The following is a 41,927-nucleotide window of genomic DNA, read 5'->3' on the forward strand; positions in this document are numbered from 1 at the left end:
ATTGAAGAAGGAATTGATTTGTATATAAAAATAATGAATGAAATTTTGTAAAAATAGATGATATGAAACTTTGGGATAAAGGATATTCAACAGATACAATTATTGAACGTTTTACTGTTGGTAATGATAGAATACTTGATTTAAAACTGGCAAAATACGATGTTCAGGGCAATAGTGCACACGCAAAAATGCTTCATAAAATAAACCTTCTTACGGATAAAGAACTGAAAGATATTCTTCAAGCTTTGGATGAAATTCAGGAAACAATAGATAATGGTAGTTTTACAATTGAAGATTCTTTTGAAGATGTTCACAGTAAAATAGAGTTTGAACTTACAAAGAAAATAGGAGAAGCAGGGAAAAAGATTCACACGGCACGTTCGCGTAACGATCAGGTTTTAGTGGATTTGCATTTATATGTTAAAGATGAGATTGACGAAATAAAGGTTTTAACTAAAGAATTGTTCGACACACTTATTTCCTTGAGTGATAAGCATAAAGAGGTGCTGATTCCAGGCTATACACATTTCCAGTTGGCAATGCCTTCTTCTTTTGGACTTTGGTTTTCGGCTTATGCTGAGAGTTTGATTGATGATATCAATTTTCTAAATGTTGCATATAAAATTAGCGATCAAAATCCACTGGGTTCTGCTGCGGGTTATGGAACTTCTTTTCCTATCGATCGGGAAATGACCACCGAATTACTCGGTTTTGAAACGATGAAGTATAATGTAATTGCGGCTCAAATGAGTCGTGGTAAATTGGAAAAGTCTTTGGCTTTTGCTTTAGCCTCTGTGGCAGGAACGCTCTCCAAAATGTCTTCTGACATTATTTTGTTTATGAATCAGGGTTTTAATTTTTTGGGATTTCCAAAAGAGCTCACGACGGGTTCTAGCATTATGCCGCATAAACAAAACCCCGATGTTTTTGAGTTGGTGCGAGCAAAATCAAATAAAATTCAAAATTTACCCGTAGAAATAACAATGATCACCAATAATTTAACGAGTGGTTATCATCGTGATTATCAATTATTAAAAGGAAGTTTAATGGAAGCTATTGAATTAATGAAGGATAATTTGGAAGTCAGTAATTTTATGCTTCAGCGGGTTGAGATTAAGGAGAATATTATTGATAAAAAGGAGTACGATTATCTTTTTTCTGTTGAAGAAGTAAATAAGCTGGTGATGCAAGGTTTGCCTTTTAGAGAAGCCTATAAGAAAGTTGGAAAAGCTATTTTGGAAAATGATTTCAATCCAGAGAGAAAAGTGGAGCATAGCCATGCGGGTAGTATTGGGAATTTATGTTTGGATGAGATAAAGGCTAAGTTTGAGCGGACTTACTAGCTCTCTTTTGTAGTGCTCTCTTCGACTACGCTCAGAGAGCTGTAAATGGAGTTGAGTGTGGAGAAATGCTGACTTCGGCTTCGCTTGGTTAGCGATATAGGGCGTCGAGCGAAGGTGAAATAGGATGTTGAGCGAAGTCGAAACATTATTTCACCTCAAAATCAAACATTTCTTTATCTCCAATAAATCCTTGTAGGCGGTCGCCGATAGAAACAGGACCAACGCCTGCCGGTGTTCCGGTATAAATTAAATCGCCCATCTTCAGACTTACAAACTGGGAGATATAGGCAATGATTTCATCAATGCTAAAAATCATATCTTTTGTATTTCCAATCTGACGAATTTCATTATTAATTTTCAAATCGAAATCGAAATTTTGAATATCGGTAAAATGCGATTTTGGTAGAAACTTACCTAGTGGAGCAGCATGATCAAAAGCTTTAGCAATTTCCCAAGGCAAACCTTTAGCTTTGGCTGCAGCTTGCAAATCGCGTGCTGTGAAATCGATACCTAAACCAATTTCCTCATAATAATTATGCGCAAATTTTTCTTGAATATATCTGCCTACTTTACCAATTTTTACCACTACTTCCAGTTCATACTGAATATCTTCCGAAAAATCAGGATAGAAAAAAGGCCTGTTTTTAAGCAATAAAGATGTTTCCGGCTTCATAAAAAAGACAGGTTTTTTAGGAACGGGATTATTTAATTCTTTGGCGTGGTCTATGTAATTACGACCAATACAGATTATTTTCATTGGTTTTAAGTTTTTAGTTTGAAGTTTCAAGTTTTGACTTAAGCTTATTTATCAGCTTTAGGCCTTAAACTTTCAACATAGAACATTTTTTAGAACAACTTCATATTGCCCAAATTACTACTTTTTAATTTTAGTCTAGTGATTACTTTTTTGGTTGATAATGGAAAATCGCCTTTCATCATCCAATCGTAATAAGACGATTCTTTTTTGAATACTTCGCTTACTAATTTGCCTTTATGCTTACCAAAGTTTATCACTTCCTCGTCTTTATCGTTATACACTATAAATCCTATTAAATCTACATTTCTGTTTACTCTGGAGAATTCTGCTAAAGCCTTAACATCGTTTACAACGGGTTGGCTAATATTTCCGGCTTTGTCTTTAAAATCAACTCCTTTGTACCTATCGAGTTGAGCCAAAAGAACCTCATAAGTTGCTAAGGTATCAGCTTCGGCGCTATGTGCATTCTCTAAATCTTTACCACAATAATATTTATAAGCAGCTACTAAAGTGCGTTGTTCCATCTTGTGAAAGATGTTTTGAACATCTACAAGTTGTCTTCCTTCAACATCAAAATCGATATCGGCGCGTAAAAATTCTTCAACCAAAAGAGGAATATCAAATCTATTGGAATTATATCCGGCTAAATCGCAGTTTTGTAAGAATTGATAAAGTCCTTTTGCCAGTTGTTTAAAAGTAGGCTCGTCTTTTACATCTTCATCATAAATACCGTGTATAGCCGATGTTTCAGCAGGTATTGGTATCTCAGGATTAATACGTCGGGTTTTAATCTCCTTTTTACCATCGGGATGAATTTTTACAATACTAATTTCCACTATACGATCTGTAGCAACTTTTATTCCTGTTGTTTCCAAATCGAAAAAGGCGATAGGTCGTTTTAATTTTAGCTCCATTATTCTGTTTTTTTGCTCGACAAAGGTAGGTAATTTCCTCTTGTATGTGAATGAAAAAGCCGAATAAGATAGCGTTCTTATCCGGCTTATTTTTAGTTAATTGTAATATTAAATACTTTGATTAGTATCAAAATTTTCGATGTATTCGCGTAGGCGTTTAAGATATAATCCTCCCAAAGCTCCGTCAACTACACGATGGTCGTAAGCCAATGATAGCATCATAATGCTTCGGATACCAATTGTATCGCCTTCAGGAGTTTCAATAACTACCGGACGTTTAACAATGGCTCCCAAACCTAATATCGCCACTTGTGGCTGATTGATAATTGGTGTTCCTGTTAAACTATCGAAACTACCGAAATTAGTAACGGTAAATGTACCTCCGCTAATTTCATCGGGCATTAATTTATTAGCCCTTGCACGAGTAGCTAAGTCGTTTACCGTTTTAGCCATTCCTATAAGATTTCGCTGATCTGCGTTCTTAATCACAGGGACTATCAAATTACCATTTGGCAAAGCTGCTGCCATACCAATATGGATATTTTTCCGATAGATGATATTATTACCATCAACAGAAATATTTAATCCGGGATAATCGCGTAATGCTTTTGCGGCAGCATCGATAAAAATAGGTGTGTAAGTAATTTTTTCACCTTCACGTTTTAAGAAACCATCCTTTACCCTATTTCTCCAATTTACAATCTTGGTAACATCGGCTTCAATAAAAGAAGTGACGTGAGGAGAAACTTGTTTAGACATAACCATATGATCGGCAATTAGCTTACGCATACGTCCCATTTCTTCAATACGGTCGCCGGTTCCAACGGCAACTTTCTCGCCCATCGCTTTTACCGGTTTAGTTGGAGGTGTTTTTGTAATGGCTGTTTTTTCTTTTTCTCTGTTTTCCAGATAATTTAGGACATCCTGTTTGGTTACACGACCTGCTTTTCCACTTCCCGCAATTTTTTCTAATTCTTCAAATGCAATGTTTTCTTCTTTGGCAATGCTTTTCACCAATGGAGAATAAAAACGACTAGAAGTTTTGAAGTCAGAAGGTGTTGGCTCTTCCACAATAATTTCTTTCGTAGCTTCTTCTATTTCCTTATTAATTTGATCGACTTTAAGATCGGTAGTTGCTTTTTCTTCAACAGGAGTTTCAGCATCTTCACCATCCATTTCGATAATAGCAATTAAAGCTCCTACGTCAACCACATCACCCTCTTCAAAAAAGATTTCGGTTAAAATGCCATCAACTGGAGAAGGAATTTCCGAGTCTACTTTATCGGTTGCTATTTCTAAAATAGCATCATCTTCTTCAATAGTATCACCAACAGCTTTTAACCATTTGGTAATAGTTGCTTCTATAATGCTTTCGCCCAATTTGGGCATGACAATTTCAAATTTCGCCATCGTGTTTCTTTTATATTATTGTCAGTTATTTACTGAAATTATGTTATCATTTTTTTTCGTCTGCAAATATACAAAAATTATATAATGTGGAATAATTCTAAATAAAGATTTGGGATAAAAAAAAGCCACTTGAAGATTTCCAACAAACGGCTTGATTTTCTTTATTCTATCTATTCAACTATGGTGTTCCATCCATGAGTATCTTCCAACTCTCCTAATTGTATACCTAAAAGAGTATCGTATAGTTTTTGAGAGACAGGACCCGCTTTACCGTCTTTTGCAAATTCATAAGTTTTATTTCTCTCACGATCAACTATTTTTCTGATTGGAGAAATAATAGCTGCAGTTCCACAAGCGCCAGCTTCATCAAAAGTGTTGAGTTCATCAACAGAAACTCGTCGTAAATCAACATCTAAACCAATATCCTTTGCAATCTGCCGTAAACTCATATTGGTAATCGAAGGAAGGATAGTGTTACTTTCGGGAGTAACATAAGTATTTCCTTTTATTCCAAAGAAATTAGCAGGTCCGGCTTCGTCGATATATTTTTTCTCTTTGGCATCTAAGAAAAGAACAGAAGCAAAGCCTTCCTTGTGAGCACGGTCGGCAGGACGCAAAGAAGCAGCATAATTTCCACCAACTTTAATATGTCCCGTTCCTAAGGGAGCAGCGCGATCGTAATCCCTAACTAACTGAATATCTACCGGCTTAAAACCTTCCTTAAAATAAGGTCCAACGGGAGCAACAAAAACCAAGAACATATACTCTTCGGCAGGTTTAACACCCACTTGTGGTCCGGAACCAAAAAGCAGAGGTCGAAGATATAGGCTGGCTCCTGTTCCATAAGGAGGAACAAAGCGTTCGTTCATCTTGATGGCAGTTGTAATTGATTTGAAAAAGACATCATCAGGAACTTCTGCCATCATAATTCCTTGTGCAGAACGTCTCATACGTTTCGCGTTTTCTTTCCAACGGAATAAACGGATTTTACCGTCTTTTCCACGAAAAGCTTTTAATCCTTCAAAGGCTTCTTGGCCATAATGTAAGGCTGTTGCAGCCATATGAATATTGATAGTTTCGGAAGAAGAGATTTCCATTTCGCCCCATTTTCCATCACGGAAATAAGTACGAACATTATAATCTGTTTTAAAATATCCAAAGGGTAATTCACCCCAAGCTATATTTTCCATATCGTTATTTGTTTGATTTGTTTATGTGTGCTAAAATACGAAATATTAATGAATTTTTCTTTTGATTAAATTGCTTAAAAATCATAATTTTATGTAAAAACGGACTTAATTTTTCAGGGAATTTTAGGTTTATTCCTACTTTCTGCCAGAAAGGTTATATTTTTGATTAAAATATTTGCTTGATGTTAAAAACAGAATGGTTAAAATATGAGTTAAAATTTAAACTTCCTGCCGGAACATCTCGCGGTATTCTGAAAACCAAGGAAACTTATTTTTTAAAAGTTTGGGACGATGCCCTTCCTACTGTTTTTGGTTTAGGCGAATGTAATTTATTTAAAGGCTTGAGTTTTGATGATAAGCCTAAATATGAACAGATACTCAACAAAATATCTGAACAACCTTATTTTTATATAAAAAATTTGCATAATGCTTTACTCGATTGGCCAAGCATTCGTTTTGGTTTGGAAATGGCATTTATCGATTTTCTTCAAGGAGGAAAACGAAATCTTTTCTCTTCTGAATTTTCTCAATCTTCAGTAGGAATTCCTATTAATGGTTTAATTTGGATGGGAGAAAAATCGTTTATGAAAGAGCAGATTAGAAGCAAGATAAAGCAAGGATTTCGATGCTTGAAATTGAAAATTGGGGCTATTGATTTTGATGATGAAGTAGATCTGCTGAAAGCTATTCGTTCTGAGTTTTCCAGTAATGTTTTAGAGCTTCGTGTGGATGCTAATGGTGCATTTAAACCCAAAGAGGCTTTGAAAAAGCTTAATGCTCTATCAAAATTTCATATTCATTCAATAGAACAACCTATTCGCCAAGGTCAGAGAAAAGAAATGGCAAAACTTTGTGCTAAAACACCTTTACCTATTGCTCTTGATGAGGAACTAATCGGAATTTTTGAACCTCTAATAAAAGCTCAATTATTAGATGATATTAAACCTCAATATATTATTTTAAAACCGGCTTTATTGGGTGGCTTTGCTGCTTCTGATGAATGGATAAAGCTTGCCGACAAACGAAATATTTCTTGGTGGATTACTTCAGCTTTGGAAAGTAATATTGGACTGAATGCCATTGCGCAATGGACTTATTCTAAAAAGAATTCTATGTTTCAGGGTTTGGGAACAGGACAGCTTTTTACAAATAATATTGAGAGTCCTTTACAAATAAAACAAGCCGAGCTTTGGCTAAATACAGATAAGAATTGGGAACTTAATAATTTACAATTTGATTCGTGAGTCAGCCTTGGGAAACATATACGACTTTAAGGCTGAATGGGGAAAATTATTCTCGTCAGGAGTTACTTTTATGCTCTAAAGCTAAACTTAAGAATTCAAAGAATCCCGAATGGGAAAAAGTAATTTTTAGGTTTATTGTAGAATGGCTGAATAATAAAAATAATGTTGTTGTAAAAACTTCCGGCTCGACGGGAAATCCAAAGAATATTTTAATTGAAAAGAATAGAATGATTGATAGTGCTAAAGCGACTAATACTTTTTTTGATTTAGATAAAAGTAAAAAGGCTTTACTCTGTCTTTCGGCTGATTATATTGCAGGAAAGATGATGATAGTTCGGGCATTTGTTGGTGGTTTTGATTTACATTATGCTGAAACAAAAAGTGATGTTCTTTTGAAAAATAATGTAAACTTTGATTTTACCGCTGTCGTTCCTTTGCAATTAGAATCGGTTTTGAAATCGGAAAATGCTTTGCCTATAAATCGGATAAAGAAAATTATTGTTGGTGGTGTTGCTTTACGTAAAGATTTGATTCAAAAATTGGAGCAAGTGGAAACTGAAGTTTGGGCGACATATGGAATGACCGAAACGATTACTCATATTGCTTTGCAAAGATTAAATGGAAAGCATAAGACAGATTATTTTCAAGCACTTCCAAATATTGAATTTCAGCTTGATGAAAGGAACTGCTTACGAATAAATGCTCCTTTGGTGAGTTTAAATCCCATCCAGACTAATGACGAGGTAATCTTGTTAAACTCTCAACAATTTCGTTTTTTAGGTAGAGCTGATTTTATAATAAATTCCGGAGGTATTAAACTGTCTCCTGAAATTCTGGAACAAAAAATGGCTTTATATATAGAAACTTGTTTTGCTTTTAGCTCCGTAAAAGATGAGGTTTTAGGCGAGAGATTGGTGTTGGTAATAGAAAGTAAGCCTTATTCAGAAGCGAAATTTAATAAATTAAATGAAATCTTGAAGACCATTTTAAATAGGTTTGAAGAGCCAAAAGAGATTATTTTCTCTGATAATTTCCCAAGAATGACTAATGGTAAATTAAATAGGATTAAGCTGAAAGAAGAAATTTCGTAAATATTTAAGACTGATAGAAATAATATGCCTAATTAAAATTTAAGCGATAGCTTTAAATTTATTCTTCTGGGCGTTAGATAATTAGGTACTAAATAAACGTAATTAGAATTATCTTTTACCCAAAGATAGGAAACAACATTTTTAATATCCAGAAGATTAAGAACTTCTAAAGTAATATCTGCGTTGGTAAATTGCTTGGCAATTTTATTGTTCATCCTTTTGCTATTGGGACCGATTAGCTCATAAGCAAAGCCGATATCGACGCGACGATAAGCCGGTGTGCGTGTTACTACTGTTTGAAAATCTCTATCGGGATAATAAACAGGTAATCCTGTGCCAAACGAGAGATTCATATTCATTTTAAAAGTTGGCAACATAGGTAAATAGTCCTGAAAAAATAAAGAAATAGCAACTCTTTGGTCTGTTGGACGCGGAATCCAAATATTTTCAGCAGGAGTTTCCGAACTATTGAAATAGGAATTATAGAAATTATCGCGTAATATTTCGTTGGTTTGCATAACAGAAATACTTAACCAAGATTCCAGACCTTCCACAAACTCTCCGTTTATTTTCATATCTATTCCTGTAGCATACCCTCTTGAACTATTTTCGCCACTATAAATTAAGCGTACATTATCAACAATAAAAGGTATCAAATTATCAAAATGCTTATAATAAAGTTCAGTAACCATTTTAAATGGTCGGCCCCAAGCATTAAAATTATAATCGCTACCAAGAACAAAATGTATGGATGATTGAGCTTGGATATTGGCATTTAAACTGCCATCAGGTCGGCGCAATTCACGATAAAAAGGCGATTGAAAATATAGTCCGCCGGATAGGCGTAAAAGAATATCTTTTTGCCAATCGGGTTTTACTGCAATAGCAACTCTTGGACTAAAAAGCAATTGTTTATTGTAATCCCAATAATTTACTCGGCTACCAGCTGTAAGAAAAAGTTCATGTTCTCCGGAGTAAAACTTCCAAGAATTTTGAATAAAGCCGCTTATTCTGTTTGAGTTTAATGTGTTATTTGCAAATAAAGTATCATTTAAAACAAAAGGAAAAAAGGTTTGAGCTAAGGGATCGACATATCCTAAAGAGTCTCGTGGATATGGTTTAGAATATCCGGCAGAATCAATCATTACCCACTGGTTTAACTCATCTTCAATGGATTCGTACTGTAGCTTTATTCCCCACTGTAATAGGCCTGTTTGATGTTCGTAAACACCTTGATGTTCAATATTCCAGACTTTAGCATTTAGTTTATTTCGGGCATGGTTTAAATATGTTCCAACACCTTGCGTTTCTAGTACTTCACCAAAGTCTTCCTGCCCAAGATCTGTTTCTAATTGTCCAATCCAATATTGTCCTTGAATATCGTAATTCTCCTCTTCAATAGACTGAAACGCACTACTGATTAGTTTTAGACTTAGGTTTTTATTGGGCGAATATGTAGTAGTAAAAGCTCCAAAATAAGTATTAAATCTATCAAATTCCTGACCGTCAAAATATATTTTCAGTTGGTAAGCTTCTTTAATGTGACCAAATGCTGTTTCACGATTTTCGGGAATCAGTTTATAACTATTTCGACTGTAATTGCCTAAAAAAGAAAAATTCCATTTTTTATTTGGTTGAAAGCCTATTAAAGTCTGAATATCGCTAAATGAAGGTTGATATTCGCCTTTGGTATCCAAGCTGCTTAGTAAGTATTGGTTTGTTTTTTGACGAAAACCAATTAAGTACGTAAGTTTTTTATCCAGTAATGCATCTTCAAGATGTAGAGAAGCTCCGAGTAAGCTTAATTTAATGGAGCCCTTAAATTGTGTCGGACGACGATATTTTATATCGAGAACAGAAGCCATTTTATCTCCGTATTTTGCTTCAAATCCACCTGCCGAAAAAAGTATAGAAGATACCAAATCGGAATTTATAAAGCTAAGTCCCTCCTGCTCCCCTGAACGGGTTAAAAGTGGACGATAAATTTCTATGCCATTTACATAAATAAGATTCTCGTCAAAACTACCTCCGCGCACAGAATATTGAGAGCTTAGCTCATTATTTGATGATACGCCTGGTAGTGTTTTTATTAAAGATTCTACATTGCCGCTAACACCTGATATTACCTGAACTGCTTGAGGATCGATACGAGTAAGAGTAGTTTTCCTAATTTCTTTATCTTCTACTATTACATCGGCTAATTGCTTAGTAGCCTGAAAAAGAGTTATATTCAGATTGCGTTTTTGTCCTGCTTTAAGCTGTATCTTTACTTCTTCAGTCTGAAATCCAATAAAAGAAAATTGAATTGTTAGTAATTTATTAGCCGGAATAGTCAGTTGGTAATTTCCATTTCCATCAGAAACATTACCTCCTTTTTCATTTAGGATTAAAATATTAGTGAGGGGGACAGCCAGCCCATTTTCATCGGTTATATTACCATAAACAAGGGCTGTTTGAGATTGTTGAGCAAAGGAACTACTAATGACAAAAAGAGCAAAGCCGATTGTAAATAGTGACTTTTTTATATTAGAAAGTGTTTGGTAGAGTAGTTCTGTTAGCATTTTTCCTGACTGTGAAGCAAATATACTTATTTTTTAAAACGCCATTTACTGATTAATATTCTTTGTAAAAAGAAAAATTTAGGCAAAAAAAATGCTGTTTGAAATCAAACAGCATCTTTTAAAATATTTTTACAACTTATTTGGCAGTATAAAAGCCAGCTTCTTTTGCATCTTTTAAAGCAATTGAGATACCTTTTTTGCTTATTATACGCATACCTTTAGCAGATACTTTTAAAGTTATAAATCTATCCTCTTCCGGGATAAAAAATTTCTTTGTATGTAGATTAGGATAAAACTTTCTTCTAGTTTTAGCGTGAGAGTGAGAAACATTGTTTCCTGATATCACCTTTTTTCCTGTTATTTCGCAAATTCTTGACATCTTTCTTTAATTTAAATTCTTATTCCTGAAAAACGGACTGCAAAATACGTGATTATTTCTTGAAAAAACAACCCTTTTTTAAAATTATTTATGAAATTATCATGCCCTTATAATACATTTTATAATATATAGATACACAGCCCATTACGCTCTTATTATTAGCGATTTATTTTTTAATTCCCGTTGTTACAGCTCCTGTTTCATAATCTAGTTCTGAACCTCCCGTAGAATGTGGAATCATATATATACTGAGTAAGACAATAAAAGCTATTATTGGCCACAAACGGTTATTTTTGTTTTTGCGTAAAACAAAGAAAGCAATTAGCCAAAAGATAAAAGCAAAAAGAGTTTTATTATCTGTCCAGTCGCCACCAAAAGGCCAGCCTGTCCACAAATCTCCAAATGCATACAACTGAACTATTGGACCTAAAATCATACCACCAATACCAAGAGTAATTAGTGTAATAGTAGTGTATAAGTATGTTCGTTTTCCGTTTACTAATGCTTCAATACCTGTACGAGTAGAATAAAGCATAGCCAAAAACATTAATATTACATGAGGAACAAGAATAAAGCCGGGAACAGCTCCCTTAAATCGAATAACAACAGGCTCTTCGCTTAGATTATAATGCTTACCTTTATATTCAAGAGAAACAGTATATTCTAACTTTCCTGCCGGTGGTTGGTTAGGTAAAAATGCATTTAAACATTCTCCATTATATTTCATTTCCAGCATCTTCCAATCTTCTTTACTTCTATAATGGCGATATTTAACCATACCTTTAACATCCGAAGGTAGCTTAAGATTTATTGGAGCATCAGATTCCCCACCTTGTGTAGTAAGTAGTTTGAATTTGTAAGTTTCACCATTAAGTTCAACTTCTGCTTTTTTTGGGTAAGTTGGACCGGTTGCACGCTGATAAACAGCGGCACTTAATGTGAAAATAACAGCAAAAATCCAGAGTAAAGTATACTTTGTTTTTGAAGACATAATTTTATATTTGCGGCAAAATTAATAATTTCCGATAAAAAGCATCGTAAAAAATTTCTTCATCTATTATGTTTATTTTTGTCAGCACAAAAAACTAAAAAGATATAATGACTACTACAAGTTCAAAAACAAGTCGGTCTTCTCTTATTTTACTGACGTCCCTTTTTTTTATGTGGGGATTTATTACCGTTTTAAACGATATTCTCATTCCTCATCTCAAAGCTGTTTTTGAACTAAGCTATTTGGAAGCAATGCTTATACAATTTGCATTTTTTGGCGCTTACTTTATAGGCGGTTTTGGATATTTTCTTATTTCAATGTTTTCGGGAGACCCGATTAGTAAAATAGGTTATAAAAACGGGATTATCATTGGGTTATTGATGTCAGCTTTAGGAACAATATTATTTTATCCGGCAGCACATTTTCAGATATATGGCTTTTTCTTAACGGCTCTATTTATTTTGGGACTTGGTTTTGCCATGTTACAAATTGCAGCGAACCCCTATGTAGCCATATTAGGTCCGCAGGAGAGTGCATCTTCTCGTTTAAATTTATCACAAGGTTTCAATTCTTTCGGAACAACTATTGGTCCTATTTTAGGTGGTTATTTTATATTCGAATATTTTAAGAATGTGGAAAACGGAGCCGATTCAGTTGTAATTCCTTATTTGGTATTAACTGCTATGCTTTTGCTTTTGGCTATAATGATAAAAGGAGCTAAACTTCCTCGATTTGTAAATACAACAGCTGTGACCAAAGGCGCAGGGGCTCTGAAATTTAGACAGTTGAGGTTTGGCGCTCTCGCAATTTTTCTTTACGTAGGTGCAGAAGTTGCTATCGGAAGTTTTTTAATTAGTTTTTTGGGATTAGAAAAAATTGCGGGATTAAGTACAGCACAAGCCAGTCCCTTTGTAGCATTTTATTGGGGCGGAGCAATGATAGGTCGTTTTTTGGGGGCTATTTCTCTTAGTCAGATGAATAAAAAGAATAAGTTAGTCTCTATGCTGATAGTGTCATTTTTAGCATTTAGCATTGTTTATCTGGCTGTTTACCTTAAAACGAACATTAATTTCGAACAAATAATACCGTATTTTATATTCTTATTTCTTAATTATTTGGCTTTTATTATTGGTCGTTCATTAGCCGGAAGAACTTTAGCAATTTTTGCTATGATTCCAATTGCACTTCTTCTTATAGGTATTTTCGGAAGTAGCGTATGGGCAATGTGGGCCATTCTTGGAATAGGAATTTTTAATTCAATAATGTGGTCGAATATTTTCACATTGGCAATTAAAGGACTTGGCGATTATACCAGTCAGGGTTCTTCTATTTTAGTTATGTTTATTGTTGGTGGTGCTATTATTCCACCTATTCAAGGAGCTGCTGCTGATGTTGTTGGCGTACAATTGTCATTTTTTGTTCCTATGCTTAGCTATGTTTATTTAGCATATTACGGATGGAAAGGACATTTGGCTAATCAATAAAGTTAGAATTGTTCAATTTACAGACTGTTGCGAATTAGATTATTTTATTGTTATTTCATCGGCAAAAATCCAACTTTTATTTCCTGCTCCTACATGCCAGTCCGGACAGTTTCCTCTATTCTTAGCTAAGACTCTTATAAAACGTACTTTTTGATATGGAACTATATTTATTTTGAATTTTTTTATAATACCGCCGTATTGCTTTTCGTCAACATCATTAGGAATTATACCGGCAAGTTTCCAATCAATACCATTTAAGGATGTGTAAAAACGTACTTCTTGTGGCATAAAAATCCAAGAATAAGCATCTTGAATACAGCCCAATTCAAGCTGTTTAACGATTTGGATTTCCCCCAAATCAAGAACAGCATCTAAATCAACACCATAAAATCCTTGCCAGACACCTGTCTTAAAATTAGTATTTCCTCTAATATGATCGATAAGTGCAAAGTCTCCTCCGGCAGCATATAATTTACTGTATTTATTTACCAATGAGATAGTTGCATTCCCTTCTACTTTGTAAAAATCGGCATCAATAATTTTACTAAACCCAAAATTAGGATGAAAAGCAACAATTTTAAAATGGCTTGATTTATTAATTTTAAATGGGCCTGAATATTTAATAGACTCTCTTGTTGGTGTTGATCCATCGAGCGAATAATATATTTCTGCCTTTGGATATAAATTCCCCATTTCAATAGTCATACTTTTTCTAAAAGTCGATGATGCTGCCAAAATATATGGAGCTGGACAAATATTATTTTTCTTAATTTCTTGAAACGGTCTGTTTTCTAAAACCCTTCCCCATTCCAAATTGAGATTATTGCTTATCGAAAAATCTAATTCGCCACCTTGCATTATATCGCTATGCGAGATATAAGATTTTGGATAATTTACTCCATTGAGTTGAGCCTTTTGAATAAAGAAACTCGTCTTGGAAGCTCCTTTAGCAGAAATAATAAATTCTTTTCCATTCTCTAAATTGAGTGTAGCTTTTTCGAAAGTTGGAGTTCCAACAACATAGGTGTTAGATGCCGGAGTGACGGGATAAAAGCCCAACGCACTCATCACATACCAAGCCGACATCTGACCACAATCTTCGTTTCCACTTAATCCATTGGGTTTATTGGAATATAACTCTGTTTTAATTTGATGAATGAGCTTTTGTGTTTTACCGGGTTTTCCAATGAAATTATATAAATAAGCCATATGATGACTAGGTTCATTGCCATGTGCATATTGTCCTATTAATCCTGTAATATCAGATTGATGTCGGCCTGATAATTCTTCGTTGGTAGTAAATAATTCATCTAGTTTTTTATCAAAGGCATTATCACCACCTAACAAATCTATTAAACGATTTATATCTTGAGGAACAAACAAACTGTATTGCCAAGAATTAGCTTCTGTAAAATGAAAGTTAACTTCAGTAGGAGAAAATGGTTGTTGCCAACCACCATTAATACGAGCACGCATAAAACCTATTGAAGGATCGAATACATTTTGATAGTTTTGAGCTCTTTCTCTAAAATAATTCTCATTGAGGCTATCATTCAAATATTTGGCAATTTGTGAAATACACCAATCATCATATGCATATTCTAATGTTTTAGAAACGCTTTCGCTTTCTTCATCGGCTTTAACATATCCTAGCTCCATATAATTTTTCAGTCCGAATAAATCCATTTTTGCACTCTTTAGCATTGCTTCAAAAGCCAACTCTTTATCAAAATCACCAATATTCTTTAGAATGGCATCTGCAATCACGGGAACAGCATGATAGCCAATCATACAATTAGTTTCATTAGCTGCCAATTCCCAAACAGGTAACAAGCCCCCTTGTTCATACATCAAAAGCATACTTTTAATCATATCGTTGGTGCGCTTTTGGTCGATAATACTTAACAGTGGATGTTCTGTTCTAAAAGTATCCCAAAGCGAAAAGACTGTATAAACATTATGATTGGCTTGATGTATTTTTTGGTCGTGGCCACGATATCTCCCATCTATATCGGAATATATATTTGGTGCTAATAAGCTGTGATATAATGCAGTGTAAAAAATATGTTTATCCGTTTTATTCTGTCCTTCAACTTTTATCTTAGCTAATTCCTGCTCCCATTTCTCAGCAGCAGCTTGCTTTATCTCTTCAAAATTCCAATGAGGAATCTCAGCTTCAAGGTTTTTCCGAGCGCCTTCAATATCGACAGCAGAAATTCCTACTTTAACAAAAATTTCTTCATTTTCTTCAGTTTTAAAATCAACCCAAGCTTTTAAATCCAATGCTTTCGCCGTTTTAAGATTAGGGATTAACTTTCCTGATTTTGTAATTCCAAAAGATTGGAAAGGTTTTGAAAATTGAGCAACAAAATAAATATATTGATTGGCAGCCCAACCTTGACTCTGCCTTTTTCCGCTAATTGTAGAGTCGTTTTCAATACTAATTTCTATATCCAAAATTTTCTCTGTTACAACAGCTTCCGTCAGGTCGATAATAATATGAGCCGAATCGCTTTTTGGAAAAATATATTTATGGAAACCTACTCTTTCAGTACAAGTTAATTCTACATCAATTTTATAATCTTCAAGATTCACTTTATAGAATCCGGGAAAAGCAATTTCAGTAGCATGAGAAAAAGCAGACCGATAACCCGGCTCTGTTCTTGAGGAATTTCCGGGATAGGTTTGTAGCTTACCAATCGTTGGCATTAGCCTAATATCGCCATAATCACCAACACCGGTGCCACTTAAATGAGTATGACTAAATCCTAAAATAGTAGAATCGGAAAAATGGTAACCAGAACAACCATCCCAGCTGTTAATGCGAGTATCCGGACTCAGCTGTACCATCCCAAAAGGTAAAGTGGCTCCAGGATAAGTGTGACCATGGCCACCGGTTCCAATAAATGGATTAACATAAGAGGTAATTTTTTTTGATTTTTCTCGTGTGCAAGAAAATATGCTTAGCGCGATAATCAATAATAAAAAAGATTGTAGCGGTTTTAACATGATAATGGTGTTTATACCAACAAAGATGGTAAAAAAAATGGAGTTTAGTTTAGGCCTTTAATCATTTCTATAGAATACAGTTATTGATAAATTTATTTAAAAGAAATTAGATATATAGCTCCACCCTACAAAATGAGCTAGCTTTCAGAATAAAGAAAGTTGCATTTTAGATAAGAGAAAATTGAAAGCCTATTTAACCTGCTTTTTTAAACCTTAACAAGCCCTATATTTTCCTGTAAATAAACTAAATAACTTTCAGGTTCAGGATAATTCATCAAGGCTAATAATTCGGCATATTCACGTATTTGCTTTTTGTGTTTTTCGCTTGCCTTTCCCGTTTTATAATCAATAACGACTGTTTTATTATTTAAGAACACTAGGCGATCAGGACGATACAACTGTCCAAAAGAATCAATAATATCGGCTTCATTAACCACTTTTAAGTTTTGCTTATAAAATTGGCCTAAAACAGGGTGACTAATAATCTGATTGATATAATCGCCAATCTTTATTTTATCCTCCGGCTTAATAAGTCCTGCATATAAAGCTCTATTTAAAGCCTTAGGCACATCGGTAATATTCTGAATATCCGCCATAACTTCGTGTACATAAACACCCCAAATCTGACTCGAATACTCTTCTTCTAAATCGGTAAATTTTGACGAATTAGATAAATTAAGGTAATTACGCCAAGACGCACCATTAAACTTCTCTAAATAATAAAAATCAGAATCTTTAATTAATTCCGATTCGGGGAAATGAAGATTTTCGCCAAAGCGATAAAATCCTTCTTCCAGCATAAATCCATCTTTATCAGACAAATATTCGTCAAACATAGCAGAAGGCTTAAAACTATTATAAATATTTTCTGCTGCTTTTTTACTTTTCACGGCTTTATGCTTATTAGCCAAAATAAATAGGCGATGCTTTGCACGAGTTAAAGCCACATATAAAAGGTTAATATTATCGAGTTTCTGATTTGTTTGCTCTTCTTCATAAGCCAACGATAGTGATGTTTCTTTTAAAGAACTCAAAGAGAAAGGAAACGATTTTAATTTATCTATTTTTTCAACTCCCGGATTTAGCCAACTTCTATCGCCACCGGCCTTTGTTCTGATACTTTTATCTGTAATAGGAAAAATTACTACCGGATATTGTAAGCCTTTAGCTTTAAAAACGGTTTGAATGGTGACGGCATCTAATCCATTTGGCAGTTCAATAAAAATATCTTTTTCATGCTCTGTCCACCACAGCATAAAATCGCTAAGTTGAACATAAGGCGAACGTTTAAAATCGTGTAGAACATCCAAAAAGAATTGCAAATAAGGATCGGGCATATTAAGCTCAAAAATGCGAATAATATACTCTGCTAACTCATAAACATCTGATCTGTTTAGTTTAGCCGTATCTATACTATAATTATTCTGATTGAGTAAGCTGTAAAAAGCTGCCGAGAAGCCTTCTTTGGCAGACATTAATTCAGAAATAAGCCGATGGAAATTATTTAAAGTATTTTCTCCTAACATTTGCTGTTGAAGCAAATAGCGTATAATTTCTATCTTATATATATTTTCTTCTTCCTGTAAAACAGATTGAAAGAAACTCAATAAAAATTTAACTTTTGCAGAAGAAGAAACTCTCAATCCAACGGAAGAGATAACCGGAATTTCATTATCTATCAACAAATCGGCATAGGCCGTTGCAATATTATTTTTACGCACTAAAATAGTAATATCGCGATAGCTATAACCCTCTTCTAATGCTTTTTCTACAGATTTAAGCAAAGTATCTTCCAATATTTCATCGTCTTTTTCATCTAACAAATGAATATCAACAATACCTGCATTTTGTTTACCTTTTGCCACCGTTTGATTTATCTCATCATAAACTTTTTTAGTATCGTCCGACAACCAATTTGAGTTACGTATAAAGTGAAATAAATCGTTATTAAAATCTACAATTTGCTCATCAGACCGATAGTTAGTTAACAAATTCCTTTCCTCGTAATTTTCCTTTAACAAACGCTCTCTTTGCAAACTAAGCTCATCCGATTTATTCAATAAGTTGGGTAGATGTACAAATTGTTTAACATCACTTCCACGCCAACGATAAATCGATTGTTTTCCATCGCCAACCAATAAATTCAGATTATTTTCTGATAGGCTGTTCTCAACAAGTGGCAATAAATTATTCCATTGTAAAGCTGAAGTATCCTGAAATTCGTCTAAGAGAAAATGTCGATACCAATTTCCGATACGCTCATAAATAAATGGAGCAGGTTCGCCCGAGATAGCTTGTGCTATTAACTTATTAAAATCAGAAATATGTAAAACATTAGATTCTGTTTTAAGCTGAAAAATCAATTTTTCTATCTCGTTTAAAACAACTAAAGGATAAATATTTTTAGATATCTGTTTGAATATCAAATAATTATTAACGTGCTCTTCTATATAATCGTTCAAGAGATGAAAATGCTCTTTTAATTCGTTTTTTATGGATTCAATCTTAGCCTTATCTGCCTCATCAGCCTTTCCTGAACACCATTTATCATCGTCTATTGAGCTCCAAACGTGTGTATTTGGCAATATGTTTTTTTCCGGAAAATTTGATTGTGCAAGATTAAAAAACCAATTACAGATATTTCCTTTTCTGTAATAAAAACTCTTACAATCTAACTCTTTACTTTTAATCAATTTCTGTGCTTTGCGGGCTTCTTTATTCACAAAACCCTCAAATATTTTCATTTCGGCAAAAACCTGATCTTTTATTTGCAACAGCTCTTCAATAGAAAGTTTTCGTAAATCGACAAGGAATTCTTCTTTGACATCATCGAGTAAATTTTTAGCCAAGGCTTTTAAATCGTCATCTACTTTTCTCGACTTATCGTTTCCAATTTTATGTAAAGAAAAATCAAGTAAAACTTCGCTCAATTTAGGGTTTTCGTCACCTATCCTACTTATCAATTCATTAACAGCCGTTTTCAAAAGATTATCGGCATCAAGCTCCACTTCAAAACTAATAGCAATGCCCAAATCGTGAGCAAACGATTTAATAACACGATGGGTAAAACTATCTATGGTACTGATAGCAAAATCGGAATAGCTATGTAAAATAAGCTTTAATAAAATGCCTGCTTGCTTTTGTATTTCTTCAATACATCTTTGTTTTCCTTCTTCTGCTTCAATTTTTTGTAATTTTTTCTGATAAGCAATAAGCGGATTAAAAATAAAATCGAGCTGATTTCCTTTTTGATATTCTATTATCTGTATTAGGTAATGTAGAATACGCTTTTTCATTTCGTTTGCAGCATCTTTGGTAAATGTGAGAGCCAAAATATGTTTAAAATTTACAGGCTTTGTCAAACTAAGCTTCAGATATTCAATGGCAAGAGTTGTTGTTTTCCCCGAGCCTGCCGAAGATTTATATACTACAAAGTTTTTCATTTTTTAATAATTATATATTTTAGTCGATAATACTAACTCTTCAAAATACAGATTTACGCATGAAGTCAGTTTCTCAAATAGCAATTCTTTACAATTTTTGAAAACGGATAAATTCAGGATTGTCTTCCACAACAGCTTCATCTTCACTATCTCGCTGACTAGAAATATCTTCTTCTGTTACCTCTTCTTCCTTTTGTTTTTTTCTTCTCAAAAACAGATCTTTGAAAAAGTTAAACTCTTTTCGGTAAAAAATACCCACCCCTTGAGTATAAGGTGCAATATTATCGTATAAATCTACAGAATTAGTACGATTAAACGCTTTTAAACGGAAACGCCCATCTTTGGTTATTTTCACCTCTACATTTATATCTCCAACAATATTACTAGCATTGGAACTGGGTATATTATTTGTGTTCTGATAACCAAAATTGCCATCTATAGTTACACGCTCATCAAATAGTTGGGTAGAAAGAGCAACCTCAACTTCCTCATTGGTGATAGCTCCTCCGGGTCGGTAATTAATACCTACATCCAAATCGTTACTGATTTGAGACAACCAACTACCAAGCTGATTAGCAACCAACTGCAAGGATGAACCTCCTACGTTAGACGCAAAATCTTCATTTCCGGTAGCAGAAGCAAAGCTAAAACTATTAAGAACTAGAAGAGATAACATTTGTTGTGCCATCTCAGCCTCATTAGTAGTATCAATCAAACTAAATACCGATTGTCTTACTTCTTCGGATGAATTTGGAAACTCAAAACCAAATTTAACATTTGGATTTAAAATTTTATCTCTCAATCCTATAACACAATCAACAGGAACTCGTGTTCTAAAATTAGTATCCTGTGTAGCACCCAATGTATTAAGCGAGGTTTTAACATGATAAATAGCTTTCATGTTTAGCTCTCCGGCATAGGGATCTCCCGTCCATGAAATTGTTCCTCCATCAACCAAATCGAAACGTTTTTTGTATACATTTTTTATAGTGAATAGGAAAGTTCCTTTATTTACTCTATAGTCTCCTGCCATTGTGAAATTACCGGCGCGATTTAAATTCATATTCAAATCTCCATATCCTTCACCCACAATATTTCCTAAATCCTCAGGCAAAATAATATCTACACGAGCATTAGGATTAAGTGCCAAATCCATATTCAAACTAAAGCTAGAAAGTTCTTTTATTTGTTTTTTCTCTTTCTTTTTAGAAAGAGTATCCTCAGAATGATTTACAAATGTAATAAACTCATTGTCAGATATATCAGCAGTTAAATTAATTGGTATTACCACTTCACTCCCTTTAGTGGCTTCCAGCTTTATATCTAATTCTACTGCGTTAAAGGGTCCCTTAATATCAACCGTACCATTAACAAAGGCTTTTCCATAATATAATGAGTTCATTCCTTCATGTGTGTTTAAACCCATAAATTCTTGAGGCCAAATAGAAATATCGGCTCCAAAATCTTTTAAATGGTTATGGAATAATCCACCATATATAGCTGCACTATTATTATTTTGATCTCTGAAATCTACGTCTCTTAAATCGATAAATGAATTATCTATTTCGGCTTTTGCCGTTAATTTATAATCTGTATTCAAGTATTTAATCCTAAACTTTACATCCTCAAGATAAAGCTCTCCTTTAACATCAGGGATTTTTAAACTTCCTCCTACAAAAACACTTCCAGAGATATTGCCATCAAAATGATCGACCCATTTATATAAGAACGGACTTAAAACCTGTACCGACAGCTTATCGAGAAACAAAGAAAAATCGAGCGAATTATCATAATTATTAGGAAAATAAAACCCTTCGAATACCAAAGGTTTCTGTATCTGATTATTTTCAAGTGTTTTTGCAATTTCCACATTTACAAAAACAGATTTATCCTGATTACGTTTTGAACTAATGCTGGCATTGCCAATAAACTCCTTATTTACATTTAGATTGTTAATTTTCAAATCTGCTAAGAAATCAATATTTTTAAAAATATTAATAAACTGTATATTACCGTCAAGCAAACCATCCAAATCAACGCCTTTATAATTAAGCAGGATATCGAAATTTGAAATATCAAAATTATTAAAACTAACTTTTAAAGCCTGTTCGTTTTGCTTATCGAGAGCTCCTGTAAATTCAACCGTTTGACTACCAGAGAAGAAACCTGCTTTTTTAAAAAGAAGTTGTTTCTCACCAATAACAAATTGATTTTCAGGATAAATAGTCCAATTAGTATCGTTGATAATTAGATCGGCTTTATTAAATTTAATATTAATATTAGGAGTTTGGCTTAAGCTCACAAAACCGTTGATATTGCCTTTATTTTTAATTGCATCAAAATCATTCTTCCAATTTATCAGAAACTGTATACTATCATCTTTTGCTAAAGAATGAAAATGTAAATTATCTATACTTAATGCCAAAGTATCATTTTCTTGTTCTTCTTTAAAAATCATTTTACTCAACGATAAATCGGCATTAAAAGTTTTAGGATTACTATTCATATTGAGTTGCAAATATTTCATCTTAACTCCCGAATACGTTGCATCTTGCAAATTTATTAATGAGTTTATTTTATTTGCTTTGGCATCAAAGCTACCCGTCCATCTACCATCTTCCGATATCTGTATTTTAGGATAGAATAAAGTTAAAACCTGAGATAAGTCTTTAAACCTAAAATCCCAGTTCATATATGTTCCCGACTTTTTCAAAGGGTTTTCTTTATCTAAAAACAGATTAGGAAGGTAATTACTCAGAAATAAATTTATTGTATTTCTTATTTCGCTAGGTTGAAATTCGCCATATACTTCGCCATCAACAAAATCTGATTGTAAATCTATTGTTCTTTTATTACCGATACCGGAAGTTGTATTGATTTTAAAAGCCTGCATTAAATATTGCTCCTTTTTGTACATAAACAAAGTGCTATCTAATTGTATTACACCTCGAATATTATCAAAAGTATTACCACTAAAATTAAGTTTAATATCTGAAGTTAAAACTGCCGAAGAATCTATTGGTAACAATCCGAGCAATGCCAGATGTGTTTCAGCAAGCTTAAGATTAAAATCGAATACAGGAACCAAAGTATCAAAATTTATATGCCCTTGGAAATCTGCTTTAATTAATTTATCATTTATAGAAATATCGCCTGTAAACTGCCTTTCCTGAAACAATCCATTAATGGCAATATCACTCAGTTTTCTTCCTTTATATTGAAATCTGCTAATTCCACCCTCAACATTAGCATTTAGCGTTTCTAAGTCCAAGCCTTCGCCTTTTACCTGAACATCAAAGTCGAGATTTCCAAAATATTCTTCTTGTTTTAAAAACCTTCCTAAATCAAATTGACGAGCTTTAAAATCGCCTCGATATTTAATAATATTACTATTAGAACTATTACTAAACTGAATATCTGTCGTCAGCTGTCCGATATTTGTACGAAAATTAGCATTAGAAACAAAGTCGTTGTAGAATCCCGTAAAATTTCCTTTAACATTAATAATTCCAAAACTTCTAACTGTTTTTGGAAGTTGTTTTACAGTACGTCCTCCTGCAAGTTTAAAATGTTGAATATCGTTTACCGAGGTAGAGAATTCGCGAACACGCAGACTGATAAATGTTTCGTAAATCTTTGGTAAACCGGTCATCTGAACATTCCCCCTAAACCTTGTTTCATTACCTGTTGTTAGTAATAAATTTCGTATCCTTAAATTTCGTACCGGTCCGCTAAAAGTTCCTTTTAACTCAAACGGGTTATCCATACCTTCCATTATAGGTGAGAAAAAAGCAATATCAGAAGTATTAACTACTCCTGAGAAAAGCTCCCCACTCATCTTGACTTTATCAATAAAATGAGTGTAAGATTCCCAATTGGGATAAGAAAAATTAAGATTGAATTCTAAATTAGAGTTAGGAGTTTCAAGCAATCCATACTTTAAATCCATTCCTCTACTGTAAATATTAATATCACCTTCAAAATGGTTGAGTTGAAATCCCGATTTTTCAAATGCGCTAAGATGTTCAATAAAGCCATTAATACTATCATTAATAATCGATACATTTTTTAAACTGATATCGATATTTTGAACATCCATATCATAATAATCAATCCCAAATTCAAGAGAGCTTACTTTATCTTCTATTTGATAAGCAAATCGGCTATTACGCAAAACAACCTGATCAATCTTAAAAGATAAATCCGACTGTACTTTAGAAATGGTGTCCAACTCCTGATTATCTATTTTTTTAAATTTATTTAATACTTCAACAATATTAAATTCATCTCTTCCTTCATATTTTCTAATAAAAATACTTGCACTATCAACCTCCACTTTATTTAAAACCAAATCCGACTTTATTGCATTGAATATATCTGCTGATAAATAAAGATTCTTAAAATAAATCAGGGGCTTATTCTGCAAATCGTTTATTTCAACATCTTCTGCATTGATAGTAAAAAAAGCCGATATACTCAACTTTTCTATTTTAACCCGAGTATCTAAATACTCTGAAAGGTGTATGGCTGTTATTCTGGCCAAATAAGTCTGAATATGAATATTACGTAACAATCCGGTAAAAATGATACCAATTGAAAGTATCACTACCACTATTATACTGATTGTTCGAAATATTTTTTTAACCACCAAAAATAGATTGTTTAAATTTGCGCAAAATTTAATTTATGAGTACGTATATAATAGGTATAGAATCTTCTTGCGACGACACCTCAGCAGCCATTTTACAAGACGATACCATCCTGGCCAATGTTATTGCTAATCAGGATGTTCACATGAAGTATGGCGGGGTTGTTCCCGAACTCGCTTCTCGATCGCATCAGCAAAATATTGTTCCCGTTATACACCGTGCTCTACAAGAAGCAAATATAAGCAAAAAACAGCTTAGCGCAATTGCTTTTACAAGAGGTCCGGGATTGATGGGTTCTCTTTTGGTTGGAACTTCTTTTGCAAAAGCTTTTGCAATGGGTTTAAATATTCCTCTTATAGAAATTGACCATTTACAAGCTCATATATTGGCACATTTTGTTCAGTCGAAAGGAAAAAGAAAAGCCGTTCCCAAATTCCCATTCTTATGCTTAACAGTCTCGGGTGGACATTCTCAGATTGTTAGAGTTGAAGATCATTTTAAGATGACCTTATTAGGCGAAACTATAGACGATGCTGCCGGAGAAGCATTTGATAAAACAGCAAAAATTATGGGCTTAGATTACCCGGGAGGTCCGATAATTGATAAGCTATCAAAAGAAGGAAACCCGAAAGCCTTTAGCTTTCCTATACCTCAAATTAAAAATTTAGATTATAGTTTTAGCGGCATAAAAACCTCATTTTTATATTTTTTACGCGATAACTTAAAAGTAAACGAAAACTTTATAGAAGAAAATAAAGCCGATTTAGCCGCTTCTATGCAATATTCTATTGTTGAAATATTAATGAAAAAATTGGTGAAAGCAGCCAAACAAGAAGGGATAAAAGAAATAGCAATAGCAGGTGGCGTTTCTGCTAATTCAGGATTACGAAATGCTATAAAAAACGGAGAACAGAAATATGGATGGAACACTTATATTCCTGATTTTCAGTTTACAACAGATAATGCAGCTATGATAGCTATTAGCGGTTTATTCAAATATCAAAAAGGCAAGTTTACAGACCAAAAAGCTACGCCATATACTCGTTCTATCTTTAAATAAATTAGTATGAAAATTTTAATGGTTTGCTTAGGAAATATTTGTCGCTCTCCAATGGCGGAAGGTGTTATGCGACAAAAAATTGAAAAATACAACTTGGATGCAGAAGTAAATAGCTGCGGAACGGCAAACTACCATATTGGAGAATCGCCCGACTACAGAGCAATACAAACCGCACTTAATTACAATATTGATATTTCGCAACATAAAGGGCAACAATTCTCAGTTTCCGATTTTAATACATACGACTTGATTTTTGCAATGGATAATAGCAATTACTCCGATATAATTGCCAAAGCAGTAAATAAAAAAGATATAGCAAAAGTTAAACTTTTGATGGACGAAGTATACCCAAAGCAACAGAAAGTAGTTCCCGATCCTTATTACGGCAATTTAGAAGACTATGAAAATGTCTATACTTTAATTGAGGTTGCTTGCGAACATTTAGCAAAACGACTTTCATAATCATATAATAAAGGTGCACTCTCGTACACCTTTACACACAAACCATTGTATTTTCTTTTTTTGAAAAAGAATAGACTCCAAATTTACTATTTCATTTAAGTGAAATCCAGTTTTAAACTAATTTATATCAATTCCATTTACATATGATGAATATATTGATAAAAAAGGAAGTATAAGGATTAAATGAATTACAAACGAACTAAAATGTAAAAGGTGTGAGTTTTAAAACTCACACCTTTATACGAACCATATTTAACCAAAAAATTTAATATGGCTCAAAAATACGAAAATTTATTTCATTTCCGCAAACGTTTCCGTAAATAATTATCAGCTCAAATATTTTGATAAATTTTGATGATTTTTCAAAGCGTAAATTCTGTATTTTTGTTAAAAAAATAAAACTATCGAAGAATCAATTTACAGACTATCCGACCTACTCGATGAACTCCAAATGGTTATCCGCTCAACTTTTGACAGAAGCTATTGGGTGATTGCCGAAATAGTTTCTATTTCGGAAGCAAAAAATGGACATCTTTATTTGGAAATTGCAGAGAAGGAAAACGATTTCTTACAAGCAAAAATTAGAGCCAACCTTTGGTCTAATGCAAAACGGCGCATACTATCGGAATTTGAACACACAACAAATCAGACTTTAAAAAAAGGAATGAAAGTCTTACTCAATGTTACTATCGACTTTCATACTGTTTTTGGGATGAGTTTAAATATTCTTGATATCGATCCTAACTTCTCACTCGGCGAAATAGAAAGACAAAAACAAGCCACCTTATTGAAATTAGAAGAAGAAGGACTTATAGATTTTAACAAACAACATGTTCTGACACAGGCAATTCAAAAAATAGCTATTATCAGCTCAAAAACCGCTGCCGGATATCAAGATTTTATTAAACAACTAAGCGAAAATACCCATAATTACACCTTTCAAACCACTCTTTTTCAGGCTACTATGCAAGGAGAAAAAGCATCGCCGTCAATTATACAAGCACTGGAGAAAGTAGAAGAAAGCTCTATTGACTTTGATATTATTATTCTTATCCGTGGTGGTGGATCGACCTTAGACTTAAGCTGTTTTGACGAATACCAATTGGTTGCCCGACTTGCTCAAAGCCTCTACCCTATTTTTACCGGTATAGGCCATGAAAGAGATATCAGCATAGCAGATAAAGTTGCACATACGTATTTAAAAACGCCTACTGCCGTTGCCGATTTTATTATTACTCATAACAGACATTTTGAAGACACACTAAATTCAATAGCGGAAATTATAAATCAATATGCATTTAATTTAGTAGATAACCATAAGGAACAGCTTAGTGACTTAAGCAAAAGCTTGAGCTATTCGGCTCAGCAAAAAATGCATGAAAGTTCTCAAGAATTGATACAAAACGGCTATAACTACCAACATGCAGCTAAAACAAGACTTACAAAAGCAAACTTCAGACTGGAGAAAATAACACTTATTCTTAAACACGACCTAAATATAAGACTTCGACAAATTGACCAAGATTTAGATCTAACATTTAAAAATATTATAAAAGAGAGTAAAGAGCTTCTGCAGCATAACAAGAATAAAACAAAACAAAACGCAAAATATTTAACACAGCACAGCCTGAACAGTTTACAAACAAACTCACTAACAGTTGAACAAATTGAACAGTTGATTAATTTAGCCAATCCTAAACAAATTCTAAAAAAAGGATTTAGTATTACAAGATTAAACGGGAAATTGCTGCGTAGCGTAAAAAATATTGATGACAAATATATTTTAAGTACCGAATTATACGATGGTATTTTAGAAAGTAAAATAATAAACACAGAAGAAAATGAGCAAGAAACTGACTTATAGCATTGCCTTAGAAGAGCTTGAAAACATTATTCAAGAAATTGAGAATGAGGAAATTAGTATAGACGACTTATCAATAAAAGTTAAACGTGCTTCCACTTTGCTAAAATTTTGCAAAGAAAAATTACGCTCTACCGAAGATGACATCAACACCATATTAGGAGAAATAGAATAAATTTATCTTACAAAAGCTATTTTTATACATTTGTAAAAAGGAAAAAAGGTGAAAAAACAAAAAAGCCCGATAATAATCCAGATAGCAAGTCTACCCATTCACTTCTATCGATATGTTATTTCGCCTATAACACCGGCTTCGTGCAGACACTACCCAACCTGCTCAGAGTACAGTTTACAAGCTTTAAAACAATTTGGACTTATTAAAGGAGGAGCATTAGCTGCCAATCGTATCAGCCGATGCCATCCTTGGGGAACAAGCGGTTACGATCCTGTTCCTAAAATAATTGTTCATGTATTCTTAAAATCAAAACTTAAAGAAAATATCAACCAATATGAATAGAAGAGACGCATTTAAAAAAATTGGTTTTGCAAGCCTGGCACTAACTACTACCGGCATTTTAATTCCATCAGTAGCAAATAGTCAAGAACAGACTACCGACAGGCTAATCATTAATAGAAAAAGGATGAGCTTTGCCAATCCTGAACATCCAACCGATTTTGAATTAAAACATACGCCGGATATTAGTTTTTTAGAAACTGATAATAAAGGTTTTACAAAAGTAAAAATCCATATTGGATCCAAAGGAATTATCCATCCAACAGAAAAAAATCATTGGATAGACTATATGAAAATATACAATAACGATAAACTTGTTGCATTTACAAAATTTGAAAATGGTTCAATTAGAGGCTATGCCGAACATTTTATTAAGTTGGTCAAAAACGACGTAATAAAAGTTGAAGTTGGCTGTAATATACACGGAATTTGGAATAATACTGCAACATATTAACGACTGCTATGCGAAATTTTGGCTCAGACAAACTATCAGCTTTGGATGCAAAATTTGAAGCACAAAAAATTTCTTTCGGACCTATTGCTTTTCAAGCCGTCAGAGTAATGCGCAATTTGGGCATTCTTAAAATGGTTGAAGAATCGAGAAAAAACGGTATTGAAGTAACAGCGATTGCCAAGAATTTAAAGCTTTCAACCTATGGCGTTCAAGTTTTACTTGATGCCGGAATTAGCATAGGTGTTGTTAAGCAACAAAACGATAAATTTTTACTAACGAAGACAGGCTATTTTATTTTAAATGATCCTCTTACAGAAGCTAATATGGATTTTGTACAGGATGTAAACTATTTGGGATTTTATCATTTAGAGGAGTCCATAAAAAGTGGTAAACCCGAAGGGCTAAAAGTGTTTGGAGAATGGAAAACAGTTTACGAAAGTTTATCGTCTTTACCGGAAAAAGTACAAGAGAGTTGGTTTAAATTCGACCATTATTATTCCGATTTAGTTTTCCCATTGGCTTTACCTATTATTTTTAAAGATAATCCCAAACACATTTTGGATGTAGGAGGAAATACAGGAAAATTCTCTATAAAATGTGCGGAGTTTAATAAAGATGTAAAAGTTACCATACTCGATTTAGCCGGTCAGTTAAATGTTGCTTATCAAAATATTGGGAAGCACGGTTTTGCCGACCGTATTGATGGCTTTGCTATTGATTTATTAGATGCAGAAAAAGCCTTCCCAAAAGGCGCAGACACCATTTGGATGAGTCAGTTTTTAGATTGTTTTTCCGAAGAAGAAATTGCACATCTGTTAAATCGTTCTTTTGAAGCATTAGATGCCGATGGAGCTTTGTATATTAATGAAACTTATTGGGATAATCAGAAATACGAAGCATCAAGCTATAGCTTAAATATGACTTCCTTATATTTTACTTGTATTGCTAACGGTAACAGCAGAATGTATCATTCGGAAGATATGATAAGATTAATAGAAGAAGCCGGATTTTATATTGACGAAACATTTAATGACCTTGGTGTTAGTCACACTATTTTAAAGTGCAAGAAAAAAGTATAATTTGAAAGTTTTTTTTCGTTTCCCGGAGCAATTCGGAGTGCGACTCTAAGTCGCACTCCGATTTTCTCGCTTGGCTTAATTATCCCGTCTGATATACCGAGGGTTTCGCTCCAAGAAAAGCCCTCGCCATCTAATAAACTACTGTTCAGGAATAATAATAATATATTTGCGCTCTTGCGCATAAGCCCCAAAATATCCAATAGCTTCTCCTTGAATATTAGAAACCGGATTACCGGGAGCGATATTAAATGGCGAATTACTCTGACTCAGAACAAGAAAATAACTGTAATTAGCCTCATCGATACTCGAAAGCTGTACACAAATAGTATCTAACGGCTGCATTTCCAAACCCATCAGAAATTGATAAGTCGAAATTCCATTGAAAAACAAATCGTTACTGATAAAAAAACCATCGTAAAGCGAATCATTCTTAAAAACATCAAAACGATAATAATTTGTCTGCTCTGCCGGATCGGTAAAATGTATTTTTAAAGAATATGTAATCTCATCATTACCCATAAATCCTTCCTCTGTAACCACTAATTCAATAGAATCAATAGCTACGGCTTGTGGCATTCTTGAATTTGCACTTATATTTATTTCGTCCCAATCAATTTCCAGCTTATAATCTAATCCTTCAACACCAACAAAATCATCATTCTTATATAAGCCTGCTTCAACTTCTGAAAACGAAAAGATATCATTTTCGGAACTCGTAACAATAACATTGGCATTACTAACATTTTGATACTCTTGATCTGAAAACAAAGAATTAGATTTTGACAAACGAACAAAAGACTGATTGGTTTGATTACTTACCAAAGCATCTACCACAAGCTGTTCTTCTGTTTCATTAAGGTCTATGTCTATAACTTTTTCGCAAGAAGCAAACACAAACAGCAATAAAATAATTAGCCCAATTTTATATGTAATAAATCGCCTCATCAGAAATTAAAATTATATGTAACAGACGGGATTATCTTAAACAACGAAAGCTGTATAGCTTCCATAACATCGGGATTATATTCGTTAGGTTCAAAGGAAATAGAATAAGCATTTTCACGATTATAAACATTATAAATAGAAAAGTTCCAGCTAGAGCGAAATCGTTTTTTTTGCTGAATAAAATTACCGGTCTCCTGATCAAGAACTGTTTTATACTCTTTATTTTTCAAGCTTAAACCAATATCTAAACGATGATAATCCGGCATACGATAGGCATTCCTATCAGAATACAGCAAAACATCCTGTCCGCTAATTGTATATTTTCCTTCGGGATAAGTCACAGCATTTCCGGTATAATAAACCCAATTTGCTGAAAATTGAATACGTGGATTTAACTGATACATTACAATAACAGCAAAATCGTGAGTACGATCTTGCTTAGATGGATACCAGTTATTATTATTTATTTCTTCAAACCTACGTTCGGTACGCGATAAAGTATATCCTATCCATCCTGTTAATTTCCCTTTCCGTTTTTTTAAAAAAAGCTCAAGACCGTAAGCGCGACCTTCTCCAAAAACCAAATCACCTTCTACCAAAGGATTCAGAGTTACCTGAGCATCAATCTTATAATCAATCAAATCCTGCATATCCTTATAGTAAGTCTCAATTGAAAATTCGTAGGTATTTTGTTTGAAATTACGATAATAGCCCATTCCAAACTGACCGGAAGTAGATGGTTTTATATTATTACTACTCGGCAACCATATATCTGTAGGAGATTCGCTTGAAGAATTACTGAGCAAATGCATATACTGGTTAGTGTAGGAATAAAAGGCTTTAAATGATGATTCAGAATTAATTAACCAAGTTCCATTAATGCGAGGTTCAAAACCATTGTAATTTACTACTCGCTCCCACTTATCGTAAACATCGGTTTGAACAATATCTCCATAATTATTAAACGTATAGATATTTCCGGGACCCAATTGCATAAAGTTGGAAAATCTCAAACCGTAATTTAAACTCAAGGAAGGAGATATTTTCCTTTCATTAGCCAAATAAATAGAAGTTTCTAAAGCATAACGCTTCTCCACTTCGAGCGAATTAAAAATTTCATTCGATTCTGAGTTTAGGTCACCAGGATTCATTGTATGGTGAATAAAGTTTAAACCAAACTTCCATATACTGTGATTGTTATGGTAGAACTGATAATCGTGTTTCAGATTATAGTCGATAATATGCGAACCTATTTCAACTCTTCTATCCGATGGTCCGGCAAGAATCTGATAACTGTATTTACTGTAAATTACAGAGGTATTTGAAAATAGCTTAGGATTAAAAATATGATTCCACCGGCTTGTTGCAGTAATATTTCCCCAATTGAACCCAAAATGTTCATCAAAACCAAACTTATCTCTACCAAAATAGCCCGAAACGAATAATCTGTCTTTCTCTCCTATTCTTATATTTGCTTTTGCATTAAAATCGTAGAAATACAATTGTGCATCTTTAATAGCTTCTTCGCTTGCAAATATTGTAAATATATCGGCATAAGTTCTTCGAGCCGAAACGATAAAAGAACCTCTGTCTTTAACAATTGGAGATTCTAAAGTTAATCTTGAGGAGATTAGTCCAATACCACCATTTACACTAAGATTCTTAGCGTTTCCCTCTTTCATTTTAATATCTAAAACAGAAGAAAGACGTCCACCGTACTCTGCTCCCATTCCACCTTTATATAATTTGATATCGCGTAAAGCATCAGAATTAAAAATAGAAAAGAATCCCATCATATGCGATGCATTATAAACAGGAGCTTCATCCAGTAAAATTAGATTCTGATCTGTAGAACCACCTCTAACATAAAATCCCGAACTTCCTTCACCGGCGGGTTTTACACCGGGCATAAGCTGAAGGGTTTTAAAAACATCTCTCTCTCCAAACAAAACCGGAATACTCTCAATTTCTTTAATGCTCAGGGAAGCCACTGTCATTTCGTTGGCACGAATATTTTTATCTTCTCTTTCGGCTATCACTTCCAGTTCGGCAAGTTGTTCTGCCAAAGGCTCTAACTCAATATTTATTACAATATTCGTATTTAGATTTAACGGAATACTTTGCGTTTTAAAACCTACATAGGAATAAAGCAAATCATAAGTTCCGGCTTCTATCTCCAACGAATAAAATCCATAAGAATTTGTTACAGTTCCAACTCCACCTTTACTCTTAAGTCTTAGTGTTGCACCGGGTAAATCCTCTCCTGTTTGTACATCTCTAACGGTACCACTAATAATATATTTTTTTTGCTGTGCAAAAAGTACAGAGAAACTAAAAAACCATATAAAAGCAATAAGAAAATACCTCATAGGCTAAGGGTATATATTCTAATCTTTATAAAGCTGCACATTAATCCAAAAATTAATAGGCTGACTCATCAAATACATTTCACGCATTTTTTTCGGATCAATATTACTTTGAGCTTGTGGCACTCGGTTCATACCGGCATATCTATTTGATCTACCACCGCCTCTACCACCACTTCCGGCAATATTTGGTTTTTTAAATGCTCCTGAGATAATACCAATGCTTAGATTATCCAAAGCATCAAATCCGCCTTTTTTAATTTTGTCTAATCTGATAGCAGCATAATAAGCTAAACTCCCATACTCACCGGATTCCAAATGAAAAGCAAATCCCTTTTCCAAATCACTAACAAGCTCTTCTTCGGTTTCATTGACGCCAAATATGGCTGCCTTCCCAACATCCTTAATTTGCGATTCCAATTCAATCTTTCCTACTTCCGCTGCATTTTCTTTTACAGTTTTACGAAAAAGTTTAGCACTAAATACCTGATCTGTATGACCTAATGGGAAATTAAGCCAAATATTTTTTTCTCTTTTCCCTAAGGTATCTATGTAAATATAAAAGCCTGATTGTATAATTTTTAAAACCGAGGGACGACTCAAAGCCTCAAGGCGAACATACAAAAACTCCTTATCGTTGGAAATTGCGTAGCGTATAGCACTTTGATTATCAAATCCTATGTATTGGATTTCCTTTTGCATTTTGTCTTCTGCTACCGATTTATATATAGGACCTTTATTACAAGAAGTAAATACAACTACAAAAAGCGATACTATGACACTAAGCTTGAGAAGAGAAATAGATTTCATAATTTTTATTTATTGAGTTTACATTTTTTAATAAATAACAAAGATACAGGCAATTTGCTTTATATTATATAAATGGATCTTAAAATTATATATAAAAAAACCGGCAGTAGCCGGTTTAATTTCTCATAGTACAATCTTCTATATCAACTCGTGAATTACAAGACCACTTCTCAACTTTGGTTCAAACCAAGTTGTTTTAGGAGGCATAATATTTCCCGAATCGGCAATATCAATAAGTTGTTGCATAGAAACAGCATATAAAGCAAAAGCAACACGCATTTCGCCACTATCAACACGCTCTTTTAAAGCGCCCAAACCACGGATACCACCAACAAAATCAATTCTTTTTGACGTTCTTAAATCTCTGATATCAAGATATTTCTTCAAAACCCTATTTGAAAGAATTGTAACATCTAAAACATCAATAGGGTCGTTATCGTTATAAGTACCTTCTTTAGCTGTTAAACAGAACCATTTTCCACCAAGATACATCGAGAATTCATGAAGCTTAGTTGGTTTAAATATTTCTGTACCTTTATCTACAACTGTAAAATCGACATTTAAATTCTCAAGAAATTCCTCATCTGTTAATCCATTCAAGTCTTTAACTACGCGATTATAATCGATAATTTTCAACTGATTATCAGGAAAATGAACAGCTAAGAAATAGTTAAATTCTTCTTCGCCGGTATAGTTGGGATTTGCCTTACGCTTTTCTACTCCAACTAAGGCAGCAGCAGCAGTTCTATGATGTCCATCGGCAACATAAGTAAAAGGTACTTTATCTTTAAAAAGCTGTTCTAAACGTTCATTAATATCAGCCTCATTAATTACCCAAAAATGATGGCCAAAGCCATCTTCCGAAACAAAATCGTAGGTCGCAGTTTGATTATTTACAATATCTGCTACAATTTCATCTATTTCAGCTACTGCCGGATAAGTAAAAAATACGGGTTCTATATTTGCATTATTAATACGTACGTGTATCATCCTGTCTTCTTCCTTATCAGGACGAGTAAGTTCATGTTTTTTGATTATACCATTAAGGTAGTCATCAACAGAAGCAGCAGCAACAATACCATATTGTGTCCTACCGTCCATTGTTTGAGCGTAAATATAAAATTTAGGTGTCTCGTCTTGTAATAGCCATCCTTTTTCTTTAAATAAAGTATAATTTTCGACGGCTTTATCGTATACTTCTTGTGAGTGCACATCAATACCAGCCTGACAGTCTATTTCTGATCGTGTAATATGCAAAAGAGAATATTGATTATTTTCTGCCATTGCAGCAGCCTCTTCAACATTCATAACATCATAAGGCAAAGCCGCCAATTTCTCTACTATATCTACTTTTGGGCGAAAGCCTTTAAATGGTTTTAAAATTGCCATAGTTTATTTTAGATTTTGATTTATGTTATTAATATGTATTGTGAGCGTCTATATCATCATCTGCATCCACCCTGTTACCTCCTGATGAAGGATGAGGTGCATTATGGTCGCGCTGAATAGAACCTATAAGGGCTCCAAGCATTTTGGTTAACTCCATTAAATAATTTCTACTGGTTTCTTCTTGCTCATCGCCAAAATAATTCAACTTCACAGATGCCGAAGTAAACATAACACTCTGTCGAATGGCAGTTTTAGCTTCTTTCAGATGAAAAATAAACTGAGTTTTATTCTTAGATGATCCCTCAGCAATCTTTCCGGGGATATTCATAGCTACATCAACAAAAGAATGAGCCAAAGGATTAGCAGCAGCATTTGGAAACATTTCGGTATTAACTTGTACCCAGACATAATAATCGAGTGCTTTTTGATATACACGAAGATCCTCAAAACGAAAAAATGAAGGAGAATAATTAGAGTTGTTCATAGTTTTAGACTATTAGATGGTTATGATAAATAAGCTTTGTTTGCGTTATGTTTTTGCTTAGTTAACTTTGTAGCGCAGGTTTCCATCCTTAATAAACCCCACAATTTGCTGCGCTGCCGCCACTCCAGCATTTATATTAGCCTCTGCCGTTTGAGCTCCCGATTTCTTTGGAGTAAAGAAAAAGCGACCTTCATAGTTCCTTACTATCTCGTCTTTGCAGTCTGGTGCTATATCGCTAAGATACATAAAATCAATACGATCTGCAAATAATTTTAATAAATCTTCTTCGTTTATCACTTCTTTACGTGCTGTATTCACTAAAGTAGCACCTTGTGGCATACTGCTAAGCAGTTTATAATTAATTGATTTTTTTGTTTTATCGGTAGCCGGTATATGCAAGCTTATATATTGACAATTGCTATATAATTCTTCTGCCGAATGTAATACTTTTACGCCTTCAGACTCTATATCTTCATCTTTAACATAAGGGTCGAAAGCATAAACATCCATACCAAACCCTTTCGCCATTGTTGCAACATAACGCCCAACATTACCATAAGCGTGAATACCTATTTTTTTTCCACGCAACTCTGTTCCGGCTTTACCATTAAACTGATTTCTCGCTTGATAAATCATCATTCCTAAAGCTAATTCGGCTACAGCATTAGAATTTTGACCGGGAGTATTCATAGCCACTACATTATTTGCTGTTGCAGCTTCCAAATCAATATTATCGTAACCGGCTCCAGCACGAACAATTATCTTCAAGTTTGATGCGGCTTCTATTACTTCTTTTGTTACTTTATCGCTTCTGATTATTAATGCATCTACATCTTTAACAGCCGATAATAATTCAGCTTTATCGGTATATTTCTCAAGAGTAGCAAAATCAAATCCTGCATCTTCTACAATTTGCTTAATCTGAGCAACCGCTGCAGGAGCAAAAGGTTTTTCTGTTGCAACTAATACTTTTGTCATAACTTAATTATTTATTTATTAATAAATTAAGATTTAATGTTTAGCCTCAAAATCTTGCATTAAAGCAACTAATGCTTCTACACTTTCTTTTGGAAGAGCATTGTATACCGAAGCACGGAATCCACCAACGCTGCGATGTCCTTTCAATCCCACCATATCGTTAGCAGCAGTTAAATCAAGGAACTCTTTTTCAAGAGATTCATAGCCTTCATTCATTACAAAGCACACATTCATTCTTGAGCGATCGTCAACATTTTTTATAGTTGCTTTGAAACATTTGTTACGATCAATCTCATCGTATAAAAGACCGGACTTTTCGATATTCTTTTTCTCCATAAGCTCAACTCCACCTTGAGCTTTCAACCAACGTAATGTTTGTAAGGCAGAAAATATAGGTAATACGGGAGGTGTATTAAACATAGATTCTTTATCGATATGCGTTTGATAATTCATCATTGTTGGAATAGCACGATCTACTTTTCCTAAAATATCATTACGAATAATAACAAAAGTAAGTCCTGCAGGAGCTAAATTTTTCTGAGCACCACCGTATATCACTGCATATTTTGAAATATCTATAGGACGACTAAAAATATCGGAAGACATATCAGCAACTAAAGGAATAGTGCAATCAAAATCATCACGAATTTCTGTTCCATAGATGGTATTATTTGAAGTGATATGAAAATAGTCAGCGTCTTTTGGAACAGTGTAACCTTTAGGAATATAATTAAAAGTAGCATCTTTTGAAGAAGCTACTTCAACAACTTCACCAAAATATTTTGCCTCTTTTATTGCTTTTGTTGCCCAAGCACCTGTATTGAGATAAGCTGCTTTTTTATTCAAAAGGTTAAAGGGAAGCATCAAAAACTGAGTACTTGCACCTCCGCCTAAAAATAAAACACTATAATTATCGGGAATATTAAGCAATTCTTTAAACAGACTTTGAGCTTCATCAACAACAGCAACAAATTCTTTACTTCTGTGAGAAATTTCTAAAACAGACAATCCTGTTCCTTCAAAATTCTGTATACCTTTTATTGTTTCATCAATTGTAAACTCAGGCAAAATAGATGGGCCTGCAAAAAAATTATGTTTCTCCATTTGTTTATATTTTTTGTATTTATTTATCGCTTAGTTAAATATGAACAGAAGCAAGCTGATTAAAAGCAAATACTAAAGCAAATTTTACTAAACTAATATTCGTTCTTATTGATAGACAAAATTAAGTAATATTCGTTTATTAAATAACAGTTTATTAGAATATTTGTATATATTTTCTATACTTGCTTAAATAAGCTTTTCGTTAACCGTAAGAAATAATGTCTTGAAACTGCAATTTTGTAATTTTTTTCATAAATCAACCGGAATTTAATATAGATAGATTCTAAATTATTTTTTTAAGTCGCTGCAATTGTTTATTTTTGGTAAATATTAATTAAAAAATTATTAAAATGTGCTTATCAATTGAAGTTTCAGGAACCATCATTAAAAAAGAATCGTTAACAACAATAAACTCTGATATTAATAATAATATCTTAATACTTGAAACAGCTCATGCTTTCCCGGGATATCACGGTATTATTCCTGAAGAAAAATTACCCGGCTCATTATTTCTAATTACTAAAAAGAAATATTCTAAAGAATTTATTCTTCGATCGGCTAAAGCTTTGAAGAAATCGCTAAAAATGAAATTAGATTTAGCCTCTTCGCGTATTACCCTCAGAAACAATGATGTATTTGCCATAAGAATTAAATGCCTAAATAATTATTCTATTCTGCCTCAGTTAATACAGGCATTATCTGATGAAGGATATCGCTTTGAAAAGTACAGAAACTCAAAAGAATTTTCGAGTATTATTCAAGTTAAAAAGGAATTTCTGTTAGAAGAAATAGAGGCAGGATTCTATCGAGATAAAAGCAATACCGAAACACATTATTTTGAAATAAAAAACGAGCTAAAATGGTACGCTTTTGAAAAAGCCGTTACAGATATTAAATACAACACTAAAGATAATAATTTTGATGCTGCTTTAGCTACTTTTTATAGAGTGAAGGGCGTAATTGATTTGGTTCGTATTTATAAAAAAGACCTCAGTCTTAATGAGCTAAAACAAATAAAAGAAAAGCTGTGTAATTATATTCACGAATAATTCAAGCAGTTTATAATTTAAGGCTTCAATAGAAGTCTTTTTTTATGAAAATTGATAGCTTTGTACAAAATATAAAAAATGAATTTTTTAAATATTTTCAATACGGCTAGTAAGTATCTAACGGACATGCTTACAAAACTAAATATAGGAGAAAAAAATGCCGATTTAATTGCAAATTACAGTTTGCTACTACTTGGAATTCTCATTTCAGTCTTTTTATTTTACATTACACGGTGGATATTAAGGAAATATATTGCTAAACATATACGTAATTCCAAAACTCATTGGGATGATTATTTATTAGAACAACGAATTTTTCACAAAGCTTCCTATTTAATCCCTGCTTTTTTTATCGGATGGACTATCAACAACATTTTTGTTGACTTAGAAACAAGCAAAAATGTACTCTTACTTTTGGTAACAATTTATAAAATTATAATTATCACCAATATTATAAATGCTATACTCGACACCGTAGTTCATGTTTACGACAAGCAATCCAAAAACAAAGAAATACCCGTTAAAGGCTTTGTTCAGGTTATTAAAATATTATTCTGGCTTATAGCTACAATTTTGATTGTAAGCTCAATACTAAATAAAAACCCAACAACCATACTTACCGGATTGGGTGCTATTTCAGCCGTTTTATTATTAGTTTTTAAAGATCCTATTTTAGGTTTTGTTGGTGGAATTCAACTCGCAGCTTTCGATATGGTAAAAGAAGGCGATTGGATTAGTTTACCTAAATATAATGCTGACGGAACGGTAATAGACATTTCTATTTCTACAGTTAAAGTAAGAAATTGGGATAATACCATTAGCACACTCCCAACCTATTCGCTTATTTCCGACTCAGTTAAAAACTGGCGTGGAATGGAAGAATCTGAAGGAAGGCGCATCAAAAGAGCCGTCCTTATAGATACACACAGCATAAAATTTTGCACCCCGGAAATGCTCGAACGTTTTTCGAAATTTGAATTTCTTGATAATTATATTTCTCAGACGGAAAAACTTATTCAAAAATCGAACGAAAAAATAAATACCAAACTTTTGGTTAAAGGAAGAAGACAAACCAATATTGGCGTTTTTAGAGCCTACCTTGTTAATTATCTGGAAAACCATCCCTCTATAAATACTTCTCTTACAACTATGGTCAGGCAGTTAGAACCAACGGAGAAAGGTATTCCAATGGAAATATATGCCTTTAGCAAAATAAAAAGTTGGGTAGAATATGAAAGTATACAGTCAGATATTTTCGACCATATTTTAGCTATTATTCCCGAGTTTGAGCTTTCTGTTTTTCAAGAGCCCAGCGGTGCCGATTTTAGAAAAATATTGAAATAATTTCTAAGTTTTCTCAAAATACTTGACAATACAGAATGGCCAATGTATCTTTGACCGAACGTTTAGTCAAAAAAATATGTGTCCCAAGACAAGTGATCAATTTAAAGATATACGCAAAGAAAAAAGACAATTAATTCTTGATTCTGCTCTTATTGTCTTTGCCCAAAAAGGTTATCATGGAGCCTCCATAGCCCATATCGCCAAAGAAGCAGGAATATCTAAAGGTCTTATTTACAACTACTTTAACAGCAAGGAAGATATTATAAAAGAGACTCTTTCCTCCGGCTTAGAATTTATGTTTGAACAATACCTTATTGACCCGAATGATTTTACAACTGAGAAATTTGCTCATCTTATTGAAATGACCTTCGATTTACTTGAAAAAGACTTTTCCTACTGGAAAATTTATTTCTCTGTTTTAATGCAAACAGAAGTAATGGAATTAGTGCAAGATAAGCTTATGAAAATTTTGATTCCGATAATTGAAACTTTCTCAAAATTTATGGCAAAACTTGGCTTTGAGAACCCACTTGAAGAGGCTCGTTTTTTAGGAGCAACACTAGACGGACTCAGCTTAAATTACATTCTTGATCCTGAAAATTTCCCAAAAGAATATTGTATAAAACGTTTAAAATCAATCTATAACTTACCATAATATAATGAAGTATAAAATTTATATAGCACTTACAGCTTTTCTAATTTTTCAGTTGGGAGCATTTTCTCAAACCGATGAAAGAGCCAAAGAAATCGTGCGAAAAGCACAAAGCATTATGCTAGGGAAAAACAGCAGTTCCACCATGACCATGAACATTATCCGGCCCGAATGGAGCCGGTCGGTTAGCATGCAAACTTGGTCGATGGGAACAGATTATTACATTATTTATGTTACTGCCCCTGCTCGCGACAAAGGACAAGTTTTTCTTAAACGTGAAAAAAATATGTGGAACTGGATGCCACGCATTGGGCGTATGATCAAAATTCCGCCCAGCATGATGATGAGTTCTTGGATGGGTTCCGATTTTAATAACGATGAACTGATGAAAGAAAATTCACTGGTAGTGGATTATACCCACAAAATTGTAGGCGAAGAAACAATTGATGGCTATGCATGTTATAAAATTGAACTCCTTCCACTACCTCAAGCACCCGTAGTTTGGAGCAAAGTATTTCTATGGATATCTAAAGAACACGATTTTGCACTTCGCTCCGAACTTTATGGCAAAAACGATGAGTTGGTTAACCTTCAACTGTCTTCAGAAATAAAAATGATGGATGGACGCCTTTTGCCCTCAAAAATGGTCATGAAACCTGTTCAAAAGCCTGGACATCAAACCGTACTTCTCATTGAAAAAATAAATTTTGATGATCCAAAAATAAGCGCAAAAATGTTTTCTCAACAGATGATGAAGCAAATTCGCCCTAACCAATAGCAATAACCAGATTATGAAAACACTTTTCAAAATAGCCTGGCGAAATTTATGGCGCAATAAAAAGCGATCGCTCATTACTATGGTTTCCATTTTTATGGCGGTCTTACTTTCCATTTTTATGCGCTCTTTGCAA

Annotated in this window: 32 protein-coding genes; 15 read left to right on the forward strand and 17 right to left on the reverse strand. The window is 33.6% G+C overall.

From position 1 onward, the window contains the following. Nucleotides 1–62 precede the first annotated feature (62 nt). Nucleotides 63–1,343: an argininosuccinate lyase gene (gene argH / locus J7K39_04500; GenBank protein ID MCD6179141.1), complete on the forward strand. Its 1,281-nt coding sequence runs from the start codon at nucleotides 63–65 to the stop codon at nucleotides 1,341–1,343. 145 nt (nucleotides 1,344–1,488) lie between these two features. Here argH and J7K39_04505 read toward each other — a convergent pair whose 3' ends face one another. The 4 genes from J7K39_04505 to J7K39_04520 all read right to left on the reverse strand — a co-directional run bounded on the left by J7K39_04505 (nucleotide 1,489) and on the right by J7K39_04520 (nucleotide 5,614). Further along, nucleotides 1,489–2,100, reverse strand: a complete 612-nt coding sequence (locus tag J7K39_04505) for a fumarylacetoacetate hydrolase family protein (protein ID MCD6179142.1) — start codon at nucleotides 2,098–2,100, stop codon at nucleotides 1,489–1,491. An 89-nt stretch (nucleotides 2,101–2,189) separates the two neighbouring features. After that, nucleotides 2,190–3,014 carry a ribonuclease H-like domain-containing protein gene (locus tag J7K39_04510; protein ID MCD6179143.1) on the reverse strand — a complete coding sequence of 275 codons (825 nt, stop codon included), beginning with the start codon at nucleotides 3,012–3,014 and terminating at the stop codon, nucleotides 2,190–2,192. Between the two features lie 108 nt (nucleotides 3,015–3,122). Beyond that, nucleotides 3,123–4,424, reverse strand: coding sequence for a 2-oxo acid dehydrogenase subunit E2 (locus tag J7K39_04515; protein MCD6179144.1), 1,302 nt, complete (start codon nucleotides 4,422–4,424; stop codon nucleotides 3,123–3,125). 170 nt (nucleotides 4,425–4,594) lie between these two features. Then, a complete protein-coding gene (locus tag J7K39_04520) occupies nucleotides 4,595–5,614 on the reverse strand; it encodes a branched-chain amino acid aminotransferase (protein MCD6179145.1) in 1,020 nt (339 codons plus the stop codon). Nucleotides 5,615–5,796: 182 nt separating this feature from the next. On the opposite strand from J7K39_04520, the gene J7K39_04525 reads away from it, so the two are divergent. Beyond that, nucleotides 5,797–6,858 carry an o-succinylbenzoate synthase gene (locus J7K39_04525; protein ID MCD6179146.1) on the forward strand — a complete coding sequence of 354 codons (1,062 nt, stop codon included), beginning with the start codon at nucleotides 5,797–5,799 and terminating at the stop codon, nucleotides 6,856–6,858. Next, nucleotides 6,855–7,949 (forward strand): AMP-binding protein, encoded by a 1,095-nt coding sequence (locus tag J7K39_04530; GenBank protein ID MCD6179147.1) that lies wholly within the window; start codon nucleotides 6,855–6,857, stop codon nucleotides 7,947–7,949. The genes J7K39_04525 and J7K39_04530 overlap by 4 nt, the downstream gene beginning before the upstream one ends. A 32-nt stretch (nucleotides 7,950–7,981) precedes the next feature. Here the strand turns inward: J7K39_04530 and J7K39_04535 are convergent, their stop codons facing one another. The 3 genes from J7K39_04535 to J7K39_04545 form a co-directional block, all read right to left on the reverse strand. Next, nucleotides 7,982–10,510 (reverse strand): carboxypeptidase-like regulatory domain-containing protein, encoded by a 2,529-nt coding sequence (locus J7K39_04535; GenBank protein ID MCD6179148.1) that lies wholly within the window; start codon nucleotides 10,508–10,510, stop codon nucleotides 7,982–7,984. A gap of 136 nt (nucleotides 10,511–10,646) precedes the next feature. Then, complete coding sequence (locus J7K39_04540) at nucleotides 10,647–10,889, reverse strand: 50S ribosomal protein L28 (protein MCD6179149.1); 243 nt, start codon at nucleotides 10,887–10,889, stop codon at nucleotides 10,647–10,649. A 166-nt stretch (nucleotides 10,890–11,055) separates the two neighbouring features. Continuing rightward, nucleotides 11,056–11,880 (reverse strand): hypothetical protein, encoded by an 825-nt coding sequence (locus J7K39_04545; protein MCD6179150.1) that lies wholly within the window; start codon nucleotides 11,878–11,880, stop codon nucleotides 11,056–11,058. A 107-nt stretch (nucleotides 11,881–11,987) separates the two neighbouring features. Here J7K39_04545 and J7K39_04550 point away from each other — a divergent pair, with 107 nt between their 5' ends. Continuing rightward, the gene (locus J7K39_04550; GenBank protein ID MCD6179151.1) at nucleotides 11,988–13,364 is read left to right on the forward strand and encodes a sugar MFS transporter; all 1,377 of its coding nucleotides are present in this window, start codon (nucleotides 11,988–11,990) and stop codon (nucleotides 13,362–13,364) included. Between the two features lie 39 nt (nucleotides 13,365–13,403). On the opposite strand, the gene J7K39_04555 is transcribed toward J7K39_04550, so the two are convergent. The 3 genes from J7K39_04555 to J7K39_04565 all read right to left on the reverse strand — a co-directional run bounded on the left by J7K39_04555 (nucleotide 13,404) and on the right by J7K39_04565 (nucleotide 24,422). Next, on the reverse strand, nucleotides 13,404–16,373 hold the full coding sequence (locus tag J7K39_04555) for a GH92 family glycosyl hydrolase (protein MCD6179152.1): 2,970 nt from the start codon (nucleotides 16,371–16,373) through the stop codon (nucleotides 13,404–13,406). Nucleotides 16,374–16,579: 206 nt separating this feature from the next. Beyond that, entirely contained in the window at nucleotides 16,580–19,816 is a 3,237-nt protein-coding gene (locus J7K39_04560; GenBank protein ID MCD6179153.1) for a UvrD-helicase domain-containing protein, read from the reverse strand. Nucleotides 19,817–19,904: 88 nt separating this feature from the next. Beyond that, nucleotides 19,905–24,422 (reverse strand): translocation/assembly module TamB, encoded by a 4,518-nt coding sequence (locus J7K39_04565; protein ID MCD6179154.1) that lies wholly within the window; start codon nucleotides 24,420–24,422, stop codon nucleotides 19,905–19,907. Nucleotides 24,423–24,502: 80 nt separating this feature from the next. Here J7K39_04565 and tsaD point away from each other — a divergent pair, with 80 nt between their 5' ends. From tsaD to J7K39_04600, 7 genes are all read left to right on the forward strand, one after another. Further along, a complete protein-coding gene (gene tsaD, locus J7K39_04570; GenBank protein MCD6179155.1) occupies nucleotides 24,503–25,525 on the forward strand; it encodes a tRNA (adenosine(37)-N6)-threonylcarbamoyltransferase complex transferase subunit TsaD in 1,023 nt (340 codons plus the stop codon). A gap of 6 nt (nucleotides 25,526–25,531) precedes the next feature. Beyond that, nucleotides 25,532–25,987 carry a low molecular weight phosphotyrosine protein phosphatase gene (locus J7K39_04575; protein ID MCD6179156.1) on the forward strand — a complete coding sequence of 152 codons (456 nt, stop codon included), beginning with the start codon at nucleotides 25,532–25,534 and terminating at the stop codon, nucleotides 25,985–25,987. Between the two features lie 451 nt (nucleotides 25,988–26,438). Beyond that, nucleotides 26,439–27,851, forward strand: coding sequence for an exodeoxyribonuclease VII large subunit (xseA, locus tag J7K39_04580; protein MCD6179157.1), 1,413 nt, complete (start codon nucleotides 26,439–26,441; stop codon nucleotides 27,849–27,851). Continuing rightward, on the forward strand, nucleotides 27,829–28,023 hold the full coding sequence (gene xseB, locus J7K39_04585; protein MCD6179158.1) for an exodeoxyribonuclease VII small subunit: 195 nt from the start codon (nucleotides 27,829–27,831) through the stop codon (nucleotides 28,021–28,023). The genes xseA and xseB overlap by 23 nt, the downstream gene beginning before the upstream one ends. 48 nt (nucleotides 28,024–28,071) lie before the next feature. Next, nucleotides 28,072–28,365, forward strand: coding sequence for a membrane protein insertion efficiency factor YidD (gene yidD, locus J7K39_04590; protein MCD6179159.1), 294 nt, complete (start codon nucleotides 28,072–28,074; stop codon nucleotides 28,363–28,365). Further along, complete coding sequence (locus J7K39_04595; GenBank protein MCD6179160.1) at nucleotides 28,358–28,816, forward strand: hypothetical protein; 459 nt, start codon at nucleotides 28,358–28,360, stop codon at nucleotides 28,814–28,816. The genes yidD and J7K39_04595 overlap by 8 nt, the downstream gene beginning before the upstream one ends. Before the next feature lie 8 nt (nucleotides 28,817–28,824). Then, complete coding sequence (locus J7K39_04600) at nucleotides 28,825–29,895, forward strand: SAM-dependent methyltransferase (protein ID MCD6179161.1); 1,071 nt, start codon at nucleotides 28,825–28,827, stop codon at nucleotides 29,893–29,895. Nucleotides 29,896–30,033: 138 nt separating this feature from the next. On the opposite strand, the gene J7K39_04605 is transcribed toward J7K39_04600, so the two are convergent. From J7K39_04605 to serC, 7 genes are all read right to left on the reverse strand, one after another. Continuing rightward, on the reverse strand, nucleotides 30,034–30,840 hold the full coding sequence (locus J7K39_04605; protein MCD6179162.1) for a DUF4249 domain-containing protein: 807 nt from the start codon (nucleotides 30,838–30,840) through the stop codon (nucleotides 30,034–30,036). Beyond that, nucleotides 30,840–33,209, reverse strand: a complete 2,370-nt coding sequence (locus J7K39_04610; protein ID MCD6179163.1) for a TonB-dependent receptor — start codon at nucleotides 33,207–33,209, stop codon at nucleotides 30,840–30,842. Before J7K39_04610 ends, J7K39_04605 begins: the two co-directional genes overlap by 1 nt. Nucleotides 33,210–33,227: 18 nt before the next feature. Next, entirely contained in the window at nucleotides 33,228–34,016 is a 789-nt protein-coding gene (locus J7K39_04615; GenBank protein ID MCD6179164.1) for a hypothetical protein, read from the reverse strand. Nucleotides 34,017–34,154: 138 nt separating this feature from the next. Beyond that, nucleotides 34,155–35,405 (reverse strand): DUF1015 domain-containing protein, encoded by a 1,251-nt coding sequence (locus J7K39_04620; GenBank protein ID MCD6179165.1) that lies wholly within the window; start codon nucleotides 35,403–35,405, stop codon nucleotides 34,155–34,157. Between the two features lie 28 nt (nucleotides 35,406–35,433). Continuing rightward, nucleotides 35,434–35,889 carry a four helix bundle protein gene (locus J7K39_04625; protein ID MCD6179166.1) on the reverse strand — a complete coding sequence of 152 codons (456 nt, stop codon included), beginning with the start codon at nucleotides 35,887–35,889 and terminating at the stop codon, nucleotides 35,434–35,436. A 57-nt stretch (nucleotides 35,890–35,946) separates the two neighbouring features. After that, nucleotides 35,947–36,867 (reverse strand): 3-phosphoglycerate dehydrogenase, encoded by a 921-nt coding sequence (locus J7K39_04630; protein ID MCD6179167.1) that lies wholly within the window; start codon nucleotides 36,865–36,867, stop codon nucleotides 35,947–35,949. A 33-nt stretch (nucleotides 36,868–36,900) separates the two neighbouring features. After that, nucleotides 36,901–37,971, reverse strand: coding sequence for a 3-phosphoserine/phosphohydroxythreonine transaminase (gene serC / locus J7K39_04635; GenBank protein MCD6179168.1), 1,071 nt, complete (start codon nucleotides 37,969–37,971; stop codon nucleotides 36,901–36,903). A gap of 350 nt (nucleotides 37,972–38,321) precedes the next feature. Between serC and J7K39_04640 the strand changes: the two genes are divergently transcribed. The 4 genes from J7K39_04640 (at nucleotide 38,322) to J7K39_04655 (ending at nucleotide 41,794) form a co-directional block, all read left to right on the forward strand. Then, nucleotides 38,322–39,020: a hypothetical protein gene (locus J7K39_04640; protein ID MCD6179169.1), complete on the forward strand. Its 699-nt coding sequence runs from the start codon at nucleotides 38,322–38,324 to the stop codon at nucleotides 39,018–39,020. Between the two features lie 78 nt (nucleotides 39,021–39,098). Further along, nucleotides 39,099–40,364, forward strand: a complete 1,266-nt coding sequence (locus J7K39_04645; protein ID MCD6179170.1) for a mechanosensitive ion channel family protein — start codon at nucleotides 39,099–39,101, stop codon at nucleotides 40,362–40,364. A gap of 76 nt (nucleotides 40,365–40,440) precedes the next feature. Then, a complete protein-coding gene (locus J7K39_04650; GenBank protein MCD6179171.1) occupies nucleotides 40,441–41,019 on the forward strand; it encodes a TetR/AcrR family transcriptional regulator in 579 nt (192 codons plus the stop codon). Nucleotides 41,020–41,023: 4 nt separating this feature from the next. After that, complete coding sequence (locus J7K39_04655) at nucleotides 41,024–41,794, forward strand: outer membrane lipoprotein-sorting protein (protein ID MCD6179172.1); 771 nt, start codon at nucleotides 41,024–41,026, stop codon at nucleotides 41,792–41,794. Nucleotides 41,795–41,927 lie beyond the last annotated feature (133 nt).

Source organism: Bacteroidales bacterium (genome assembly GCA_021157585.1).
Lineage (GTDB): Bacteria > Bacteroidota > Bacteroidia > Bacteroidales > UBA12170 > UBA12170.

Bases quoted from the DNA above. Each gene is read 5' to 3' on its own strand.
- argH (MCD6179141.1), top strand. From the start codon at position 63: ATGAAACTTTGGGATAAAGGATATTCAACAGATACAATTATTGAACGT.
- J7K39_04505 (MCD6179142.1), bottom strand. From the start codon at position 2,100: ATGAAAATAATCTGTATTGGTCGTAATTACATAGACCACGCCAAAGAA.
- J7K39_04510 (MCD6179143.1), bottom strand. From the start codon at position 3,014: ATGGAGCTAAAATTAAAACGACCTATCGCCTTTTTCGATTTGGAAACA.
- J7K39_04515 (MCD6179144.1), bottom strand. From the start codon at position 4,424: ATGGCGAAATTTGAAATTGTCATGCCCAAATTGGGCGAAAGCATTATA.
- J7K39_04520 (MCD6179145.1), bottom strand. From the start codon at position 5,614: ATGGAAAATATAGCTTGGGGTGAATTACCCTTTGGATATTTTAAAACA.
- J7K39_04525 (MCD6179146.1), top strand. From the start codon at position 5,797: ATGTTAAAAACAGAATGGTTAAAATATGAGTTAAAATTTAAACTTCCT.
- J7K39_04535 (MCD6179148.1), bottom strand. From the start codon at position 10,510: ATGCTAACAGAACTACTCTACCAAACACTTTCTAATATAAAAAAGTCA.
- J7K39_04540 (MCD6179149.1), bottom strand. From the start codon at position 10,889: ATGTCAAGAATTTGCGAAATAACAGGAAAAAAGGTGATATCAGGAAAC.
- J7K39_04545 (MCD6179150.1), bottom strand. From the start codon at position 11,880: ATGTCTTCAAAAACAAAGTATACTTTACTCTGGATTTTTGCTGTTATT.
- J7K39_04550 (MCD6179151.1), top strand. From the start codon at position 11,988: ATGACTACTACAAGTTCAAAAACAAGTCGGTCTTCTCTTATTTTACTG.
- J7K39_04555 (MCD6179152.1), bottom strand. From the start codon at position 16,373: ATGTTAAAACCGCTACAATCTTTTTTATTATTGATTATCGCGCTAAGC.
- J7K39_04560 (MCD6179153.1), bottom strand. From the start codon at position 19,816: ATGAAAAACTTTGTAGTATATAAATCTTCGGCAGGCTCGGGGAAAACA.
- tsaD (MCD6179155.1), top strand. From the start codon at position 24,503: ATGAGTACGTATATAATAGGTATAGAATCTTCTTGCGACGACACCTCA.
- J7K39_04575 (MCD6179156.1), top strand. From the start codon at position 25,532: ATGAAAATTTTAATGGTTTGCTTAGGAAATATTTGTCGCTCTCCAATG.
- xseA (MCD6179157.1), top strand. From the start codon at position 26,439: ATGGTTATCCGCTCAACTTTTGACAGAAGCTATTGGGTGATTGCCGAA.
- xseB (MCD6179158.1), top strand. From the start codon at position 27,829: ATGAGCAAGAAACTGACTTATAGCATTGCCTTAGAAGAGCTTGAAAAC.
- J7K39_04595 (MCD6179160.1), top strand. From the start codon at position 28,358: ATGAATAGAAGAGACGCATTTAAAAAAATTGGTTTTGCAAGCCTGGCA.
- J7K39_04600 (MCD6179161.1), top strand. From the start codon at position 28,825: ATGCGAAATTTTGGCTCAGACAAACTATCAGCTTTGGATGCAAAATTT.
- J7K39_04605 (MCD6179162.1), bottom strand. From the start codon at position 30,840: ATGAGGCGATTTATTACATATAAAATTGGGCTAATTATTTTATTGCTG.
- J7K39_04610 (MCD6179163.1), bottom strand. From the start codon at position 33,209: ATGAGGTATTTTCTTATTGCTTTTATATGGTTTTTTAGTTTCTCTGTA.
- J7K39_04615 (MCD6179164.1), bottom strand. From the start codon at position 34,016: ATGAAATCTATTTCTCTTCTCAAGCTTAGTGTCATAGTATCGCTTTTT.
- J7K39_04620 (MCD6179165.1), bottom strand. From the start codon at position 35,405: ATGGCAATTTTAAAACCATTTAAAGGCTTTCGCCCAAAAGTAGATATA.
- J7K39_04625 (MCD6179166.1), bottom strand. From the start codon at position 35,889: ATGAACAACTCTAATTATTCTCCTTCATTTTTTCGTTTTGAGGATCTT.
- J7K39_04630 (MCD6179167.1), bottom strand. From the start codon at position 36,867: ATGACAAAAGTATTAGTTGCAACAGAAAAACCTTTTGCTCCTGCAGCG.
- serC (MCD6179168.1), bottom strand. From the start codon at position 37,971: ATGGAGAAACATAATTTTTTTGCAGGCCCATCTATTTTGCCTGAGTTT.
- J7K39_04640 (MCD6179169.1), top strand. From the start codon at position 38,322: ATGTGCTTATCAATTGAAGTTTCAGGAACCATCATTAAAAAAGAATCG.
- J7K39_04645 (MCD6179170.1), top strand. From the start codon at position 39,099: ATGAATTTTTTAAATATTTTCAATACGGCTAGTAAGTATCTAACGGAC.
- J7K39_04650 (MCD6179171.1), top strand. From the start codon at position 40,441: ATGTGTCCCAAGACAAGTGATCAATTTAAAGATATACGCAAAGAAAAA.
- J7K39_04655 (MCD6179172.1), top strand. From the start codon at position 41,024: ATGAAGTATAAAATTTATATAGCACTTACAGCTTTTCTAATTTTTCAG.